This is a genomic window from Loktanella sp. PT4BL, from assembly GCF_003201935.1.
In the GTDB taxonomy this organism is placed as follows: Bacteria; Pseudomonadota; Alphaproteobacteria; order Rhodobacterales; family Rhodobacteraceae; genus Yoonia.
In genome coordinates this window covers 1-56,792 of sequence record NZ_QJJL01000009.1, presented here as the reverse complement: position 1 = coordinate 56,792, position 56,792 = coordinate 1, and the positions used below count along the sequence as shown (strand labels likewise).

Sequence of the window (56,792 nt, the reverse complement as noted above, 5' to 3'; positions counted from 1 at the left end):
GCAAATTACGAACGGAGGCGATCTTCCTCTGGGCATAACCGATATGGCTTGCATTCATTTCTTGCTTGCATTCGAACGCCGCATACCGATGCTACGTAGTGTATGAATGTCAGCTTTGGCCGGAGTGGCGCGACAACTTTTCTGACAGTATCGCGCCACGAGACTGTGATGCCTAGTTCTCAGCGACGGCCTTAAGCTCAGCATTGAACGTTTGATACATGGGCAGCAACTGGTTCACGAAGTTTGCAGCATAGGGGTTGTCGACAACTTCGTCTGACTGGACGAACAGGGTCTGATCATCACAGGCTTCGACCAGATAGAGATGGTTGTCATGGCCGCCGCCAATGTCTTCGGAGAACGGGTCGGACCAACCAAAAGAGCGGCCTTCATCATAAAGGAGCGTATGAGGTATCTTCATCACATTGGGCTCACCGTTTTCATCGGAGCCAAAGATGAAGGTGATCGTCACGCTGCCTCCGTCTTGGCTATCGCCGGTCATGCCCTGCAATGTGCCAGTGCTCCAGCTTGCCATGCTTTCAAAGTCAGTCAGGGTTGCCCATACATCCTCTGGGGGGCATTGATCAGCACCAAAGTGTCGACTGTTGCATGAGTTGGGCTGAGTTGCGCGACGCTGCCTCGCATCAAGTGCGCGTTGCAGGCAGTGTCTGCCGCCAAAGGTGTGCTGAACGCGATTGCAAGCAATGGGGCGGCAACTGCGGTTGAGTTGAATAGGAAAACACGGTTCATAGCGACTCCAATTGAGTTTGCGTTTTGATGTCTTGAGGGGTTTGAGGAAGGCGCGACTATTTGCTCGGATCACCCGACGCCCATGCCACCCCATCCCCACGGTCCATGGTCGCCATATGTGCCATGTCGGCATCTTCGATGGTGAAAGTGAACAGATCCAAGTTTTGAGCCATCCGATCCGGGTTCAGGCTTTTGGGCAGAACGGCATAGCCGTTCTGTACGCCCCATCGCAGCAAAAGCTGTGCTTCAGAGACACCATACTTCTGCGCCATATCCTTGAAGGCGGCACCATCTGCTTTCATGTCATCAGTCTTTGCGCTGTCCTGACCCGGCTCTGTGCGCCACGTGGAGAGAGGAACAAGACTGCTGTAGGCAATTGGTGCGATGTTGTGACGGGCCATATGGTCAAGCAGGCCGGGTTTCTGGGACCAAGGATGCAATTCGATCTGGTTAGCATCTGGCATCGGCAGGCCAGCGGCGCTGATCTCATCAAGATGGCTCTCGTTGAAGTTGCTCACGCCAATGGAACGGGTCTTGCCACTGGCTTGCAATTCCAACAGGGCGCGCCACTGCTCCAGACGCATGTCGTCGCCGTAAGGCGCGTGGATCAGGTAGAGGTCCACATAGTCTAAACCCAACCGAGACAGGCTAGCGTCACATTCCTCGATGGTTTGCGCACCAGTTTTGGGTGCATCACCCCAAGCGGGGTTCCCGGGCCAGAGCTTGGCCGTGACAAACAGATCAGCACGCGACAGACCTTCGGCCTGCAGCCCTTTGCTGACCCCTGCCCCAACCGTTTCCTCGTTGCGATAACCAGAGGCGGTGTCGATGTGTCTGTAGCCTGCGGCGATTGCCGCACTGATTGCGGTCTCAGCATCGTCGTTTGAGATCAGATAGGTGCCAAAACCGACTGCGGGGATTGAAGTGTCAGAGTTGAGGGTGAAGGTGGTTTGTTGTCCAGACATGCAGTGCTCCATTGTTGAGTGTAGTTGATTGGACGCTATGGGTTTGGCGGCGATCCGTCCTGCCGAATTCTCCGTCAGTTTTGCCAATTCCTCCGAATGATTGAGAAAGTGCGTGATCTCACGCAGCACTCCTGATAGGGATCGGCAGAGGAGGCGCCAATGATGTTTGAGAGATTACAGCACCTGTCAGCAGACCTTTTGGCCCGCGAAGAAGCATATTCTGGCAGAATTCTTCCTGCAGCACACATGTTTCAACGCGAACATGTCACCTCGTTTGAAGCTGTCGTTTATAATCCTGTAATCTGTCTAATCCTACAGGGCCGAAAAGAAATGAACGTAGGTAATCGCATGGTTTTTCTGGCTGAGGGGGATGCACTCTTGGTCAGTCACGACTTGCCCGTGACGTTCAAAATAACTGAAGCCAGTCCCGATGCTCCCTACCGCGCACTTATTCTCTCATTGGATTTGGGTATTCTGCGCAGCCTTTATGAACAGGTAGGAGAATCAGTGTCTGACGTGCATGAAGCGAAGTCTCTGTCGGCGAGTGTCGCTGATCCCGCATGGGTCAATCCAATACTGCGCTATCTGGAATTGATGGATTCACCTCTTGATGCGCAGGTTCTTGGTCCGATGATTTTGAAAGAAATCCACTACCGTCTTTTGTTGTCGCCGATTGGTGGCATGTTGCGGAACCTGTTGTCGGTCGACAGCCATGCCAGCCGTATCGCCAAATCCATTCATCGGATCAGGACCAACTTTAGAGAACCGTTGGTGGTAGGTGAACTGGCCGAAGTGGCAGGGATGAGCCAGTCGTCGTTTCACGAGCACTTCAAGTCTGTGACCGGAACTTCACCGTTGCAGTATCAAAAGGATCTTCGGATGATCGAGGCGCGCGCTCTCTTAGAGCGCGGTGTTCCTTCTGTGTCCGTTGCGGGATTTGAAGTAGGCTATGAGAGCCCGACTCATTTCAGTCGCGACTACTCTCGCAAATTCGGTTGCTCCCCCAAACACCACCTAGCACGCGCATCTTAGTTTACTTCTGCGGTGAGCAAAGCAGACATTCAAACAGAATAGGTCAACGGCAGCATAGTCCCGCATAGCAGACTACGGCACCAAGCGCTCGGAATGGCTGCTTTGAGTTGGCACATGGTACGCGCTGGGAGGTTCCGCGTGGGTGGCAATCTATGTAGGTGATTTTGCAATCCGCCCACCCCACCTTTCCATCCTAACGACCTAATCTGGTCCACAAAGCCCATAAAAACTGAGCAAACCTTCGCATCTATACAAAGAAACCCTTCATGGAGATGTATAGATGTTTACACCCTTTTTGCTGCTTATGGCGGCGGGGGTCGGCTTCCGGCTGACCTTATCGTGGATATTGAGGAAGAGGTTTGGCCTCGACCTTGCGATCCCCCAAGCCCTTGCCGGGGCACTGCTTGTCTTGGCTTGCCTGCCAAGCTGGCTCCAACACATTCCTTTGCCCATTCCGCTTGGTGTGGCCCTTGGGGTGGTCCTTCCTGACCTTCTGCTGACGCGGAGGGGACTATGACGGACTGGCACCTCAAAGAAGACGACGTGGTTGTCCTGCGTCCCCTTGATGACATTCCCGAGCACCTTTTCCAGGTGTGGGAAGTCTTTGACGACTGCATCACCGGCTACTCGCTGACGGGACCTCTCGAAGGTGTCTACGGCGAGCCCGGCCTTGAGCTGATCCTGCGGGTCCACTCGCGCAGCACCGGAGACACTCAGGGAAGGGGTTAAACCCAGCCCCCTGTTGATTCCGTTCACAAAAGCTCAATCCAACACATAAACCGGGGCTTTCGCCCCGCTAGGAGACGCTATGTCTACACACATCAAGTATGCCTACAGGCGGCATAACACATGGATCTACCGCCGCACCTACCCCGTCCAGTTGCAGGACATACTAGGGTCGTCGCTCAAGCGGTCCTTGCATACCGCAGATGCCAAGGTTGCTACCAAGCGGGTGGCAGAGATCAACACCACCTTCGATGTGATCGTGCAGGAAGCAGAGGCCAAGCTGGCTGCGGGGGTAACAAGTGGCGAGCCACCACAACTTGCCATTGCCGTCCCTCGGTACCAGCGCGCTCGCCTCTTGGGGGAAGAACAGGTGCAGGAGGTTGCTGCTGTCTACTTGGCAGAGGCCTCCAATCGCCTGCGTCCCGGCAGCTACAAGTCAGTCCGCTTTGCCTTGGAGTTGCTGACCTCGCATGTGGGGGAGCGCAAGCTGGGGGACCTCAACGACACACTGGGCAAGGAGGTCCTGGGGTATGTCGGGCGGCTGTCACCGAACATACGCAAGTATAGCCAAGCACAGGGGGCGTCTTTGGCAGAGCTGGCAGCCTTGTCAGAAGAGCAGGAAGGCGTATCCCTGACAGCCCAAACCCAACGGCGTATCTGGCGACAGCTGCAACAGTTCTTGGAGTGGTGTGTTCGGGCGGGGCACTTGGAGACAAATCCTTGGGATGGCTTGCAGGTAAAGGAAAGGCCTGAGGTGCAGTCACACAGGTTCCTGACTGACGCGCAGGTCTCTATCCTCCTCAACACGCAAGACAGGGTGCTTCACAGCGCCCTTCTTTTTTGTCTGTTGACGGGGATGCGCTCAGGGGAGGCGTGCGGGCTCTTGGCTGAGGACGTCAGCACCAAGGGAAACCTCGGGCGGTTTGTGCAAATCAGGCCCAATCACCTGCGACAGCTCAAGTCCAAAGCGGCAGAGAGGGAGGTGCCCTTGCATCCGGTGCTGGAGCAACTGTTGGACCAAAGACTGCTCTCCCAAGGGCGGCTCTTTCCATCCCTCACTGTGGATCGAGTGGTCAAGCGCTATGCCTACCTCAGGTCCGTGCATCGAGAGCTGCATGGCACCGTGTTCCACTCCACTCGCAAGTGGTTCATCACCCAGTGTGAGCGCACCGGTGTCCCTGAGCACTTCACTGCCTCCCTTGTCGGGCATCAGTCAGCACGGTCCGAGAACAAGCTCACCTACGGGCTCTACTCTGCTGGCATCAGTGACGTCCACAAGCGGGAGATCATCGACCAGATCAGGCTGCCTCAGGAGGTGCTGCTATGAGCGCCTCGCGTATCCCTGACATCGAGGCCTTTGAGGAACGGGCTGCCATTGCTGAGTACGATGGGGGCTGACAAGGCTGCAGGCGGAGGCGCTCGCGGCACAAGAACAGGGCTTTGCCTCCGCTGGTGCGTACTGGCGATGGCTCGCTGACTATGTGAGCAAAAGGCGGCTTGGCTGAGCTCCAACAAAAGATACCCCCGTCCGGCTGCCCTTAGCGGGTGGTCGGGCGGGAGATTGACGGCAGCTATTTTTTTTGGGGGTCAGAACGCCTTAACTCCTGCATGTGGTCAGTCAAGAAATTGCTCAGTTCGGTCTCGCACTCATGGCTCAATTTATCTCATAGCTTGGAAAATAAATCCCTCCTCAAACCTTAAAAGTTGTATTTGATCGGAGAAAATTTAAGATGTTCCAAGAACTATTGATTGGTATTCATATTCACTCTGTAAAGATGAAGAACTTTGCTTTCGCTTTTATCAAAACTTGAATACGCCGACCTCAAACAGATTGCGGCAATCGACGAAGCGGGAGAATTGACCTATCGTTCACTACTTTCTAAGGCGGCGGACATCGCTGGCAAGACGGGTGTATCCCGAAAACTCGCACTACTGGAATGCAATAACTCACGAGAATGGCTTATCGCCTACGTTGCGCTGCAGATGAGCGGTCACGCCACACTGCTGGTACCACAAGGTGCACGCGAGACCATGAACCGACTTGCAATGCAATATGGAGCTGAACTCGAGTTCACGGCTGCAAACGGATACCGTCCGGTACATCTTAGTCAAAGCGGAGCGCCGCTACACCCCAATCTGAGCACCCTGCTGTTAACCTCAGGGTCGACGGGTAGCCCAAAATGCGTGCGATTGTCATACGAGAACATCTCGAGCAACGCCCAGTCGATTGTGGAGTATCTGCAAATAACGCGCGATGAACGTGGCGTTGTGAACCTGCCCGTCAATTATTCCTACGGAATGTCGATCGTGAACAGTCATCTGTCGGCGGGAGCCACACTGCTGCTGACCGAGCGCTCAGTGATCGAGCCGGAGTTTTGGAAGTTTTGCCGTGATCACCTTGCCACGAGCTTTGCGGGCGTACCGCATACCTACGACCTGCTGTCGCGGATCGATTTCCCAGAGGTGGCACCGCATACTCTACGCTACTTCACACAGGCCGGTGGGCGGCTCGCAACTGAACGGGCGCTGGAACTTTCTGGCATTGCGGCCGAGCGGGACTGGCGCTTCTATGTAATGTACGGCCAGACCGAGGCTGCGCCGCGCATGGCATATCTGCCGCCCGATGCGCTGACACGTCATCCCGGGTCTATCGGGATCCCTATTCCTGGCGGCTCTATGACAGTGCAAGACGAAGAAAGCCGCGTCCTGCCGCCCGATACGGAGGGCGAGCTGGTTTACGAAGGCCCGAACGTGATGATGGGATACGCCTCGTCTCACGAAGAACTTTGCGACGCGCCGGGGGAGGGGCGACTACCCACAGGCGATCTGGCGAAAATCACACCGGACGGATACATCTATTTAACAGGCCGCAAGAGCCGCTTCATAAAGATCTTTGGTGTTCGGATCGGACTCGACGACGTGGAGCGCCTATGTGCCGAGGCGGGCGACCCTGTCATCGCCACCGGGACCGACACGCGACTTCTAGTAGTCACCCGTGAAGCGGACCGGGTGACGGCGCTGGAGCGTTTTCTGAGGGACCGTTTAAAGCTACCTGTAATGGCGATCGAGGTGCGCTTCCTGCCAGAATATCCTGTCCTTCCCACAGGCAAGGTGGATTATGCGGGGCTTGAGGGCTCAATCACCGAACATACAAGTGATTGGACGCGAGGTAGGAAGACCGTTGAAGAGGTATTCACAGCCACGCTTGGACAACGGGCCCGCGACACGCGGCTCTCATTTAACGATCTCAACGGAGACTCGCTGACCTTCGTGCGGGTGTCGCTGGAACTAGAGGAAATCTTTGGTGCGTTGCCCGAGGGATGGCACGAGATGCCCGCTGTTGATTTACAGGATCGCCTAGCAAGCAGTTCCGACGCGTCTGGGGCCGCCAGCCGTGCGTCTGCGAATAGTTTGCTTCAAAATGCTAATACGCTTCGCGCCATCGCCTGCCTTCTAGTTGTAACATTCCATGTTTTTGGCGGGGAAGACTCGGGGCTGAAAATTGCCGGAGATACACTCTGGCGCCGGCCCTTCGAAGTGTTTGATTTGCTCCGGATGCCGCTCTTCACTGCGCTGGCCGGCCTAGTTTACGCCGGCGTACCAGTTTCGCAGAACGATTTGACTGGCTTTGCACGCAAACGGTTCCTGATACTCATGGTGCCCGCAATCGCGGTATCATTGATATACTTTGGAATCCGCACCATCATGGGCCAAGCAGATCCGCCGCTGTACCCGAGTATCCTTGTCGGTTACTTGCACCTTTGGTTCCTTTACGCGCTGTTCGAGATGGCCATCGTCGTGGCCGCAATCGATTTGTTTTTGAAGCCGACCAAACAGGTCTGGATCGGCATCCTGCTAGGCCTCTATCTGATGGCGCAGTTGATGCCCTGGATACCATTCATGCCAGCGATCGAACTTGCACCTTTTTACATTCTTGGCATGCTGCTCTATCGGCACCCGTCAGCCTTGCGCGACAAACGCCTAATAGGGGCAGCTCTCATCCTGTCCGCCACCGGGCTGATCGTGACGTTGTTCCACTTTGCATCGTTAGTCGTGCCCGCGAAGTGGGCTCTGCCGGTGTTCTCTGCTGCGAGTGTGATCGCCGTAATGCGGTTCATGCCACGGCTCCGCGGGATCGAATGGATCGGGCTCTATTCCTACGCTATCTATCTTTGGCATCCAGCAGCCAACGCGGCCGTACGCGAGGGCCTTCAGAAGGTGGGGCTGCAGGATCTTACCACACTGTTCATCCTTGGCACGATCGCAGGCGTTTACGTGCCGATCTACATGTATCGGCAGATTTCCAACTGGCCAGTGCTACCGCGACTGGCCCTGATCGGTCGTCTAGGTGGGGACTAACAAGACCGTTAGTCGCAGGTATTCTTACGGCCACATCGCCCCGCGTTACTGTGACTGGCGGCTTCGTCGCGCATAATAGACCTCGGGCATTGGCGCAGCGAAAATCTGGCCTTGGGTGCAAGCCACAAATCCACACCCTGACCTGATGCATAAATCGGGACCATTTTCGGGACCACTCTCAATCAGACGGCAGAGTTTAAGTATCTATAATTGAATGATTCTCTCAGATGTGAGATTGCCTCTCCTACGCACCAAAATCCCGAAAAGCGTTATGGCATTCGCCGGTCGAGCATGTTGCCGCTTGTGTGTGCGATCTTTTCAACGGACCATTCGTCATCCTGCACAAAGGAAGACACCACCAGATGATCGGTCATGCGTTCCCAATCATCGGAAACTGGCCTTTTGCGGCTCTTCGGGCGCACCACGTCTATCAACACATACAGATGTAAGGCCCAAAACACCGCGAACTTGGCCAGAGGCGTTGCGTCGCTTGCGCGTCTTGGCATCCCAGAGCCAGACCTGATTGAGACTTGTCTTTTCTGCCCGAAAGCCGGACGTTGGCGGCCCCGGCAATAGCGCAAGTGCACTGCTTCCATGGTTGATATTCTTGATGGTCTCATCGCGGCATTCTGGCTGGTCGTCACCTTTGACGCCGAGCTTTGGGAAATCAGCCTGCGCTCGCTCCGCGTGACGCTGACCGCGCTGGTGATTGCCTCTGCCATTGCGATCCCGCTGGGCACTTTCCTTGCGGTGCAGCGATTCCGCTATCGCCGGTTCGTCATCTCGATGATCAATGCCCTGATGGGATTGCCGCCTGTCGTTGTCGGCCTTGTTGTCTATATACTTCTGTCGCGGTCCGGCCCCTTTGGTGTGTTGAATCTGCTCTTTACGCCCACAGCGATGATCATCGCGCAGGTCATTATCATCACACCGGTCATTGCCTCGATCGCGCACCAATCCATGCGCGAGCTCTGGGCCGAGTATCATGACCTGCTGATATCGCTGAACACATCGAAAAGGCAGCGGATCATGACACTGATCTGGGATGGGCGGCGCAATCTGCTGACGGCGGCACTTGCCGGGTTCGGACGCGCCATTGGCGAGGTGGGCGCGATCATGATCGTCGGTGGCAACATCGACAATGTCACCCGTGTGCTTACCACGGCAATTGCACTGGAAACGGGCAAGGGTGACTTTGCATTGGCGCTTGGTCTCGGCTTTGTCCTGATCGGCCTTGCAATCTTTGTGAATCTTGCCATCCACACCCTGTCGCAAACCGAGCGGGAGGGCCGCTGGTGACACAGATGTTTCCACTGACCCTGAACAAGGTACTGGTGCGCCGCCGTGGCAAGGTTGTGATCGGCCCGACAGACCTTGTGCTTGATGCGGGGGGGCCAACGATCATAATCGGGCCAAATGGGGCCGGAAAAACGACCCTGCTACGCGTGATGCATGGGATTGAGCGCGTCACGAGCGGCACGGTGACATGGCACCACGATGATCCCGCGCAACATGCCTTTGTCTTTCAATCGCCCATCGTCCTGCGGCGGTCCGCGGCGGATAATCTGGCCTATCCTCTCAGGCTCTTGGGGCGTCCAAAAGCCGAAATCGCGCAGGCTGTGGACCATTGGCTTGACCGGATCGGGCTGACCGAGCGCGCAGGTAACCCCGCGACACGCCTGTCCGGCGGCGAGCGGCAAAAACTCGCCATCGCACGCGCCCTGATCCGCAAACCGCAAGTGCTGTTTCTGGATGAGCCTTGCGCGAACCTTGACGGCCATACCACGCGCGACATCGAGGCGCTTTTGCAGGAAACCTCTGCCGCCGGTACCCGCCTTGTGATGTCCACCCACGATATGGGGCAGGCCCGCCGGCTCGCGCACGAATTGATATTCGTGTTGCACGGCAAAGTGCATGATGTCAGCAATGCAGAGGCGGCATTTGCGCGCCCGCAAACCGAAGAATTGGCTGCGTTTTTGAGAGGAGATATTGTGACATGATGAAGGGAATTCTGGCCGGTATCATGGCCATCTGGGCGACAACGTCTGTTGCCGAAGACATGCGGATGGCGGTGACGACATCCTTTGATAGTTCAGGCCTTGCCGAGGTGCTTTTGCCTGCGATCAAAGAAGACCTTGATATTGACCTGCAACTGCTTGTTGTGGGCACAGGTCAGGCGTTGCGGCTGGGCGAGGCGGGTGATGTCGATGCGGTTCTGGTGCATTCGCGCCCTGCGGAAGAGGCGTTTGTTGCCGCAGGCCACGGCACGCATCGCCGTGAAATCATGTATAACGATTTCGTCCTGATCGGCCCTGCGTCGGACCCTGCCGATATCGCCAATGCCGCAAGCGCGGCCGATGCGCTCCAACGGATCGCGGCTGCCGAGGCGCCTTTCGTCAGCCGTGGTGACGACAGCGGTACCCATAAGGCCGAGCTTGGCGTTTGGGCGACAGCAGGTCTTGACGCAGCAGGTTTTGATGGCTGGTATCGCCCTGTCGGTGCGGGCATGGGCCAGGCGCTGAACACAGCCGCAGGAATGGATGCCTACATTCTTTCAGACCGTGCTAGCTGGCTGAACTTTGCCAACAAGGCCGATCTGGCGCTGCTCTATTCCGGCGATCCGGTGCTGTTCAACCAATACGCCTATCTGCCCGTCGATCCGTCCAAGAACGCAAACGTTCGCAACGATCTGGCGATGGCGCTTGAAACCTGGCTGGTCAGCCCGCGTGCGGCCGCGTTGATCAACGATTACACGATCAACGGCGAAACGCTTTTTGTGTTCAACGCCAAGGCTGAGTGATCAGTGCGTGTGCGGCTCATCCAGTGAGCCGTGCACGGCAAATTGCGTCAGGTCAGCGTCTTGGGGCGCAATCACACGGTAGCTTTCCCGCACACCGGCGTCGGTTAATTCACGCGCCACAGTCAGCAGAGTGTTGGCGTCGTGATCGGCGCAAAGATCGGCCATTTGCGCGATCTCTTCCAAGGCCACTGCGTGCGCCGCTTCCAGCGAGGGCGCGCCGTAGATATCAACAAAATGCTGGGCCAGAAGGCCTGCGATGGCGTCCTTTTCCTGCGGCTCAATCTGGGTGACCGCGACAAAACTGACCCGCCCGAAGGTTTCACACCCCATCCAGCCGTTGGAAAAGGCCTGTTTCGCCTTGCCCATCAGATCGGCCTCGCTCCAGTTGGAAAATTCAAAGCCGCCTGAAATGCACCATTCACCCGTGCGCGCGGGATTATGGAACACGCGGCTGTCGCTTTCGTCAAAATGGATCGCGCGGGCAAGTTTCATGCGGGCCTCGTCAGGGTTTCAGTCAGTGGAACCAGTTCGACCTTGTCCCCGATTTTGAGCAAAAGGCCAAGGTCTTCGTCCAGTCCGGTATATGTGCCCGTTCTGCCTTTGACCGTGACTTCGCCCTCCAATGCATGCGCAAGGCCGATCCATTCGCGGTGCAGCGTTGCCGTGCCGCTGTCGGTCCATGTGTTGATTCCAACCAGAGTATGGCGCACCCACGACTCCAGCAACGTGATCGCATCCACCTCGGCGCAGCCTTCGGCGTAAAGTGCCGTTTCATCGGGGGTAAGGCCGGTGTCTTCGCTGGGCGGCCAAAGCGCCAGTTCCAGCGCGATGACCAACCAATCGGGTTCATCCTCTGGCTGGCCGGGGGCCGCCATTTTCAATGAGCCGCAGCGCCCCCCGTTGACATAGATTGCGCCATCCCAACCAAGGTGAACCGCCACCTCGGGCGGGGCCAAGGCGCCAAGGGCATTTTGAAAGCCGACGCCGCAAATGGGCAGCATTACGGCCGCTTTGCGCAGTGGCACATCAGGGGCAAAGACAATCGCCGCGCGCAAAAGATCGGGCGCAAGATCATAGATCACGAGACCCGCGTCGCACCCCGCATCAGCTGTGGCACAAGCAAGTGCAAAAGGATCGTTCCCCGCCGCATCCTGCCCTGTAAAGAGCGGTGGAAACGACGGACCGCTCATGCGTGACCTTCTGCGATCAACGCGCGCGCCACTTGGCGGAAGGCAGCCGCTTGGCTGCTGTCGGGCTTGGACACGACAATCGGTGCGCCGCCATCGGCGGCAAGGCGGATATCCATATGCAGCGGGATTTCCGCAAGCAGGGGAACGCCCAGCTTCTCGGCCTCTTTCGCCACACCGCCATGGCCGAACATATGTTCCTCATGCCCACAGGCGGAACAGATATGCGTCGACATGTTTTCGATCATCCCGATGATCGGCGTGCCCAACTGGTTGAACATATCAATGCCTTTGCGCGCATCGAGCAAGGCAATATCCTGTGGTGTGGACACAACAATTGCACCGTTCAAATGCGACTTCTGAGCCAGCGTCATCTGCACGTCACCAGTGCCGGGCGGCAGATCAACGATCAGCACATCCAGCGCGCCCCATTGCACCTGAGTCAGCATCTGCTGCAACGCACCCATCAGCATCGGGCCACGCCAGACAACGGCCTGATCCTCGTTCGCCATCAGCCCCAGCGACATCATGGTCACACCGTAATTGCGCATCGGCAGAATGGTCTTGCCATCAGGCGACGCAGGCCGCCCAGATACACCCAGCATCCGCGGCTGGCTGGGTCCATAGACATCGGCATCCAACAAACCAACGCGCCGCCCCTCAGCCGCAAGCGCGCAAGCGAGGTTGGCCGAAACCGTCGATTTCCCGACCCCGCCCTTACCGGAGGCCACTGCGATAATCCGGTCCACACCGGGGATTTTCTCGGGCCCTGCAGGTGCGCCGCCACGCTGTGGTTTCAGATCAGGTGGTGCCGCAGGTGTGCTATGCGCCGTCATCACGACCGACACCGACGCCACGCCATCCAGCGCCTTGATCTGTGCTTCGGCGTTGTCTTTGACTGCCGTATAGGCCGTAACATGGCTACCGCTGACCTCCATCACAAAGCGCACTGCGCCGTCTTGCACGGTCAGGGCTTTGACGATGCCCGCCTCTGCAATGGATGTGCCGCTAATGGGGTCTTCAATCGTCTTGAGGATCTCAAGAACGGCTTCACGTGTCAGCGCCACGTCACGACTGCCCTTCGATTTTGCCGGTCACGACATGTTCAAGATCAAGCCCGTCGACCGTCAGCACAACCTTGGCTTCAAAGCTACGCCCAGAGGTGTCACCGGCGTTGCGCATCGCCTCTTCGATCGCCTGTTGCGAGGTCACGCCGACCTGTTTGAGGAACTTGCGCATGGACATGTTAAAGTCTTCGCTCATTGGGTTTTCTCCTTATCAGTTATGGATCGCCGGATCAGTGATCCCTGCGCTTGGACAAATAGTCATCGGTCGTGCGCGGGCGGGGCCGTTCGCCAGATGCGAAAGGGTTATTCTCGGAATGATACTGCGCATTGATGCGGCAGTTGTCACACATCTGAATCATGCGGATCGCGTTCGGATTCTGGTACATCGCGTGATTGTTCGCCAGCTTTTCAGTGATCCGTTCCACGGTGGATTTCACGCCGAAGAGGCTGCCGCAGTCGATGCACGCGAAGGGTTCTTCCTCGTTCAGCACCGTTTGCGACAGGGCGGCATCGGTCAGGTCCAGTTGCGGCTGCAAGGTGATCGCCTTTTCAGGGCAGACATTGGCGCAGAGGCCGCATTGCAGGCAGGCATCCTCCTGGAACCGGAGCTGCGGCAGATCACTGTTGTCGCCCAGCGCGCCAGAGGGGCAAAGCGAGGCACAGGCCAAGCACAATGTGCAAGCATCTGTATCAACGATCACTGCGCCATAAGGTGCGTTGGCGGGCAACGGCAATGTCGTAACATCGGGGTTGAGCGCCTTTGCCGATAGTCGCGCCACCTGCCTGCGCGATCCCAGCGGCAGGATCGGCGCCGCAATGGCGGGCGTTTTCGGCTGATCAAACAGGTGATCCGACAGCGCATCAGGATCAGCGATATCTAGGAGTGCTACTTTGTCCGGCGAAATCGCATTCGCCAAATCCGCTTGCTGCACCAGCGCGTCGCGTTCGGTCTTGGGTGCAAGCAGGATGTCCACACGGGCAAATCCGCTGGCCAGCGCACCGACCATCTCGGCATGACCGAAACCGGCCAGCGCATCCACCTGCAAAGGGATCACATGGGCAGGAAGTCCGCGCCCGTACCGTGCGGCAAGGCTGATCATTTCCGCACCGTGGTCATCGTGAACCAGAAGCGTGGCATCCTTGCCGCCTGCCGCGCGGTAGCTGCTGGCCAAGGTGTTGATCCGGCGGAAGGTGAAATCGGCCGATGGCGCGTCATAGCTGATCGCACCGGACGGGCAGACCGCTGAACAGGCACCGCACCCGGCGCAGATCATCGGATCAACGCTGACATGTTCACCTGCCGATGTGATTGCGCCGGTGGGACATAGGTTCAGACAATTGGAACAGGCCGGTTTCTCAGCGCGGGAATGGGCGCAAAGACTGGTTTCCAAGCGCACGTAGAAGGGTTTTTCAAACGTGCCGACCAATTGGCTGGCGGCAAACACCGCATCTGCGACAGCAACAGGGCTTTTGGGATCAGCGCGCACATAGCCGTCGCGTTTGTCGGGTGCGGGGAACAGGGGTGTGCCGCCTGTGAGATCAAGAATGATATCACACTCCGACACCGCGCCGTCACGTGGCGCTGTCATCGCCGGCGTTCCACGGCCGCCTGTCATGCTTTGCTGGAACGCACTGATGCGCACCTGAAAGCGGCCAAGCGTGCCGCTGGCCTGATGCAACGTGCCGACGACAATGTCGTAGTTCGGGTTCGGCATGATTTCGGCACCTGGCGCAAGAAGCACAGTGACCGAAAGCGCCTCTGACAGCTTTTCAGCAGCAGCAAGAGCAACCTCGCCCGCACCGACGATCAGACAGGTGCCTTCCGATACAACATCAAAGGCCTTTTGCGCCGGAGGTGTCAAAGCCGCCTCGGCGATCAGTGCTGCCATTTTCGGCGTCGTGTCCGCAGTATCATCGGTCCAGCCGGCACGGTCACGAATGTCGACAAAGGCAGGTGCCTCTGCGTCGATCTCTTCAGACAGGGCAAGAAAACGATGGGCCTCTTGCTGGCAGGCGATCATCACGTCGCCTTGCGCGATTGCCTTGGCTGCAACCTCGATTTGGTCAGTGCAGAGGCTTGAGTAACACCCGCCACAACTTTGGCCCGTGGCGGCCTGCAGGGCAGCGGCATCGACTGTTTGAGACCCAAGACAGTCACAAACCAACAGTGTTTTCGCCATCATTATCCCCGATTTTCATGAACGCAGATCGGAAAGTAGCTAGTCAGGAAATCGCAAGACAGTAAACCCAAATATCGGTTTGATTTACATGCAACCGGCTTTGCAGATGCAGCAATTCAAATAATCCTCGAGACAAAGTGGGGGCCTTTCACACGCAGAACCCTTGCAGATTGGGCGCCTAGCAAATGCTGCACTGCAGTATGTTAAGGGTGCGACATCTTTACATAAAAACAAGCTTTGCGTTTGCAAGTTTCTGCGGCAATCTGTCCGTGTACCAAGGCACACTAAACGAGGATTTCTTTTGAAATTCGAATACCCAGGTTCGCAGTCATTACCGCTTGGCGTCGTCGTAAGACGCGCGCCAGGTGTAACGCGTTGGGCCAAGCACGCGTGGAAAGCCTCTGCGGTCCTGCCGGGTGCCGGGCCTGCGGATTGGAAAGTGCTGCGCAGCGATGGTGATGTGACCGAGTTCCATGCCGCAACGCTTCCGCTGACGCTCTATGTTTCTGATGTTGAGGCTTATGCCCATGAACTGCAGGCGCGCGAACCTTCTGTCTATGTGGTGTTGCGTCCGGTGTCGGGAAGCAAGGACATACCCTGGACGGTCGTGCTGGTGACAGCCTCTCCCTATGAGGCGCAGGACTACTGCGATTCCGCCGAAGAGCAGGTCGAGAAAATTCCAATGCCGGATGGTCTCGGGGCGTGGATTACCGAATTTGTCGACAAGCACTATGAAGAAGAGGTTTTCGTGAAACGCCGCCGCGACAAGGCCCGCGTCGATCAAAATCAGGACGGCATTGGTGATCCGCGTATCCGCCAGACGGCCGATGTCTATCGCGCCCCGCGCCGCAATGAGGTGCTGAATTGAGCGATATGTTGTCATCATGGTCCCGCCGCCGTGCCGCTGTCGCGGCCGAAGCCGAACAGGAGAAAAGCGCCGCGCAAGAGGCTGCTTTGGCGCAAGAGCAAGAGGCGCTGGCTGGGAAATCGGATGAAGAGATCTTGGAGTCGCTCGGCCTTCCTGATCCTGACAGCCTTGCGATTGGCGATGATTTCAAGGCTTTCATGTCCAAGGCCGTACCTGAACACATTCGCAAACGCGCGCTGCGCAAGCTATGGCGCAGCAATCCGGTTCTGGCCTGTGTTGACGGGCTGAACGATTATGATGACGATTATCTGGCGCAAAGCATCGGGCAAGATGCGCTAAAGACCACCTATCAGGTGGGTAAAGGGATGCTGGCGCATCTGTTGGAAATCGAGCGCCAGAAAGAGGCAGGTCCGGCCGTCGCAAAGGTGGAAGTCGAGGAGGACACCACCGAGAATGTCGTCGAGACAAGCGCGCCGACTGTTGATCTGCCCAAGGATGGTGCAGCGGTTGAGGAGGACCCTGCACCATTCACCCCCCGCCGTATGCAGTTTCAATTCGAGGATGATGTCGCATGAACGCCGCTGTCGAAATAGTCGATATCGCCGAGGAAGACCGTCTTCGCGCGGATCTCTATAACTATCTTGGCGTTATGCTGGCGGGACCACCCGATCAATTGCTGCTGGATCAGACTGCGGGGCTTTCGGGCGATGACACCGCTTTGGGACAAGCAATCAACAGTCTGGCGCGTGTGGCAAAGATCTCCAAGCCAAAGGCGGTGCGCTCGGAATTCAACGCGCTCTTCATCGGCCTTGGTCGGGGCGAGTTGCTGCCTTTTGCCAGCTATTACCTTACCGGATTCCTGAACGAAAAGCCGCTGGCCAACTTGCGCAGGACAATGGCCGATTTCGGCATGACGCGTGCCGAAAACGTGTTTGAACCCGAAGATAACATCGCGTCCTTGATGGAAATGATGGCTGGCATGATCGTTGGCCGGTTTGGTCGTGTGGCGACACTGGCCGAACAACAAACGTTCTTTAACGCGCATATCGGCACATGGGCATCGCATTATTTCAGCGACCTGCAAGGGGCCAAATCATCCATCCTTTATGCCTCTGTCGGTGCTGTCGGACAGGCATTCATGGACATCGAGAAAGAAGCGTTTCGCATGACGGCAGGCTGACGAGCTTGCGACATAACCGGTGGGGATGCCCGCCAAAGAAAGAAAGGGAGACATCCTTATGACCGAGAAAAAAGAGGGCACAAACCGCCGCGGATTTCTGAAACTGGCCGGCACTGCCGCGCCGGCCGCTGTTGCTGCCGTGGCCGCGGGGGGTGCGACGCAAGCCGCAGCACAGCCCGTCGATCTGTCATCGCAGACGATGCAGGATACCGATCACACGCGTGCGTATCTTGAAAGCACGCGGTTCTAAACATTCTTGGGCTCTTCGCGTGGTCGCGACACACCATGACGCACAGGCCCCAAAAGGATTATCCGAGTAGATCGGATCAGGGAGGAAGAAAATGCTGAGGAAAAAGACCAACGGGTATACACGCCGGTCCGGTCGTTCGCCGATTATGGTGAACACAGGTGCCAAAGGAATTGACCGTCGCGGATTCTTGCGCGGATCGGGCCTTGCCATCGGTGGCCTGGCTGCGATTGCCGCAACAGGCGGCAGCGTGACCCAAGCAACAGCACAACAGGCCGCGACACGCGCCGTTGAAAGCATCAAATCGGTTTGTACGCACTGCTCGGTCGGTTGTACCGTGATCGCAGAAGTCGATAACGGCGTCTGGACAGGGCAAGAGCCCGGCTGGGACAGCCCGTTCAACCTCGGGGCACACTGCGCCAAAGGTGCTGCGGTCCGCGAGCACGCCCATGGCGAGCGCCGCCTGAAATACCCGATGAAGAAAGAAAACGGCGAGTGGGTCCGCATCAGCTGGGAAACCGCGATCAACGAGATCGGCGACGGCATGATGAAAATCCGCGAAGAAAGCGGGCCGGACTCTGTGTATTGGCTGGGCTCTGCCAAGAGCAACAACGAGCAGGCCTATCTGTTCCGCAAATTCGCTGCCTACTGGGGTACGAACAACGTCGACCACCAGGCGCGTATCTGTCACTCGACCACTGTTGCCGGCGTGGCGAACACATGGGGCTACGGCGCCATGACCAACAGCTACAACGACATCCATAACTCCAAAGCGATGTTCCTGATTGGCGGCAACCCGGCCGAGGCGCACCCTGTGTCCCTGCTGCACATGCTGAAAGCCAAAGAGCAGAACAACGCGCCGTTGATCGTTTGCGATCCGCGTTTCACACGGACAGCCGCCCACGCCGATGAATATGTCCGCTTCCGTCCGGGCAGTGACGTCGCGCTGGTCTGGGGTATCCTGTGGCACATCTTTGAAAACGGCTGGGAAGATCAGGAATTCATCCGCACCCGCGTCTGGGGCATGGACGAGATCAAGAAAGAAGTAGCCAAGTGGACACCTGAAGAGGTCGAGCGCGTCACAGGCGCACCTGGCAGCCAGCTTGAGCGCGTTGCACGGACGCTCGCCAACAACCGCCCCGGCACCGTGATCTGGTGCATGGGAGGCACACAGCACACCAACGGCAACAACAACACCCGCGCCTACTGCATCCTGCAGCTGGCACTGGGCAATATGGGCGTCGCCGGTGGCGGCACCAACATCTTCCGTGGCCACGATAACGTGCAGGGTGCAACCGACCTTGGCGTTCTGGCCGATACGCTGCCGGGCTACTACGGCCTTGCACCGGGATCATGGGCGCACTGGGCGCGCGTGTGGGAAGAGGACCTTGATTGGCTCAAGGGCCGGTTCTCGGATGCGTCTTACGGAGACACATCCATGATGAACCTCACAGGCATTCCCGTCAGCCGCTGGATTGATGGCGTGTTGGAAGATGCCGAGAACATCGACCAGCCCGACAACACCCGTGCGATGGTACTTTGGGGCCATGCGCCGAACTCGCAGACCCGTCAGAAAGAGATGAAAACGGCGATGGAGAAACTCGACATGCTTGTCGTGGTTGACCCTTATCCGACAGTGACGGCTGTTTTGCAGGACCGGACAGACGGTGTTTACCTGCTGCCGGCATGTACGCAGTTCGAAACGCGTGGTTCTGTGACGGCGTCGAACCGGTCGCTGCAGTGGCGTGATAAAGTGGTTGAGCCGCTGTTTGAATCGCTGCCTGATCACACGATCATGGCGATGTTCGCCGAAAAGTTCGGCTTCCACGACAGGATCTTCCGCAACATTGCGATTGATGAGGGCGGCGAGCCCAACATCGAGGACATCACCCGCGAGTTTAACCGCGGCATGTGGACCATCGGCTACACCGGCCAGAGCCCTGAGCGTCTCAAGATGCACATGGCCAACCAGCACACCTTTGACCGCACCACACTGCGGGCTGTCGGTGGTCCCGCTGACGGTGACTTCTACGGCATGCCCTGGCCATGCTGGGGCACACCCGAGATGAACCACCCGGGCACCGCAAATCTCTATGACATGTCGATGCCGGTCGCCGAAGGCGGTCTGACCTTCCGCGCCCGCTTCGGGGTGGAACGCGATGGTGAAAACCTGCTGGCCGAGGGCGTCTTTACCCCCGGATCGCAGATCGAGGATGGTTATCCAGAATTCACCATGCAAATGCTGATAGACCTTGGCTGGGACGGTGATCTGACCGCCGAGGAACGCGCATCAATCGAACAGGTCGCAGGTGGCGCGGATAATGTCGGCGGCATCAACTGGAAAACCGACCTATCCGGCGGTATCCAGCGCGTCGCAATTGCGCGTGGTTGTGCGCCCTTCGGCAACGCCAAGGCACGGGCTGTGGTCTGGACCTTCCCTGACCCTGTGCCGATCCACCGCGAACCGCTCTACTCGAACCGCCGCGATCTGGTCGCAGATTATCCAACTTACGCGGACAAGAAGTTCTGGCGCGTTCCTACCATGTATGCCTCAATTCAGGAAAACGATTTCTCGCAAGAGTATCCGATCATCCTGACCTCGGGCCGCCTGGTTGAATACGAAGGTGGCGGTGACGAGACCCGTTCAAACCCGTGGCTGGCCGAATTGCAGCAGGACATGTTCATCGAGATCAACACACGCGACGCCAACAACCTTGGTGTCCGTGACGGTGCACAGGTCTGGGTTGAAGGCCCCGAAGGCGGCAAGGTCAAAGTGATGGCCATGGTCACCGAACGGGTTGGCGAAGGCGTGGCGTTCATGCCGTTCCACTTTGGTGGACACATGGAGGGCGTCGATCTGCGGGATAAATATCCTGAAGGGGCCGACCCATACGTCTTGGGCGAATCCACCAACACCGCACAAACCTATGGCTATGACAGCGTAACCCAGATGCAAGAGACCAAAGCGACTCTTTGCAAAATCTGGACGGCATAAGGGAGAAGTAGAATGGCTAGAGCAAAATTTCTCGTTGATGCTGAACGCTGCATCGAATGTAACGCCTGCGTCACTGCATGTAAGAACGAACATGAGGTGCCTTGGGGTATCAACCGCCGCAAGGTTGTCACGATCAATGACGGCAAGCCCGGCGAGCGGTCGATCTCGGTCGCATGTATGCATTGCTCGGATGCACCGTGCATGGCGGTTTGTCCGGTAGACTGTTTCTACCAGACAGCCGACGGTGTTGTGTTGCACTCCAAAGACCTGTGCATCGGGTGTGGCTATTGCTTCTACGCGTGTCCGTTCGGCGCGCCGCAATTCCCGCAGGCTGGTAACTTTGGGTCGCGCGGCAAAATGGACAAATGTACCTTCTGCGCTGGTGGTCCCGAGGAAAACAACTCGACAGCTGAATTCGCCAAATACGGGCGGAACCGGATTGCCGAGGGCAAGCTGCCGATCTGTGCCGAAATGTGCGCAACCAAAGCGCTGCTGGCCGGTGATGGCGACACAGTATCCGACATCTACCGCGAGCGTGTCGTGGCCCGCGGTTTCGGGTCCGGTGCCTGGGGTTGGGGCACAGCCTACGACCAGAAAGGCGGCTAATCGCCCCTTTTGCGAGATGCAAATAAAGGGGCGGCCTTTTCACGGGCCGCCCTTCTTTGATTAGCCAGAGAGGATTTCTCAATGCTGCGTCTGATGACAGTTTTTGCATTGCTATTCGCCATGACAGCCCCCGCATCGGCACAAGAAGCCACCGATGATCCGCGCGCAGCCACTGGCGGGGCGCAAACATTGGAGGATATCCTGCGCCGCCAGGAAGGCCTGGTCATGGATGACAGTTTCCGGAGTGATGTGACAGGCAACCCCGAGAATGCCGCACCGATCACAGATCAGCTTGGCACCTTGGGTGGTGCGTCGGATCCCGATTTATGGCGCGCATACCGCTATGAAGTTGCCGATCTGACCACCCAGGCACGTGGGCCTGCGGTCACAACAATGATTCAGGATCGCGGGATGTGGTGGCAGGCGTTCCGCGAAGGACCACTGGTTTCAATGACCGCTGCCTTGCTGGGCGGCACGCTTGTGCTACTGGCCCTCTTCTATCTGATCCGTGGGCGCATCCGCCTGCACGGCGAAAAAACAGGGCGGACGATCACACGCTTCAAGGCCTTCGAGCGTTTCGGCCACTGGCTATTGGCATCGTCATTTATCCTGCTTGGGCTCACAGGACTGGTGTCGCTCTTGGGCCGCAAGGTTCTGATCCCCACCTTTGGGCATGAGGCCTTTTCTGGTTTGGCAATGGCCAGCAAATGGATCCACAACAACGTTTCCTGGGCGTTCATGCTGGCGCTTGTGATCGTGTTTGTGGTTTGGGTTGTGCATAACATTCCCGACCGCACCGATTTGAAATGGCTTGCAAAAGCGGGCGGTCTGTTTGGCGGCGATCACCCGCCTGCGAAAAAGTTCAACGCAGGTCAAAAGCTGATCTTCTGGGCGGTGATTATCCTTGGCGGCTCGATCTCGGCCTCGGGCATTTCGTTGCTGTTCCCGTTCGAATTCAACATGTTCGCGCACACATTCTCGGTTATCAACGGCTGGGGCGTGCCGGGGTGGTTCGGCTTGTCTGATTTGCCCTATCCGCTGTTGCCACATGAAGAGATGCAGTTCGCCCAACTCTGGCACGCCATCGTCAGCCTTGTGCTGACAGCGATTATCCTTGCGCATATCTATCTTGGCTCCGTCGGCATGGAGGGCGCCTTTGATGCGATGGGCAAAGGCGAGGTCGAAGAACAATGGGCGCGCGAGCACCACAGCATTTGGGCCGATGAGGTGCTGAACGCCAAACCATCCAAGAGCGAGGCATAGCACGATGAAAGCTTTCCTTATCTCGCTGGTCGCCTTGGTCGTCATCACGGTGGGTGCGAATCAGATCCTGACGCGCGTCGGACCCTCCAGTGCCGAAGCCACCATTTCAAACGACAACGTGCGCCTTTCAGATTAAGAAACTGTCAAATATGACGAAACACAGGGCCCTACGGGGCCCTGTTTTACATGCGCAAAAGGGGATTTGCGCATCGCTCCGGAAAACGATACCAGCCGGACAAAGCAATCAGGCCGGGGGTAGGCCTGATCCGCGAAACCAAAATCTAAACCCAGTTTCCTGTCTCTGGCACAGCGTTGAGGATGCATTCCTTCGGCGCGTCTCTGGCGGGGTGTGGTCGTCATCGAGAAAGGAAAGGCCCCAGCGTGCTCATCTCCATCAAGACACATCTCAGCTACACCACCGCCACCTCTTGCAGCCTGCTGCTTCAGATAGAGGCCGCGCAGGATATCGCGCAGGTCTGCGAAAGCAGTCACTTTACCACAAACAAAGATGTCTACTGGAACATCATTCCGGGCGAAGAGAACATCGGTTTACGTCGCTGGGGGCGGATCGAACAGGAATTCGATTGTGTCTACGAAGCAAAGGTACGCGTGCAGCGCCCCGTATCGGATCTTGCGCATCTTGCGGCCCATGATGTCACACAATTGCCCAGCGATGTGACCAAGTTTCTGATGCCCTCGCGCTATTGCTTCCCCGAAGCTTTCCTCGGCTTTGTCCCTAAACAATTCGGGTCACTCGCGGGTGGCGCGTTGATCGCGCAGATGAGCGACTGGATCAGAGAGAACTTCACATACGACATCTGCGCCAGCAATGCGCTGACCACTGCGACCGATAGCTTTCAGGCGCAGCGCGGCGTCTGTCGCGATTACGCGCATGTGTTGATTGGTATGGCACGCTCTGCCGGTATCCCCGCGCGGATCGCCAGCGTCTATGGGCCCGCAGTGAACCCGCAGGATTTCCACGCCGTCGCCGAGGTGTTTCTGGATGGTGCATGGCACATCGTTGACCCCACAGGCATGGCCCACCCAAGCGAGATTGTCCGCATCGGCGTCGGGCGTGACGCGGCTGATGTATCCTTCATGACGTCCTATGGTTGGATGGAGATGAAAAAGCAGTCAGTTGATGTGTCTTTCATCGCATGAAGCCGCAGGAAGCGCGCCATCTGCTTGCAACTCCCTTGCCGCGCGTTAGGTTAATTTTATGAGTACAGATCGACAGCACTTTGATGAGATGCTTTTGGGCGGAGAGGGCGTTCGCGCCCCTTACGCTGAATATCAAGAGTGGTTCTCGCATGAAGACGTATCGCGCCTCTCCAAAAAGTCGAAAGAAGCAGAAGCCTTCTTTCGCAGGACGGGTATTACCTTCAACGTTTACGGTCAGGCGGCGGCGCAAGAACGGCTGATCCCCTTTGATCTGATCCCGCGGATCATCGCGAACCGCGAATGGACGAAGTTGTCGAAAGGCATCGAACAGCGCGTGCGCGGTGTGAACGCCTTTTTGCATGATATTTACCACCGTCAGGAAATTCTGCGCGCCGGCGTGGTGCCGGTTGACCTGATCGCGAAAAACGCCGCGTTCCTGCCGCAGATGATGGGCGTGACACCGCCGGGGAATGTTTACACACATATTGTCGGCACCGATATCGTGCGCACCGGCGAAGATGACTTCTTTGTGCTGGAAGACAACGCGCGCACCCCGTCCGGCGTGTCTTACATGCTCGAAAATCGCGAAACGATGCTGCAAATGTTCCCTGAGCTTTTCAGCCAGATCAAGGTGCAGCCGGTCAGCGATTACCCCAAGAACCTGCGCCGGTCCCTTGCAGCCTGCGCACCTGCGGGATGCAATGGCAAACCGACGGTCGCGATCCTGACGCCGGGTATCCATAACTCGGCCTATTTTGAGCATTCGTTCCTTGCCGATCAGATGGGCGTGGAACTGGTCGAGGGCCATGATCTGCGGGTGGTGGACGGCCATATCGCGATGCGCACAACCGAAGGCTACAAAACCATCGACGTGCTCTATCGTCGTGTTGACGATGATTACCTTGATCCGCTGAACTTCCGCCCGGATTCTATGCTGGGTGTGCCGGGCATCATGGATGTCTACCGTGCCGGCAATATCACTATCGCGAACGCCCCCGGCACAGGTATTGCCGATGACAAGGCGATCTATTCCTACATGCCTGACATCATCGAGTTTTATACCGGTGAAAAGGCAATCCTGAAGAACGTCCAGACCTTCCGCTGTTCTGAACCTGATGCGTTGAAATATGTGCTCGATAACCTTGCTGATCTGGTGGTGAAAGAGGTGCACGGATCGGGTGGTTACGGCATGCTTGTCGGCCCCGCCGCATCAAAGAAGGAATTGGCGGCATTCGCAGCGAAACTACGGAAATCTCCCGGCAATTATATCGCGCAGCCGACACTGTCGTTGTCGACCGTTCCGATCTTTACCAAGAAGGGCCTTGCCCCCCGCCACGTCGATCTGCGGCCCTTTGCGCTTGTGTCGCCTGACGGCATGAACATCACACCCGGTGGTTTGACACGCGTCGCGTTGAAAGCCGGGTCACTGGTGGTCAATTCCAGCCAGGGCGGCGGCACAAAAGACACTTGGGTTTTGGAGGACTAGGCGATGCTTGGAAAAACCGCAGGTGGGCTGTACTGGATGTTCCGCTTTCTGGAACGCAGTGAAAATACCGCACGACTGGTTGAGGCGGGGTTCCGGATTGCCCTGACGCGATCGTCAGACCCTGAATCAGAGTGGAAGTCCGTTCTGACAACCGCCGGTGTGCGGATGAACTATGACCAGAAATATGATGGTTATACCGCACTGGATGCGATTGATTTCCTGCTGCGTGATACTGACAACCCGTCAAGTGTCATGTCGTCGATCAACAACGCGCGCACCAACGCGCGGATGGTGCGCACGGCACTGACAACCGAAGTCTGGGAGGCCGTGAACGAAAGCTGGATGGCCATGAAGGCGGCGTTGAAGTCACCCGTCACACAGGCAAAACTGCCGGAAGTGCTGGGTGAAATCCGCCGCTACACAGCGCTCGTGCGGGGCGCGTTGCATGGCACCATGCTGCGCAATGATATTTTCGACTTTTCCCAGCTTGGCATCGCGATCGAGCGGGCGGATAACACCGCGCGGATCATCGACGTGAAATATTATACGCTGCTCCCGTCAGCCAGTTTCGTCGGCTCTGCCCTTGATAACGTGCAGTGGGAAACGATCCTGCGGTCGGTGTCGGCCTACCGGTCATTCCGGTGGCTGAACAACGACGATATCTCGCCGATGAGCATTGCGGACTTTTTGATTTTTGACAGCCGCTTTCCGCGGTCACTCTCGTTCTGCAGCCGTATTCTGGACGAGAATCTCGGGTATCTGGCCAAGGACTATCGCACCCGGCTGCCATGCCATGACATGATCGACGCCCAGCGCGACAGACTGCGCGCCAGCACGATTGAAACGGTCTTTGATGAGGGGCTGCACGAATTCATCACGTCGTTCATCCGTGAAAACAACGCGATCGGGCTTCAGATCGAACAAGACTACAGCTTTGTAGGATAGGTATTTTCAGACCATGAGACTCAGTATCAGACATGCAACGAAATACACCTATGATGCGCCTGTGTCCTATGGGCTGCAACAGGTGCGGTTGACCCCTGCAAACTCCAGACATCAGACGGTGCATGACTGGACGGTCGAAGTGACAGGCGGAACCAAAGAGCTGACGTTCGAGGACCATTATCAAAACCAGACCATTCTGGTGCGGGCCGATAAAGGTGCCACCGAAGTGTCGGTCGAAGTGTCCGGCGAGGTCGAGACGCACACGAATGATGGCATTTTTGGCAAGACCTACGGCACCGCTCCGCTATGGCATTTCAAGCAAAGCACACGGCGTACAGAGGCAGGCAAGGGCATTCGCAAGCTGGCGAAGACCTTGGAAAAAGCACCCAATGTGCTTGATGGGCTGCATGCTTTGTCACAGGCGATTATCGAGGCGGTCCCTTACGGCCAAGCCATCACCTTTTCAGGCACTACCGCCGAAGAGGCGCTGATAGCTGGTGGTGGTGTCTGTCAGGATCACGCGCAGATTTTCATTTCGGCGGCACGACTTGCAGGTGTGCCAGCACGCTATGTCAGCGGTTATCTGATGATGAATGACCGCATTGATCAGGACGCGAGCCATGCATGGGCCGAGGCCCATATCGATGAGCTTGGCTGGGTCGGGTTTGACGTATCCAACGGCTATTCACCCGACGAACGCTATGTGAGGATCGCAACAGGGCTGGATTCGCGCGATGCATCCCCGGTTAGCGGCGTGCGTTTAGGGTCTGCGTCAGAAGCAATGATTGTATCGCTTCAAATTCAGCAGTAGATGCTAATTTGAACGCTGGATTTCTCCTATCGGTAATGGACCACTAAATTGACATACTGTGTTGGGCTTCGCCTGAATAAGGGACTGGTCTTTATGTCCGACACCCGCACAAATGCAGGTGTAGATAACTTCTCTGTCACCCGCAAAATGTTTACATGGAATACACCCGGTGAACGGGTCATCACCCTGATGACCGCGGGTAACCTTGCCACGACCCAGGCCCTGGTCAGCCTTCTGGACGAACGATCAAAGGCGACGGCCGAGCGCAACCCAACTGTGCTTGAACTGCCGACGATGTTTCAGGTGGCACGCATGGTCGGTGCAACACTGAAAGAAGTGATCGAGGAAAGCGGGCCTGACGGGCAAGAAGCCTCAACCAAGTTTCGCGCGTCGGTCATTCTGGGCGGCCAGATCAAAGGCGGCAAGCCTACACTGTTCCTGATCTATCCCGAGGGGAATTTCATCGAGATCACCGAAGACAGCCCGTTCTTCCAGATTGGGGAAGCCAAATACGGCAAGCCGATTTTGGTGCGCGCCTATGATCCGGACATGAGTTTCGCGGATACAATCAAGCTCTTGCTGGTCTCTTTTGACAGCACGATCAAGGCGAACCTTTCGGTGGGCTTGCCGCTGGATCTGCAAATCTATGAGGCGGACAGTTTCAAGGTCACGGAACGCCCGCGGATTGAGGCTGATGACCCGTATTTCCAACATATTTCAAATAGTTGGGGCGAGGCTTTGCGCACCGCATTGGCACAGCTTCCCAGCTATCAGGCTGACTAGCGGCACCGCAGGATGAAGGCGGTTCTGGCCCTCATCGCGGTGATCCTGTCGCTTTTCGTGCTGGAAACCGCCCGTCAGGGTGTCAGCATCTCGCATTTCGCAGTCGGCGAAACACCCGTGACAAGATATGCACAGCCCGATGCGGATGGCCCGGCGGTAGTGGTGGCGCATGGTTTCGCCGGATCGCAGCAGATGATGCAGGGCTATGCCTTGCCGCTCGCTCAGGCAGGGTATCAGGTCTACGCCTTTGAATTCCTCGGGCATGGGCGACACAGACAACCGATGTCAGGTGATGTGAACGCGCTGGATGGCACGACCCGTCTGTTAGTTGCGCAAACAAGCGCAGTCATCGACAGCATTGATGCGGGCGATGTGCCCGTTGCGCTCTTGGGGCATTCCATGGCGACCGATATCCTCGCCCGTGTTGCGCAAGAGCGTGATGATATTGGCCCTCTGGTTCTGATTTCGGCGTTTTCGCAAGTGATTGATGCCAATACCCCGCCCGATCTGCTCTTGATCACCGGAAGCTGGGAACCAGGCCTGCGCGACTTTGCGCAAGAGGCCGTGCAAATGGTTGATCCGGCAGCCACCACCAGTGAGACCGTGACGGAAGGTGATCTGCGCCGCCGCGCTGTTATTGCACCATTCAGCGAACATGTCTCGGTCCTGCATAGCCGCGCGGGGCGGGCCGAAGCGGTCGCGTGGCTTGACGGGTTTTATGGGCGGCAATCACTGCCCACGATCTTGCCAACCGGGACTGCGATTTTGGGGCTTTTGATCGGAATTGTCCTGTTGTTCGGACCGATGACCAAGCGACTGCCGCAACGACAGACGGCGATGCCAGCGATTGATCGGAAGCAGTTGGCGGTTCTGTTACTGGCCCCCATGGTGCTGACGCCCCTCATCGCCGTACCGCTTTCACCCGGTTTTCTGCCGGTCCTTGTGGCCGATTACCTTGGCCTGCACCTGTTGATCTTTGGTGCAATCCAGCTGGCCCTGCTTTGGCATTGGCGGCACCGGATCGGGCCTGTCACGTGGGGTGCGGTGGCGCTTCTCCTGCTGTGGTGCGCGCTTTTCGGTTTCTTGCTGGATCGCTATGCCGCGAATTTCCTGCCAACGCCGCAGCGGGTCTGGATCATGGCCGTCCTCGCCCTTGGCGCCGTACCCTATATGCTGGCCGACATGGTGCTAAGTGTGCAAGCAGGGTTCTGGCGCAGGCTGCTGGTGCGTCTTGCCTTCCTCATTTCACTCGGCATCGCTGTCGCGTTGGATTTCGAGGGTCTGTTCTTTCTCATCATGATCGCGCCGGTGCTTGTGCTCTTCTACGCTGTCTTCGGCACGATGGGCCGCCAAATCGCACGCCGAGCAGGAACGGCGACATCCGGAATAGCCCTTGGATTGGTGCTTGCATGGGCTTTAGGGGTCAGTTTTCCCTTATTTGTCGGGATATAAAGAACTTTGTGTACAACAGTACACCAAAATGCATTCCCTTTCGAAGTCTGTTCCACTAGTGATGTGAATCAAACGCGTGCGGTTCTTTTCATGTAGGCCGCTTGCCTATGCAACACGACCAAACCACGAGGATATGCGCATGTCAGACCAGACCCTTCCCGATATCATTTACACGAAAACCGATGAAGCGCCGCAACTGGCGTCCGCGTCTTTGCTGCCGATCCTGCGCAGGTTTCTGGGCGAAGCGGATATCACCATCGGCACCAAGGATATCTCGCTTGCAGGCCGCATTCTGGCATCATTCCCGGAACGTCTGACAGATGCGCAGAAGGTGTCTGACGATCTGGCCCTGCTGGGCGAGGTTGTGAAAGATGCAAGCGCCAATGTGATCAAACTGCCCAACGTTTCGGCCTCTGTGCCCCAACTGGTCGCGGCGGTGAAGGAATTGCAGGGCCAAGGCTATGACATTCCCGATTACCCCGAAAACCCGCAGACCCCCGATGAGGTCGAGGCGCGCAAGCGGTATGATGCGGTCAAAGGCTCTGCTGTGAACCCCGTTCTGCGCGAAGGCAACTCCGACCGCCGTGCGCCATCATCGGTCAAGGCATACGCCCGCGCCAACCCACACCGCATGGGTGCGTGGTCAAAGGACAGCAAGACCTGCGTGTCCACCATGGGCGCGAATGATTTCTATTCGAACGAGACCTCGGTCACCTTGACCGACGCGCTGGCCGCAGGTCCGCTCAAGATCGAACACACTGCCGCCGATGGCACTGTCACGACCTTGAAGGACGGTATCAAAATGCCTGCAGGCACGATTGTCGACGCGACCTTCATGTCGGCCAAAGCGCTCAAGGCGTTCTACCACGCGCAGATCGAAAAGACGCTGGCCGATGGCACGCTGTTCTCGTTGCACCTGAAAGCCACGATGATGAAGGTCTCTGACCCGATCCTGTTTGGCCATGCGGTTGTCGCCTATCTGCAGCCGGTCTTTGACCGCCATGCCGATGCTTTTGCCGCTGCGGGCGTGGGCCCGAATGCAGGCTTTGGCACGATGTTCAATGCGATTGCGGAAATGCCCAACGGCGCCGAGATCAAGGCCGAGATCGACGCGGTACTGGCCGAACGCCCGCCCCTCTACATGGTGAACTCTGACCGCGGCATCACAAACCTGCATGTGCCCTCTGACGTGATCATCGACGCCTCGATGCCTGCGGTGATCCGCGCAGGCGGCAAGGGCTGGGGCCCTGATGGCGCAGAGGCCGACACAAACTGCGTAATCCCTGACAGCTCTTATGCGCCGGTTTATGAAGCATCCGTGAACTTCTGCAAAGAGAACGGCGCGCTTGATCCGGTAACGGCAGGCACTGTGCAAAACGTCGGTCTGATGGCGCAGAAGGCCGAAGAATACGGCTCTCACCCCACGACATTCGAAATTCCGCAGGACGGGACCGTGCGCGTGATTGCGGGCAATGGTGACGTGCTGCACACACATGCGGTTGAGGCGGGCGATATCTGGCGCATGGCCTCGGCACGTCGCGCACCGATTGAAAACTGGATCCAGCTTGCGATTGACCGGATGCAGGCCACAGGGTTTGAAACCATCTTCTGGCTTGACCGGAACCGCGCGCACGATGCGGAACTGCTGAAATACGTGGAACCCGCCTTGGCCAAGGCGGGTCTGACGGATGCCGTGAAAATCATGGCCCCGCGCGAGGCGACGACACGGTCGTTCGAGCTGATCTATCAGGGCAAGGATACGATTGCCGTGACAGGCAACGTGCTGCGCGATTACCTGACCGACCTGTTCCCGATCCTTGAGGTCGGCACATCGGCCAAGATGCTGTCGGTTGTGAAACTGATGCAGGGCGGCGGTTTGTTCGAAACGGGCGCCGGTGGGTCCGCACCAAAGCACATCGAACAACTGGTCAACGAAAACCACCTGCGCTGGGACAGCCTTGGTGAATTCTGCGCCTTGGGTGAAAGCCTGCGCTTCCTTGGCAACGCGCAAAGCAAAGCTGCAGCCAACGTTCTGGGCAATGCCGTGGATGCAGCAACCGAGAAGCTTTTGTCCGAGGGTCATTCACCGCAGCGTAAAGTGGGCCAACCCGACAACCGCCACAGCCATTACTGGTTTGCGCGTTATTGGGCCGAGGCATTGGCAGCACAAACGGATGACGCGACACTGGCGGCAAAGTTTGCGCCGCTTGCGGCAGAACTGGCGCAAAACGAGGCGGCGATCCTGAGCGAGTTGTCACAAGGTCAAGGCACACCGGTTGATCTGGGTGGCTATTATCACACGTCCGACGAATTGGCCGCCGCCGCAATGCGCCCATCAGCGACACTGAATGCGCTGATCAACTAAGCCAGAACGAATTTGGGGGCGGTTTGTTCCGCCCCCAGCCGTGTTGATCACAAACTGATCCCGACCCTTGTGTTGTCGGTCTTACCGCTTTGCATGATACCGCGAAAAGCGACTTGCTGGCCCATCTCCTCCCAGACTCGGATGTTGGAAAGGGCATATCGCTCGAACGCGCGGCCCGCGCAGGTCAACTCGGCCCCAGCCGAGGAGCGCGTGGGCATCGGAAACCGCTCAAAGTTGGATATGCTCAAGCGATAAACCGCCTCCACGTTCCGTCATGCGATTTGCTGATGGCTAGACGCATATCTGCGCGGGTAGAGCTTAATGTCGGAAGGCGCGATTGAAGGGCTTCTGCCCCTATGGATAGGAAGGGTGATGCGCAGTCCCGCAAGCGCACGCTATCCAGCTGGCGATTTCTTCTTTCGTCGCGCCAATAAATCCTGAAGCAGTGTCCGCATCGAAAAAGTGCTTTGCCGGGTCGAAAACACGCGGCGCGCGGGCCATGCTTTCCTTAATCCAAACAGCAGCGATCTGTTGCGCCTCATCAAGCTCTGCAATGTAGTAAGCCATAAAGCCCCCCAGCCATATCTCTTGTAACACGACTGTGACGCTATTGAGATGACGTCGATTCGGCAAGTTTCGACTGCTCGCCTCAAATCACCAAGCCAAGGTCGCGCAAAGCGCCAAAGCCTTTGGGTATGTCGGCTTTATTGTGCAATTCCAAAACCAGATGCGGGTCACTGCTGGAAGCAGCCAAGGCACGGAACACCGCAGTCCATTCAATCTCGCCCTCACCCGGGGCCCAGTGGCGGTCCGCATGGCCATCAACGTCTTGCAGATGGACATGTGCAAGCTGCGCGCCGGCATCGGCGATAAAATCAGCAACAGGTGGTGCACCTGCCATGCGTCGCGCGAGCTGCGCATGGCCTGTATCAATAGAAAGCGCGATGGCCGGGGATCCGAAACTGTCCACCAATGCGCGGCGGGTTTCGGGCCGCACATCCTGGATATTCTCGATCACCAATGTGATGCCCTTGTCCTCGCCCGCGCGCACGACGGGGCCCAGAATTTCATGCACACGGGCAAGCTTCTTTTCGGCGTAGTTGGGGAAGCTGAAGATGTTGTTCTGATACCAAGCCGTATAGGGAGAGTGCAGAACCATCTGGCGCGCGCCGATCCGGTCGGCGGCCTCCAATGCTTTCAAGAACCGCGCGGTGATGAGCGGACGCAGTTCGGCATCTTTATTGTCGATGTCCAATCCCTCGAAGGGGCCATGAATACCCACCCGACCCATGTGACCGTCAAGGGCTGTCTTGGCTGCGGCGACGCGATCTTCAAACCCCGTCGTCAAAGCGGAATAGGTCATGAAATCCTGCAGTTCAATATCGCGTGCTGCATCGAACAGCCAGTCGCGGTGGTCATCAATCTCAGGGATGGTCAGGCAGGCGCCGATCTTGAGCGGGGTCATTTCTGTGTGTCCTCGGATCAGGAATAAACATGTAGGTTGCCATCGCACAGCAAAGGCACAGCGCCATGACAGCAAAGGACCACCATCCCCCATAGGTCTGCGTGGCCCATCCAAAAGCAAAGGGCGCGGAGGCGTTGATCCCCATCTGCACAAATGAAATCCAGCCAAGCCGCGCGCCATACCCTTTGGCACCAAACAAAGCCAAAGGCAGTGTGCCGCGGGCAATCGTCTTGATCCCGTCACCCATCCCGTAAAGTGCCGCGGCCAGCAAAAGCCCCGGCAGGGTAAAGCCAAGCGTCAATAAGACGACAAACCCGGAAAACATCAGGCCGAGGCTGAGGGCATAGGTCACAAGAGGGTACATATTCTGACTGACCAGCATCTCGAAAAACCGGCCTACCGTCTTGAAGGGTCCAATCACCGCACCGGCAAGGGCGGCCATGGCGGCCGTATGCCCCAGATCCTGCACATTGGTCACCCAAAGCGTCATCACGGCACCCATCAGATAGCCCGAGAAGATGAACGATACGACCATCCAAAGCATGGCCTGCCTGCGCAGCCGTCCAGTCAACTCGGGCCAATCCGGTGCGTTGTCCGGCTTTGGGGCATCTGCCGCGCGTTCGCGGCCACGCAGAACGAAAAAATGGATCGGGGTGCAGATCAGCAGGGCACTGAACCCGAGGATCACCCAGGTTGTTTCCCATCCATAGCGATTGAAAAGCGCAAGTGTCAGCGGCCAGTAAATCGTGGACGCCACACCGCCGAACAGGGTGATTACCGAAATCGAGCGCTGCGGTAAGATGCGCAGATCCAACCGCGCGACGCTTGAAAAAGCTGCGTTATAGAGCACGAACATACCTGCCGCTTCAGCCAGCAATATGAGTGCAAAAAGCCCGATCCGTCCCTCGACCAGGCTCATAGACATCACTGCCAGACAGGCAACAATCGTCCCAAGCGTCATCACCCAACGGCCGCCAAAACGGTCCACCAATTTGCCTGCCACAGGCGAGACCAGCCCACCAAAAAACAGACCCAGCGACAGGATGCCAAAGACCTCCGAGAGGGTAAGCCCAAGGTCCTTGGCCATTTCAGGCAGCAGCACGGCATAGGCGTACATCAACGTGCCGTAGCCCATGATCTGTGTGATCCCCAACCCGATTGCAGGCAGGTAATCGCGATCAATGCGCAGCAGGGTCATGCAACCCTGTTGCCTTGGCTCCACACGCCCCGCAGCAGCGGCGTTTGGCCGATTTTGCGCACCCGCAGGACATCACCGCGCAAACCTGTCTTCAAGGCACCACGATCATGCAACCGCACAGCCTTGGCAGGGTTGGTCGTCACGGTCGCAATAGCGCGTGGCAGATCATTCCAGATATCGGCAAGGCGGAAGGCGGACAAAAGCAGCGCCGAAGGCACATAGTCTGACGACACGATGTCAAGAAGGTCAGCTTTCGCCAGTTCTTCGGCGGCGACATTGCCAGAGTGCGACCCGCCACGGATAAGGTTGGGTGCGCCCATCATCACGGCAATCCCGTGCGTGCGACATGCCGCGGCGGCCTCGACCGTTGTGGGAAACTCTGCAAAACCCACGCCATTGCCCGCAGAGGTGCCAACGTGGGTGGCCGTGGTGTCATCGTGGCTGGCAAGCACCGCACCAAGGCGCACTGCTTCGGTAACAGCACCGGTTTCATGCTTGGCGCCATAGCGGGCTTGCAGGTCCAACAGGTTCGCGACATGGGCGTCAAATTCTGCGTCATTCAGACCGCGTTTCTTGCCAACATAGGTTTTCAACGCCGTCAGGTCACGAAACTGGCGCTGGCCCGGCGTATGGTCCATCAGGCTTACGATCCCGACGCGGTCCTCGGGTGCAAAGGCCGCTAGTTCCTCAAGAAGCGTTTCCGAACAAATCTCGGCGCGCAGATGAAGAAAATGGCTGATCTTGAAGAACCCCGCCGCACGCGCCGCCAGGAGCTCGTCCGCCAGTTTGCGTGCATAATCACTATAGCGCGCCTTGCCGCTATGGATCGAACCCACGCGCAGCGCATCGAACACCGTTGTGATCCCCGTAGACGCCAGTTCCGCATCATGGGCGATCAGCGCGGGCAGATGCGGCCAGTCCACCTCGGGACGCGGTTCGATGTGGCGCTCGACATTGTCAGTATGCAGTTCAACAAGCCCCGGGATTACCAGATCTCCAGTGCAATCGAGTGCACCTGCCGGAACATGATCTCCCTCGGCAATATCGCAGATGACCCCCTGTTCGATTGTCACCGATCCGGTGATTACCTGATCCGCCATAACAAGCTGCGCATTTGCAAGACACAGGTTGCTTGACACATCCGTGTCACAAGCCTTTGTCAAAGAGGCCGTGGGAAAAGGGGAATTCATGTCATACTCTCGATTTGCAATTTACTATGTGCCGCCGGCAGGCTCTTTGGCCGATTTCGGGGCGTCGTGGCTCGGGTGGGATGTTGTGAACGGTCAACTGACACGTCAGCCCGATCTGCCCGATCTGCGTGACATTACAATGACACCGCGCAAATACGGGTTTCATGGGACGTTGAAGCCGCCCTTCAAGCTGACGGACGGACGAAACGTCGCCGAGCTTGACAAGGCGGTCGCGGAACTGGCGGCGTCCCTTGCGCCTGCCATCTGCGATGGTCTGGCGCTGACCTCGCTGGGCCATTTTCTGGCCCTGACACCCCACGGTGACACAGAAGCCTTGCAGCGGGTGGCAGCGGCCTGCGTCAGCGCGCTTGACGGTTTTCGCGCACCCGCCAGCAACGCAGAGTTGGCGCGCCGTCGTAAATCCGGCCTCACAGCGCGGCAGGAAGCCCTGCTCGTGCAATGGGGCTATCCCTATGTGATGGAAGAATTCCGCTTTCACCTGACACTTTCGGGGCAATTGCCCGAGCCAGAGCTTACCACATGGTCCGACACTGTGCGGAAATTTTTGCCCGCCCTGCCCGCGCTGTTCATTCTTGACCAGATCGCCTTGTGTGGTGAGCGGGAAGATGGACACTTCGAGATGCTCCATCGCTATACACTCGCCGGCTGAAGCAGCGCCACCCCGCGGGCAACGGTCTGGGATAGCGGGCCATCATTGGCGAGGTCGATCACATGAAGCGCCTCTGGCAAAGGCTTGTCCGCCTGCGCGAGACGTTTAGCGATTTCTTCTTCGGTCTCACGCCCCCGTGCGGCCAGACGCTGCGCAAGCGTTTCCGGTGTTGCACTGATGTTGAGAACGAGGAAGTTCGGGAATGTCTCGGCCGCTTCAGCCAGAGCCTTGCGCGAGAAATTGGCAAGGCAATCGGTGCCTTTGCCTAGTTGATACCTGACAGTGATCGGGATGCCGTAGTGCAGCCCATGCGCGCGCCAATGCACTGCGAAAGCGCCGTTCTCGACCAGATCCTCAAATTCCGGCACTGACACCGCATCGTAATCTTCGCCACCAAGCGCGGGCGCGCGGGTGATGACGCGCCGCACCAGATGCAACCGCGGCATAGCCTCACAAAGGCCCGCCATCACGCTGTCCTTGCCAACACCCGAGGGACCGACAACAGCTATGAGGCGACCTTGGGTCATGCGGCAACCTTTGGTGTAAAGCGGCTGACGTCGATCTCACGGTCACAGACGCGGTCGCGGGCGGCCTCATCGTGGAAAATCCCGATGATGGCGGCACCGCGCGCCTTGGCCTCTTCGATCAGGGACAGCACGACTTCGCGGTTCTTGGCATCCAAGCTGGCGGTCGGTTCATCCAGCAGCATCGCAGGATAGGCATGAGCAAAGCCGCGCGCGATATTCACGCGCTGTTGCTCGCCACCTGAAAAGGTGGTGGGCGACAGCGACCAAAGGCGCTCAGGAATGTTCAACTGGCCCAGCAATGCCTTGGCGCGGGCTTGTGACACTTCCGCGGAAACGCCTAGCGTCCGTAGCGGTTCGGCGACCACATCAAGTGTGGGCACACGCGGCACGACACGCAGGAACTGGCTGACGTAGCCCAGAACTTCACGGCGCACCGCGATAACCTGGCGTGGTTCGGCTTGTACGAGATCCACATCGCCAATACGGATTTGGCCCGCCTGTGTCAGGTAGTTGCCATAGATCATCCGCATCAGCGTGGATTTGCCTGCACCGGACGCGCCCGTCAGCGCCACACATTCGCCAGCGGCAACGGAGAAAGACACATCATTAATCACCTCGATGACCGCGCTGCCCTGATTGTGCAGGGTGAAGGTTTTTGAGACGTTGGTAAGTTCAATCATGGGTCATACCTGCAAAACGGAGCTGACAAGGAGTTGGCTGTAGGCATGCTGCGGATCGTCCAGCACCTGATCGGTCAGGCCGGCTTCAACCACGCGGCCATCCTTCATCACCATCAGACGATCCGCGAGCAGACGCACCACCGCCAGATCGTGTGTGACGATGATCGCGGACAGTCCCATGTCGCGCACCAGCCCCCGCAGCAGATCAAGCAACCGGGCCTGCACTGACACATCAAGCCCGCCCGTGGGTTCATCCATGAACACCAGTCGCGGCCCGGTCACAAGGTTACGGGCGATTTGCAGGCGTTGCTGCATCCCGCCCGAGAAGGTCGTCGGGCGATCATCAACGCGCGAGGCATCAATCTCGACACGTCCCAGCCAGTCGGTCGCCTTGTCACGGATGTCGCCATAGTGCCGCTCACCCACAGCCATCAGCCGTTCCCCGACATTGCCACCGGCGCTGACACCCATGCGCAGCCCGTCGCGCGCGTGTTGGTGGACAAAGGCCCAATCGGTGCGACCGAGCATCCGGCGTTCAGGCTCGGACATCGTGATCGTATCACGCGGACCATCGGTACGGGTATCAAAGACGACCTGTCCCGCATCGGGGCGCAGATGACCTGCCATGCAATTGAGCAGGGTCGACTTGCCCGACCCGCTTTCACCCACAATTCCCATGACCTCGCCCGGGTAAAGGTCGAACGAGACATCCGCGCAACCGATATGGGCACCGTATCGTTTTGTAACGCCCTGAACAGACAGCAAAGGTGTCATGCCGCGTCCTTTCCTTTATGGCCCGCCGCCTGACGCGCCTCGCAATAGTCGGTATCCGAGCACACGAACATCCGCCCGCCTGCATCATCAATGATGAGTTCATCCAGATAGCTGTCCTGCGCGCCGCACATCCCGCAAGGATGATCGGCCTTCGTCGCCTCGAACGGGTGATCCTCAAAATCAAGGCTGACGACTTGGGTATAGGGCGGCAGGGCATAAATGCGCTGTTCGCGCCCCGCACCGAAAAGCTGGATCGCGGCCATATCGCCAAGCTTGGGATTATCGAATTTCGGAATGGGTGACGGGTCCATCACATAGCGCCCTTCGACCTTTACCGGATAGGCATAAGAGGTCGCGATGTGGCCATGACGGCTGATGTCTTCGTAAAGCTTCACATGCATCAGCCCGTATTCCTCAAGGCTATGCATCTTGCGCGTTTCACTTTCGCGCGGCTCCAGAAAGCGCAACGGTTCGGGGATGGGCACCTGATAGACAAGGATCTGGCCTTCGCCCAGCGCCTCTTCGGGAATACGGTGACGGGTCTGGATCACAGTGGCGTCGCGTGTCGCGGTGGTCGTCGCAACACCTGCGGTGCGCTGAAAGAAGCTTCGGATCGACACCGCGTTTGTGGTGTCATCGGCCCCTTGGTCAATGACCTTGAAGGTGTCTTCGGGGGTCAGGACTGCCGCTGAAACCTGCACGCCGCCAGTGCCCCAACCATAGGGCATCGGCATTTCACGGCTGGCAAAAGGCACCTGATAGCCGGGAATGGCAAGCCCCTTGAGGATTGCACGCCGGATCATCCGTTTGGTCTGCTCATCGAGATAGGCAAAATTATAAGCGTTCATTCCGCAGCCTCCTGCACTTGATCGACGCCAGCTTCGCGGCGCAGTTTGCGCACCAGTTCCAGTTCGGACTGGAAATCAACGTAATGAGGCAGTTTGATATGCTCCAGAAAGCCCGTCGCCTGAATGTTGTCGGCGTGATAAAGCACGAATTCCGCATCCTGCGCGGGGGCGCCAACGTTGTCCTCGCCCAATTCTTCCCACCGCAAGGCGCGGTCGACCAAGGCCATTGAAATCGCCTTGCGCTCGGTCTGACCAAAGACCAATCCATAGCCGCGCGTGAATTGCGGCGGTTCGGTTTTCGAACCGGTGAACTGGTTGACTGTCTCGCATTCGGTCAAGGTCACTTCGCCGATCTCGATGGCAAAGCCCAGTTCCGGGATGTCCATTTCAACGGGCACCGCCCCGATACGCAACTCGCCCACAAAGGCGTGATTGCGCCCGTAGCCGCGTTGCGTTGAATAGGCGAGGCCAAGCGTAAAACCCTCGTCCGCGCGGGTAAGCGCCTGAAGGCGCAAGGGCCGGTCTGCCGGCATTTCCAGAGGTTCGCGGGTCAGGTCACGCGGTGGCGTGTCATCATGACGGGCCTCTTCAATCAGCCCTTCGCGGTTCAAGAACCCCGTTACATGCGGCACATCGCCAGTTTCCGCAGCGCGCGCAGGCGCATCTGGCACTTCGCCATCCGCAGCCAGTTTAAAGTCCAGCAAGCGGTGCGTGTAATCAAAGGTTGGCCCCAGCACCTGCCCGCCCGGCAGGTCCTTGAACGTCGCCGAGATGCGCCGGTCGCAGGCCATTGCGCCGGTATCAACCGGTTCAGACGCCCCAAAGCGGGGCAGCGTGGTCCGGTAAGCGCGGATCAGAAAGATCGCCTCGATCAGATCACCGCGGGCCTGTTTGATCGCCAAGGCCGCCAGATCAGGATCATAAAGCGAGCCTTCGGCCATAACGCGATTGACGGCAAGGCTGAGTTGTTCGCGGATCTGCGCGATGCCGAGTTCGGCAATATCCTTATTGCCGCGGCGTTCCTCGGCAAGCCATGCATGGGCATTCTCGATTGCCCGTTCACCGCCTTTGACTGCGACATACATCAGGACACCTTTGTCGTTCTTGGCAGAGCCGCAACGCAGTCTCCACTGGTGAAGATGAAATCCAGCCCGAGCGGAAACAGCGCGTGGTTGGATTGGAAGGCAGCAACCTCTGGCAGGGAAAGCGCCGCCTGATCCTTGATACCCGGGCCGGTCAGGGCCGCGCCCGTTGCGGAAAGGTCGGGGCGTTCGACAATCAAAGTGGCTGATCTGTCGGGGTATTGTGATGTGCCGACGGGATATGACGACAGCGGCACAAGCGCATCCCATGTGCCGACAGCGAACATGCATTCCGCCGGACCAACCAAAGGGGCACCCGTGTGAAAGGCCAGCCAGACGCGCAACGCTTCGCAATCGGCAGCGCCCGCCAGATAGACCGGCGTTTCAGTGTCGCAGAGGGTGAGCAGAACGGTGCCTGCCGCTGGCGAGAGCGGTGCAGGGGGCACGGCACCTGAAATTTCCTGCACAGTCCCTGGACGTGCCATTGCCTCCATCACGGCGCGGAAGGCGTGGGATGATCCGATGGACGGGTCTGCAAATCCGCCGGAAAGAGTATCTGCCTGCATCAGTCTTCTCCTCGGACCATTGTGAAGAAATCGACCTTTGTCGCCGCAGCCTTGGCCGCGCGCGCAGCCCTGGCGGTGGTCATTTCGGCCTCCAGCGGCTCAAGCACTGATGTTCGCATTGTTTGCGACATTGCCGTTTGCATCAGCGCATCAATCAAAGCGGCCGTTTCTGCATCTTCTTTGCGCCGCCCTTGAATATAGGCATGCCCCACCTCTCCGGTGTCCAAGGTCAATGCGCAGCGGGTCACTGTCATTTCGCCAAGATTAAAAGGCGCACCCGTGGCACCCGCGCGGGCGCGCACCATGGTGCTGCCGATCTCTGGCGCACGCAGCCACGTGAAGGCAGGGCGCGTGATGGCCCCATCCAGCAAGGTGGCGGCACGGCCTTCCGGCGCTTTGGCCAGCAGGCTCATCCACGCTTTGCGGGGATTATTTTCTTGTAAAGTGTCTTTCATCTCGACAACTTTTCCATTTACTATACAACTATACATATCTTACCACATTTGTGGTCTCGCGACAGAAGAGTTTTGTGAAATTTGCGTGACAGTTCAGGCAAAACACCCATCTGGAAAGCCATTGCTGATGCCCTGCGCAGCGATTTGGCCGAAGGACGCTATAGCCCGGGTGACAAGCTCCCGACCGAAGCCGCGCTGGCAGACCGTTTCGGCGTCAATCGCCACACGGTCAGGCACGGGATCGCGGCCTTGGTTGATGACGGGTTGGTCCGGACCCGTCGTGGTGCAGGCGCGTTTGTCGCAGCGACGCCAACAGACTACCCCATCGGCAACCGCGTCCGGTTTCATGAAAACCTGATCGCTGCAGGACGCAGGCCGGAAAAGCGCATTCTTGCGCTGGACGAGCGTGCTGCAACACAAGGTGAAGCCAAGGCTTTGCAAGTCCCCACCGGTGCACCCGTCTGCGCCTATCACGGCCTTTCACTGGCTGATGGCCAGCCAATTGCCATCTTTGAAAGCCTGTTTCCATTGGATCGCATCGCGGGCATCACCGCCGCATTGCGTGACACAAGTAGCGTGACAGAAGCGCTCCGTGTGGCAGGAATTGCGGACTACACCCGCACCTCAACCCGTTTGACAGCGGTGCGCGCCACCGCAACCCAAGCGCTGCATTTGCAAGTCACGGAGGGCGATCCGCTGTTAAGGTCGTCCGGTGTGAATACAGGCCAGTTCGGCCAACCTGTAGAATATGGGCGCACATGGTTTGTCGGGGATCGCGTTACGCTGACGCTCGAAACCTAGGGTCAGGACCGACGAGGCTGTCACAAAACCTTCACTTTCCAGAACTCTTAATTCAGATATACATGAATTATGGATATATTGATTCCCAACCGCCTCGCTACTCTTGGTCACCCGCAACGGCTCGCCCTATTCCGGCTGCTGATGCGGCGATACCCTGATCGTGTTCCGGCAACTGAACTGGCGCAGGCACTTGGGCTGAAGCAAAATACACTCTCCACTTATGTAAACGCCCTTATGCAGGCAGGTCTGATCAACCAGGAACGTGTTGGCACATCCTTGCGTTATTCCATCAACATGGACGCTGCTCGCGAAACGATTGATTACCTGCTGCACGAATGCTGCAGGGGGCGCCCAGAAATCTGCGTCCCGAACGCCTATCAGGCAGAAGACAGAGGCTCTCAAATGACTGATCGTAAGTACAATGTCCTGTTCATCTGCACCGGCAACTCTGCGCGATCCATTTTCGCAGAAACGATCCTGCGCGATCTCGCCGGTGACCGCTTCGTGGCCTATTCGGCAGGTACCAAGCCCCGCTCGGAACTGAACCCCTTTGCCCTCGAGGTATTGGAACAGAAAGGACATGACACCGGCATCTTGCGCGCAAAGAACATCACCGAATTCCAAGGCGACAACGCCCCCCGTTTCGATTTCGTTTTCACCGTCTGCAATCAAGCCGCAAACGAAGACTGCCCTTCGTGGCAGGGCCAACCGATCAGCGCACATTGGGGGCTTCCTGATCCGGTCAAAGTTGAGGGGTCGGACGCAGAGAAAAGCCTTGCTTTCCACCAGACCTATGGCGCGCTCCGAAACCGGATGATCGCCTTTACCGCCCTACCGCTTTCGTCGCTTGATCGCATGTCGTTACAAAAGGCTGTCGATGAGATTGGCCAATCTATTGAAGAAGGACCTTCCACATGACTGTCTACGCCCTGAACGGCCTTGGCCGTATCGGCAAGCTCGCCCTGAAACCGTTGCTGGAACAGGGGGCAGAAATCGCGTGGATCAATGACGCGGTCGGCGACCCGGAAATGCACGCGCATCTGTTTGAATTCGACACGGTTCATGGACGCTGGAAGGCTGATTTCGCCCATGATGCGGAGAGTGTCACAATCGACGGTGTGCGCCTGCCATTCATTGGCACGCGCGAGATCGCGGATTTGCCGCTTGATGGCGTGGATGTTGTCATTGACTGCACCGGTGTGTTCAAGACCGAAGCAAAGATTGCCCCCTACTTTGATGCCGGGGTGAAAAAGGTGGTTGTGTCGGCACCGGTCAAGGATGGCGATGCTGCGAATATCGTGTTTGGCGTCAACCACGATATCTATGAACCGAACCGCCATCGCATCGTGACCGCCGCCAGTTGTACAACCAACTGCCTTGCGCCAGTCGTCAAGGTTATCCACGAGAACCTGACGATCAAACACGGGTCCATCACGACAATCCATGATGTCACAAACACACAGACAATTGTGGATCGCCCGGCCAAAGATCTGCGGCGCGCCCGTTCTGCGCTGAATTCCCTGATCCCGACCACCACCGGCAGTGCAACCGCCATCACGCTGATTTACCCTGAACTGAAAGGGCGCCTGAACGGTCATGCCGTCCGCGTCCCTTTGCTGAACGCGTCACTGACAGACTGCGTGTTCGAAGTAGAGCAGGCAACAACCGCCGAAGAGGTCAACGCGCTGTTCAAAGCTGCTTCAGAAGGGCCACTGAAAGGCATTCTGGGCTATGAAGACCGCCCACTGGTGTCGAGCGATTATACCAATGACGAACGATCAAGCATCGTCGATGCGCTTTCAACCATGGTCATCAACGGCACGCAGGTGAAAATCTACGCGTGGTATGACAACGAAATGGGTTATGCCCACAGGTTGGCTGACGTGGCCCTCATGGTTGGTCGCAGCCTGTGACCCAGTCTTCTGCGCGGCCCGAGGGCCTGTCCGCTTACATTGCTGTCACGGCGGCCTATTGGGCGTTCATGCTGACCGATGGCGCGCTGCGTATGCTGGTGCTTTTGCACTTTCACACGCTCGGCTTCTCGCCCGTTCAACTGGCCTATCTTTTCGTACTCTACGAAATTGCCGGCGTTGTCACCAACCTCTGCGCAGGCTGGATTGCCGCGCGGTTCGGGCTGACATCAACGCTTTATGCAGGCCTTGGCCTGCAAGTGGTGGCCCTGCTTGCTTTGGCCCAGCTGGATCCGTCATGGGCGGTTGGTGCATCCGTCGTTTTCGTCATGCTGGTACAGGGCGCGAGCGGGGTCGCCAAAGACCTTGCCAAGATGTCGTCGAAGTCCGCGGTCAAGCTTCTGGCACCGTCGGAAGATGGCGGGCTTTTCCGCTGGGTTGCCCTGCTGACGGGCTCCAAGAACATGGTCAAGGGCCTTGGCTTTCTATTGGGTGCGGCCCTGCTGGCGACTTTGGGTTTCGTTTGGGCGGTTCTTGGCATGGCTTTGATCCTTGCCGTCATCCTGTTGGCCGTTTTGATCGCCATGCCCGCAGGTTTGCCAAAGGGCCGCAAGGGCACAAAGTTTTCCGAAGTGTTTTCCAAGTCGCGCAATGTAAATCTGCTCAGCGCGGCGCGCGTATTCCTGTTCGGCGCACGCGACGTCTGGTTTGTGGTCGGCATACCGATCTATTTTTATGCGGTCCTGTCCGACGGCACGACCGAGGGAAACCGCGCCGCATTCTTTCTGATCGGCACCTTCATGGCAGGGTGGATCATCCTTTATGGTCTGGTGCAGGCCAACGCCCCGCGCATTCTGCGCGCAAAGACCCGACCCGAGGCAGAGCTCATCGCGGCGGCGCGCGGCTGGGCCTGGGCCCTTGCCATTGTTCCTGCTGCCCTGACGGCGGCCGCGATGTTCGCGCAGGGGCCCCAGATGTGGCTGACGCTGACATTGATTGTCGGGCTGCTCGCTTTCGGTGGCATCTTTGCGGTGAACTCGTCCCTGCATTCCTACCTGATCCTGACGTTCACCAAGGCAGAGCGGGTCACGATGGACGTCGGATTTTACTATATGGCCAATGCCGCTGGACGGCTGGCGGGCACACTGCTTTCGGGGGTCACCTATCAGGTCGGCGGACTGGTTCTGATGCTTGGAACAGCGGCCACGATGGTTGCGCTGTCAGCCATCACTGTGGGTTTCTTGCGGCCTCAAGACACCTAAGCCAATCGCTTTGCTAACCGCCGTATTTTTCCAGAAATGCCTCTGCCGTCATCACGCGAAAGTCCGGCAAAGCATCGCGTAGCGTGTCGTGCGACCAGTCCCACCAAGCCAGCGCGATCAGACGCTCTGCAATGTCGCGCGGCTGGCGCAGGCGTAGAGTCTTGGCAGGCGTCCCCGCAACGATGGTGTAGGGTGCGACATCTTTCGTCACAACGGCACCCGCCGCGACAACGGCACCATGGCCCAGCGTCACCTCGGGTTTGATCATCGCGCTTGCACCGATCCATGTATCATGCCCGATGTATGCGGTACGGGATTTACGATGTGCGAAAAATGCGTCGTCGTTCGTGGCGTCATCCCAATAGTCGGCAGAGCGATACAGAAAATGATGGCACGCGGCCGTGTGCAGCGGGTGATCAGTCGCACCGATCCGGACAAAGGCCGCGATATTGGCGAATTTGCCAATCTCCGCGTTCGCAATGTCGGCGTAGCGGTCACAATAGCTGTAATCGCCGAAAACCGCATGCGCGATGCGGCTGCCTTTGCCGATCTCGACGAAAGCGCCGAACGTGCTTTCTGTGATCTCGCATTCGGGATGGATGAAAGGGGCAGTAGCGGAAAGACGCGGCATCAGTCTTTGCGCCCTATCAGTTTACCGCGTAGCCAGCCCGAGAACCAATCCATGAACATCACCATAGCGATGATCAGGATGATGTAATAGGCAACTTCTTCCCAATCCTTCTGGGTCTGGATGGCCTGCGTCAGCATCAACCCGATACCGCCGCCCGTAATTGCGCCGATAATGGTGGCAGAGCGCGTGTTGGACTCAAGGAAATACAGGATTTGCGCCAAGAGCACCGGTACTACCTGCGGGATCACACCAAAGCGATACCGTTGCAGCGGCTTTGCCCCTGTGGAAGAGACACCCTCGATCTGTTTCTGGTCCACGTTTTCCAGCGCTTCGGAGAAGATCTTGCCGAAGGTGCCGGTGTCGGTGATCAGGATCGCCAAAGCGCCCGTCAAAGGGCCGGGGCCAAAGGCGCGCGCCAGAACCACCGTCCAGATGAGCGCATCAACCCCGCGCACAAAGTCGAACAGACGGCGGGTTGCCGCGCGCAGCAGCATGACAGGAGAAAAGCGCTTGGCCGCAAGAAAGGCCAGTGGCAGCGCGATGATCGCACCACCCATGGTGCCAAGGAAGGCCATCAGGACGGTTTCACCGATCGCCCACGCCACATCCTTGTGACGCCACATCGCATTGTTCCACCAGTCCGAGACAGCGCCCGCGATATTCCCGCGGTTCGGGTCCAGTTGCTCTCCGAACAGGATCGTGCCCAAGCCCTGCCCGTGATAGGGGCTGTCCAATGTGAACCAGAACAGTTCCCATCCGGGGAAATAGTTGAACACTTCCGTCCGTGCCCCCGTCAGGGTGATGCGTCCTTCGGGCGTCGTGATCCCGACACGGCGATCGGTGGCGGAAATCCAGTCCGGCAGGTCATCAGGCAGGTTGGTTGTGACAAGGCGGCCCTCGGCCTGCGCCGTAATCAACGGGAAGCCCGGAATGTCGATCTCGGTCCGGTTGTCCGGCAGGTAACGGACGAAATGGTCACCACCCAAGTCAATAGTGGTCACCTCGTCACCACTGACCCACGCGGGGCGCATACCATCGGGATAGGTGCCCTTGCGTTCACCCTCTACCGCGTAGGTAATCTCGCCCGAGCGGTTATCGCGGGTGACGTGGACCTTGTGGGACCAGCTGTCAGAGGCAAGCGTGACCGCATTATCCAGATTTGCGCGTTCCGCGAGACCCGGAAGGTCAAAGGCAAAGAAGATATAGGTCAGGTAGACCGCGATGACCGCAGGGATTCCAAAGCCGATGATGCGCTTGCGCTGAAATAGCTTCTCAGCCGCCAGTTTTGTGTCGTGCAGTTCAACGGCGGTCATTGGCCTTGCCCCTCGGTCAAACGGTTGCGGTAGCGGCTTGAAACCTGATCGAAGAACACGATGGTTCCGAACAGCAGAATGAAGATCGCGGCGGCCTCGTCAAAGCGGCCGGGGCCCCATGCCATGGAATTGCGCAACTCGTAGCCCAGACCGCCAGCACCGACGAAACCAAGGATAGCCGAAGCGCGGATGTTGATCTCGAACCGCAGCAATGTGTAGCTGACATAGTTTGGTGCGACCTGCGGCAGCACACCCAAAAGCATCCTCTGTGACCATGTGGCACCGGTTGAGGACAGCCCTTCGACTGCTTTCAGGTCGGTATTTTCGGATACTTCGGAAAACAGCTTTGCCAAAGCGCCAGCGGTATGGATGGCAATCGCGATCATCGCGGGGACAGGGCCACCACCGAGTACGAAGATCAAGACCAGCGCGATGACGATTTCGGGCACCGCGCGCATGATATCCGAGATGCGGCGGAACAGCGGGATCAGACGGGGCCATTTGGCCAGGCCGCGGGTGCCAAGCAGCGACAGGAACAAACCACCAATCGCACCGATCAGGGTCGAGACGGCGGCGATATTGATAGTTTCCACCAGTGCGGGAAAATATTTGACGATCAGGGCCGGCAGATCGGCGCGCTTTTCCCATGCCTCTGAAAGAACATCAGCGGGATAGTCACCAATCTGGTGCAAGCCTTCCCAAAAGCCGCCTGCGTTGCGTTCATCAGCAACGTTAAAGCCCGAAACCATCAGGATGACAAAAATCAGGAGCGTCAAACCACCATAGAGCCTGCGGCGGTGCACCTGCGCCATATAGGCGGTCTGTATGCTGTCCACGGACGGCGCCGCACTGCTGAGCGATATACCTGTCATTCCAATCCCCGCACAAAGAAATACCGGCAGCCCCTGGGGGCTGCCGGACACATCATGAAAATAGCTTAGTTGCCGATCACAGCCTGACGGGCAGCCACGATGCTTTCGTACATCTCATGGGTCACCGGCTGGAAGCCAAGTGTGTCACCAGCTGCAACACCGTAGGCGCAGTCAGCGTCACGCTCGTGCAGGCCATCGACCAGTGCTGTCATTGTCGCCTTTACATCGTCTGGAAGTGCTGTGCGCAGAACGACAGGGCCTTCGGGGATGACGTTCGATTTCCAGATCTCGACCAGGTCGTTCATATCAACAAGACCCGCATCAACTGCCTTGCGCAGCGCGCCGGAGTTGTAGCCGTCTTCCCAGTTGCCCTGACCGTCAGCCCAGGTCACACCACCGTCGATATCACCATTGCTGACAGCAACGATCGTCTGCTCGTGGCCGCCGGTGAAACGTACTTCGCCGAAGTACTCGCCGGATTCCATTGTGATACCGTCTTTGTACTGTGGGATCTCGATGGACGGGATCAGGTAACCGGAGGTCGAGTTCGGGTCACCAAAACCAAAGACTTTGCCTTCCATGTCGTCAAGCGATGTCACACCGCTATCGACACGGGCAAAACCGATGGAGTGATAGCCAACAGAGCCGTCAACGTTCACTTTGATCAGCACAGGCTCAACCACATTCGGGTCTTGCAGGTATGTCGCGGCATAGGCAGATGCGCCCAACCATGCCATGTCGATGGTACCACCCAGCAGGCCCTGGATCACGCCGTTGTAGTCAGCCGGTGCAAACAGCTTTGTTTCCACGCCGAGCGCTTCGGTCGTGTAGTCAGCCAGGCACTGATAGCTGTTCATGCGGTCCTGTGCGTTTTCACCGCCAAGAATACCGATGCGGAATTCGGTGATTTCCTGAGCGAATGCGCCATTGCTGAGCGCTGTGGTGGCGACAAGCGCCATTGCGAGGGTCTTTTTCATCGTTTTCTCCATTGGGTTTGATGAAGGTGGCCCGCGCCGATCACGCGGGGTGAACTGGCTCAGGCGTAGGCCTCTGCTTCGCGGACTTCTGGCCTGTCCAGTGTTTCGATTTCGGTAGAAGTTGCAGCCTCGGAAAAATCCGCACCCGCCCCGTAGATGTCGCGCGCGACGCCCGTAGTCAGTTGCGCAGGCGTGCCGTCAAAGACGATCCGGCCATCGCGCATGCCGATCACGCGGTCACAGTAACGACGCGCGGTATCAAGCGTATGGAGGTTGGCGATCACCATACGACCGTCTTCCTCATGAATGGTACGCAGTGATTGCATCACCACCTGCGCGTTCATGGGATCAAGGGAGGCAATTGGTTCATCCGCCAGAATAATTTTGGGGTCTTGCATCAGGGCGCGGGCAATCGCGACGCGCTGCTGTTGCCCGCCCGACAATGCCTCGGCACGTTTCGGCGCCTGTTCGGCAATGCCCAGACGATCAAGTATTTCAATCGCTCTGTGGATATCGGCCTGCGGATAGAGGTTGAACATCGTCGCAAAGGTCGAGCGTTTGTTCAGTGTCCCGTGCAGAACGTTCGAGACCACATCCATGCGCGGTACGAGGTTGAACTGCTGAAAGATCATCGCGCAACGCGATTGCCAGTCCCGCTTGGCAGCGCCGCGAAGGCCTGTAATATCCTCGCCCTCAAAGGTGATCGTGCCGGACGTCGCATCGCTCAGGCGATTGACCATCCGCAGCAGCGTGGATTTGCCTGCACCGGACCGGCCAATGATCCCGATCATTGCGGGTTTGTTGACGGAGATATTGGCCGCATCCACAGCCGTTTTGTCTCCGAAGCGCTTGGTTAGCGTATCGATTTGCAGCATATCGCCCCCATGTTTGAGAGGCGGATACGGGACAAAAGCGACAGCTCTGTGAAGGTTATGATTCAGTTACCTGACAATTGCGCAACAGTTCTGTGACACTGCGCCGATAGCTTTGTTCCGTCGGACAAGCGCCGCAGGGTATGGGATTCAGAATATTTTTATCCACAGGCTGTCATAAAGCTGTTACATTCAAACCCAGAGCAATCGGTTTTCGGATTATGAACCTTCGCACCATACTTCTCTGCGTCTACGTAACGCTTCCGGCCTTCGCGCAAGCGCAGATGGCGGATGTCAGCTGTGATGACACCGCGCGGATGACCGAGACGCTGCAACAGGTTATCGGAGCCGAGCGCAAAGGCATGGGTTTGCGTGACCCGGACACAATGCTGGAGGTCTGGGTAACCGCAGGGAATGGCAATTGGTTGGTTGTGCAGAGTTATGCCAATGGCACATCCTGCATCGTCGCGATGGGTGAGCATTGGGAAGGTTCATTCGCGAACCCTGCCTGAGCCAAATACGGGGCAGCCTTTTTCTTCAAAGCGGAACAGCCGCGTTGCGCATGGGTTGGAATAGCCGACCACTGATCTCAAGCTGACATGACTGGTAAAAGCACACACTGATGCTTTTTCGCAGGCCAGTGGGGCGTCAAAGCGTTGGTATTTGTCGCAAAGCGAACCTCTGGTCTTTAGGTTTGCAGTTAAAGCTTTGAAAAAGACACAACCCGCCAGTGCCCGAAAGCGTAAGGACAATTTGCATGAAACGAATAGCCCTTGATGCCGCAGACATCCGCATTCTGAGTGCACTGCAACAGCACGGCCAGTTGAGCAAAGCGAGGCTGGCGGAGATTTGCAGCCTGTCCGCCACCCCCTGCTGGGCGCGGCTGACCCGGTTGAAAGCTGCCGGCTATATTCGTGGCTATCACGCCGATATCGCGTTGGGTCAGCTGGCTGATTTCGCCCAAGTGATTGTGACAGTCTCGCTCAGCCGGCATCGCAAAGCCGACTTTGACCGCTTCGAGGCCTACATCAACGGCCGTGACGAGATCATTGATTGCATCGCCACGGGCGGCGGGGTTGACTACATCATGAAGGTCATAAGCTCCAGCCTGACGGCGTTTCAGGCGTTTGTCGAAGAGCTCCACGCCGAAGATCTTGGCATCGACCGCTACATGACCCATTTCGCGACCCGACAAGTGAAATCTGCTTTGCCCAACATCGCAAAGCTGGCAGGTGCGCGCGCCAAATAGGGCATGCGGCCCAAACGGTCCTTCGGACGTGAACAAAATGGCCTGATTGGTCTGCAAAGGCGGAATCTTCAGTCCGCTTTCTTTGCCTTTCTCAGACTACATCTCGGACAGAATTTACCAGTTTGTGGTCGGGAGGATCACAAACAAACGGGAGGACGTTTCAATGCAAGCAGATGATTTTGGTTTCGGCACACAGATCCGCAAGTCGCCCTATTTTGACGCAACAGTGCGTTGGGGCGCGCAGGGGTTTTCAGTCTACAACCACATGTATATCCCGCGTGATTTCGGCGACCCCGAGCAGAACTTCTGGAACCTTGTGAACGAAGCGATCCTTTGTGATGTGGCTGTCGAGCGTCAGGTTGAGATCACCGGCCCTGATGCTGCCAGATTCACGCAAATGCTGACCTGCCGTGATCTGTCAAAGATGGCCGTGGGTCAGTGCAAATACATCCTGATCACAAATGCAGACGGCGGCATCCTGAACGACCCGATCCTGCTCCGTCTTGCGGAAAACCATTTCTGGATCTCACTGGCTGACAGCGACATCCTGCTTTGGGCGCAGGGGGTTGCGATTAATTCGGGCCTTGATGTGAAGATCTGCGAGCCTGACGTGTCGCCCTTGCAATTGCAGGGGCCTATGTCCGGCGAGATCATGAAGGTGCTCTTTGGCGACGACATCATGGACCTGCGCTACTACTGGCTGCGCGAAGTCAAACTGGATGGCATTCCGCTGATCGTCTCGCGCACCGGCTGGTCCAGTGAACTGGGCTATGAAATCTATCTGCGTGACGGATCCAAAGGTGATCTGCTGTGGGAAACCATCATGGCAGCGGGTCTCGAATTCGGCCTCAAGCCCGGGCACACCTCGTCCATCCGTCGCATCGAGGGCGGCATGCTGTCCTATCACGCCGATGCAGACATGAGCACGAACCCTTTCGAGCTTGGCTTTGACCGGCTGGTCAATCTCGACATGGAAGCTGACTTTATCGGCAAGGCCGCCCTGCGCCGCATCAAGGAAGAGGGTGTCCGCCGCAAACAGATCGGCCTGATCGTCGACGGAGAGCCGCTTGCCGGCCCCAACACGACGTTCTGGGAAATCAATCTGGGTGGCGAGACCATCGGCAAGGTCACCTCTGCCGTTTACTCCCCACGCCTCAAGCAGAACATCGCGCTGGCCATGGTTGCAGCAGAACACGCCAATATCGGTGCCGAAGTCGAGGTTGTCACAAAGTCCGGCCCGACCCGCGCAACAATCTGCGAGCGCCCGTTCTTTGACCCCAAAAAACAGATCGCAGCCGCGTAACGCCACACTGGAAAGGCCACCAAGATGTCAGACCTTGCGATCGCGCTGCATTGGCACCGCGCCTCACCGGTATTGCAAACCGGTACTTACTCGAACGAGCATACGGTCCAATACAATAACCGCTATGACCTCCTGGTAGACTCCGCCCCCGATTGGGGCGGAAACCCGGACAACACGAACCCCGAGCAGGCCCTCGCCTCGGCGCTTTCCAGTTGTCATATGATGACCTTTCTGGCGCTTGCCGCCAAAGCCGGCTGGCCCGTGGCAAGCTATCACGACTACGCAGAGGCCCATTTGGGCAAGAACCCCAAAGGCCAGATGTCTGTCACGCGGATCGACCTGCATCCTGTCGTGCGTTTCGATACGGGTTTCTCGGTCAGCACCGACGAGCTCGCACAGATGCAGGACCGTGCGCACCGCTATTGCTTTATCGCCAACACCTTGGCCGACAGTGTCGAAATCAACATTCTCTAGCGCCGAAAGAGGGCACCCATCGTGACCACACCTGCCATTCTCCTGCGCGATCTGGACGCGCAAGGCATCCTGCGCCTGACCTTGAACGATGCGGCACGGCGCAATGCCTTGTCCGAAGCGATGCTGGCCACATTGCGCGCGGCATTTGAAGAGGCCGGATCAGACCCGACGGTGCGCGTGATCGTCCTTGCTGCGCATGGACCTGCGTTTTGTGCAGGCCATGATCTGAAGGAAATGACAGCCGGTCGTGCGGGCAACGATGGCGGCAAAGCCTATTTCGCGCATGTTATGTCCCTATGCGCAGGCGTCATGCAGGGCATCGTAAACTGCCCGAAACCTGTCATTGCCGAGGTCACGGGCGTGGCCACCGCCGCAGGCTGCCAACTGGTTGCAAGCTGCGATCTGGCGATTGCAGCGGATACGGCGCAGTTCAGCACGCCCGGCGTGCATATCGGGCTCTTTTGCTCGACCCCCATGGTGGCACTGTCGCGCAATGTCGCGGACAAACACGCGATGGAGATGTTGCTAACTGGCGATATGACATCAGCCGCACGGGCCGCCGAGATCGGGCTGGTGAACCGTACTGTGGCGCCTGAAGTGGTGACGGAAACAACGATGGCGATGGCGCGCAAGATCGCGTCGAAATCCAGCATGACGCTCGCCACAGGTAAACGGGCCTATTACGCACAGCGCGAAATGACCCTGCCAGATGCCTACGAATACGCGTCTGCTGTCATGGTTGAGAACATGTTGGCACAGGACGCGCGCGAAGGCATCGGCGCGTTCATCGAAAAGCGTGCGCCAGAATGGCAGGACGCCTGAGCGATGCACACAAACCCCTACAACACAGATCTGGATCGTAACCCCGCAAACCATCAGCCGCTCACACCGCTGACATTTCTGGAGCGCGCGGCATCGGTGTTTCCCGACCACACGGCCATCGTCCATGGCACGTTGCGCCGCAACTATGCGGAGTTCTACGCAAGGTCACGCCAGATGGCCTCCGCTTTGGCGCGGCATGGTATCGGGCGGGGCGATACGGTCTCGGCCCTGCTACCTAACACGCCTGCGATGCTTGAGTGCCACTACGGCGTGCCCATGAGCGGCGCTGTTCTGCATTCCATCAACACCCGCCTTGATGCGTCCGTGATTGCGTTCCAGTTGGACCATGCGCTGTCCAGGGTTGTCATCGTGGACCGTGAGTTCATGCCGTTGATCCAGGACGCGCTGGCATTGGCGACAGTGTCCCCCGTGATCATCCAATACGACGATGCTATGTTTACCGGACCTGTAACACAGACAGATGCCACTGACTACGAAGCCTTTCTGGCGTCAGGCGATCCTGCGTTTGACTGGCTCATGCCACTGGATGAATGGGACGCGATTTCCATCAACTATACCTCGGGCACCACGGGTGATCCCAAGGGTGTGGTTTCGCATCACCGCGGGGCCTATCTTTTGGCGCAGGGCAATGCGCTGACCACGTCAATGGCAAAACACGCGGTCTATCTGTGGACCCTGCCGATGTTTCACTGCAACGGGTGGTGTTTTCCGTGGACCCTATCGGCCATTATCGGCACCCATGTTTGCCTGCGACAAGTCCGTGCGGAGCCGATCTGGGCCGCCCTCGCCGACGAAGGCGTGACACACCTGTGCGGCGCACCGATTGTCATGTCACTGATGATCTCTGCCCCCGCGCACGAGAAACGCAAACTTGACCACACAGTGCAGTTCTTCACCGCCGCAGCGCCGCCGCCGGAAAAGCTGTTGGCCGATATGAAAACTGCTGGCTTTGATGTGACCCATCTTTACGGGCTGACCGAAACCTATGGTCCGGCCGTGGTGAACGACTGGCATGAGGACTGGTCCGATCTGCCAGCAGAAGAACAGGCTGCGCTGAAGTCGCGCCAAGGCGTGCGCTATCTGCCGCTTGAGGGACTTGAGGTAATGGACCCTGACACCATGGTTCCGGTCCCGTATGACGGCAAGACCATGGGCGAGGTGATGTTTCGCGGTAACGTTGTGATGAAAGGCTATTTCCGCAATCCGAAAGCCACACAAGAGGCCTTCGCGGGGGGATGGTTCCATTCAGGTGATCTGGGGGTGCGGCACCCGGACGGCTATATCCAGCTCAAAGACCGCTCCAAAGATATCATCATCTCGGGCGGCGAGAATATATCTTCAATAGAAGTGGAAGAGGCGCTCTACCGTCACCCAGCGGTCGCGATCGCCGCCGTCGTGGCCATGCCCCATGACAAATGGGGCGAAACCCCCTGTGCTTTTGTCGAACTGTCCGCTGGTGAAACCGTAGACGCCGCAGCGCTTACCCTGTGGTGCAAGGGCCAACTCGCGCCCTACAAAGTGCCAGGGCACTTCGTTTTCATGCCAATTCCGCGAACGTCTACCGGCAAGATCCAGAAATTTCTCTTGCGCGACCAAGCAAGGAACATGAGGAAAGCGGCGACCGCAGGATAAGTGGTGCAAGATAAAAGCGCTGCGGCGTTTGCCTCCAGATCAGTCGGGGTTTGCGGAGCCGGGCATCTCAGATCAGTGGCACAGTGCGTTCGGTGATCAGTTGCCGCGCTGTAACCCTCTCACGGTGAATCATATAAAGCCCTGCACCGATGATGATAGCGATGCCGGTCAGGGTCAGCGCGTTGGGGAAATCGCCAAAGACGAGATAGCCCAGCATGGTCGCAACCGGAAGTTCGAGATACTGCAACGGCGCCAATGTCGCCGATGGTGCCAGGGACAGCGCATAGGTCATCATCATATGGCTCACTGTGGCGAAAAACCCGACACCCAGCAGCCAGACCCACGCGATGCCTTGGGGCCAAGCCGGATCAAGAAAAGCTGACCCCGTCCCTTGGGCCAGCATCATCACCGGCAGACAAAGCAGGCTCGCGATAAGGCCTGTGTAGAATTGCAGGGTGACGGGATGCATGCGCCGCGACAGCCCGCGTGTGACAAGTATATAGAACGCAAACCCGACTGCGGTTCCCAGCGGAAACAGCGCGACTGCACCGAAGGCCGCAAAACTGGGCTGGATCACGAACATGACACCGACAAAGCCCACGACAGCAGCACCCACCCGGCGCAGACCGACATCTTCACCCAAGTAGAATTTGCCGACCAGAAGGACGATAAACGGGGCCACGAAGACAATTGCGAGCGCATCTGCAAGCGGCATGACGCTGATTGCCGCGATGAAACAGAATGTCGAGCCGAGTAAAAGCATCGCGCGAAACAAGAGTGCCAGCCAATGCCCTTGCGCCACTCGCAACGACAGGCCCATCATCCAGACGAACGGCGCCATAAGGATGCACTGCACTATAAAACGCGCGGCGGTAATCTGCCCGACGGGCAAACTGCCGGATGCAAGCTTGGCCGCCACATCCAGCAAAGGGGCAGTAATGCAGAACCCCAACATCAGGGCAACACCGGCAAGAATGCGGTCTGTGGATGGGGTGAAGGGGATACTGGTGCTCATGATCCCGCATTAGGGAGAGAACACGCGCGCGTCTATTCCTTTTGCGACGCTTTCCCCGACAGGCTCGAAGCGACGCTGTTGGATTAAATGCCTGAGCTTCAGAGAAATGGGGTTAGAGTTGACGTTGAACCTAGGCTATAGCCTCGCATGGAACCCACTTCAGCGTTATTATTGCTGCTTTCGACCCAGACACTCTAGGAACTGAATTACGGTACTATCAAAAAGAGTAGAGCTATTGATACGATTTTTTTCTCAAGAGTGTCCAATACGGCAGCCAAAGATTGCGGATTGTCTAAACGGATGTCGTAGGGAATTAGAATCTATTGATCAGACCAAGTTTCAGAACACGTTGTCACAGGTAAGTGGACTGATAGCTCGATCTATACATGCCGTGATAAGTGACGAGAAAGACATTTTTCTAGGGTCCGTTATCCTGACTCAATTAAATGAATTAAACAGTACCAAAATCACTTATGACCAGACCTGGCAAATAAACGAGTTCCGGGTCATTCAGGGAGCCCAAGCAAAAACGTCGTACGGCCTGTATGCGGCGTGTGCCGCGATAGTGCGCGAGCTTGATATTCTGAGTCTGTTGGATAGCGATGGTCAAAAAAAGTGGAGCAATACCGAGTTACCGACCAAAAACGAAATGTCGGACGGACTGTATCTAACTGAAGGAATAGACAGTCCGACCTTTCTATCTCCAAAGAAATACCGTCGGTTATTGGCTTTGGCGGAAATCAGTGAGATCGAGATGGAGCTATACATTTGCAACTCTGATTTCTAGGGTACTCATGGCTTGCGGACTTAAATCGAACTGATGAAACCTGGATAGTCTTCTGAGAATGCTGCTCAAATTTGTTGTAAGCGGCGGCCCCGCCCCATTGATTTGGCCTGTTCCTGACGCGTGAGGTGCCTGCGAGAAGGTCTGCGTTAGCAGATGGAGGTTGCGTATGGC

The 56,792-nt window shown here is 57.6% G+C and carries 58 protein-coding genes (1 of these 58 running past the window's edge); 33 read left to right on the top strand and 25 right to left on the bottom strand.

Annotation, left to right across the window (positions count from 1 at the left end; all coding sequences use genetic code 11):
• The 3 genes from C7964_RS17555 to C7964_RS17545 all read right to left on the bottom strand — a co-directional run.
• Positions 1-58, bottom strand: the beginning of a protein-coding gene (locus tag C7964_RS17555) for a hypothetical protein (protein WP_110280909.1). The gene continues 338 nt to the left of window position 1, outside the view; only the first 58 of its 396 coding nucleotides appear in the window; its start codon is at positions 56-58; its stop codon lies beyond the left edge, outside the window.
• A gap of 114 nt (positions 59-172) precedes the next feature.
• Positions 173-841 (bottom strand): SRPBCC family protein, encoded by a 669-nt coding sequence (locus C7964_RS20375; protein WP_353652428.1) that lies wholly within the window; start codon positions 839-841, stop codon positions 173-175.
• Positions 804-1,712, bottom strand: a complete 909-nt coding sequence (locus C7964_RS17545; protein ID WP_286164037.1) for an aldo/keto reductase — start codon at positions 1,710-1,712, stop codon at positions 804-806. The genes C7964_RS20375 and C7964_RS17545 overlap by 38 nt, the downstream gene beginning before the upstream one ends.
• Positions 1,713-1,871: 159 nt before the next feature.
• Here C7964_RS17545 and C7964_RS17540 point away from each other — a divergent pair, with 159 nt between their 5' ends.
• From C7964_RS17540 to C7964_RS17495, 7 genes are all read left to right on the top strand, one after another.
• Positions 1,872-2,744 carry an AraC family transcriptional regulator gene (locus tag C7964_RS17540; RefSeq protein ID WP_110280908.1) on the top strand — a complete coding sequence of 291 codons (873 nt, stop codon included), beginning with the start codon at positions 1,872-1,874 and terminating at the stop codon, positions 2,742-2,744.
• Positions 2,745-3,257: 513 nt separating this feature from the next.
• Positions 3,258-3,473: a hypothetical protein gene (locus C7964_RS17530; RefSeq protein ID WP_110280906.1), complete on the top strand. Its 216-nt coding sequence runs from the start codon at positions 3,258-3,260 to the stop codon at positions 3,471-3,473.
• A gap of 79 nt (positions 3,474-3,552) precedes the next feature.
• On the top strand, positions 3,553-4,797 hold the full coding sequence (locus C7964_RS17525; RefSeq protein ID WP_110280905.1) for a site-specific integrase: 1,245 nt from the start codon (positions 3,553-3,555) through the stop codon (positions 4,795-4,797).
• Positions 4,798-5,255: 458 nt separating this feature from the next.
• Positions 5,256-7,829 carry an AMP-binding protein gene (locus tag C7964_RS17515; protein ID WP_110280904.1) on the top strand — a complete coding sequence of 858 codons (2,574 nt, stop codon included), beginning with the start codon at positions 5,256-5,258 and terminating at the stop codon, positions 7,827-7,829.
• A gap of 594 nt (positions 7,830-8,423) precedes the next feature.
• A complete protein-coding gene (locus C7964_RS17505; protein WP_110280902.1) occupies positions 8,424-9,128 on the top strand; it encodes an ABC transporter permease in 705 nt (234 codons plus the stop codon).
• A 5-nt stretch (positions 9,129-9,133) separates the two neighbouring features.
• Entirely contained in the window at positions 9,134-9,829 is a 696-nt protein-coding gene (locus C7964_RS17500) for an ABC transporter ATP-binding protein (RefSeq protein ID WP_110280928.1), read from the top strand.
• Complete coding sequence (locus C7964_RS17495; protein ID WP_110280927.1) at positions 9,829-10,629, top strand: ABC transporter substrate-binding protein; 801 nt, start codon at positions 9,829-9,831, stop codon at positions 10,627-10,629. Before C7964_RS17500 ends, C7964_RS17495 begins: the two co-directional genes overlap by 1 nt.
• On the opposite strand, the gene C7964_RS17490 is transcribed toward C7964_RS17495, so the two are convergent.
• The 5 genes from C7964_RS17490 to C7964_RS17470 are packed head-to-tail and all read right to left on the bottom strand — an operon-like array spanning position 10,630 to position 15,063.
• Positions 10,630-11,121 (bottom strand): DUF6505 family protein, encoded by a 492-nt coding sequence (locus tag C7964_RS17490; protein ID WP_110280901.1) that lies wholly within the window; start codon positions 11,119-11,121, stop codon positions 10,630-10,632.
• A complete protein-coding gene (locus tag C7964_RS17485) occupies positions 11,118-11,819 on the bottom strand; it encodes a biotin/lipoate--protein ligase family protein (RefSeq protein WP_110280900.1) in 702 nt (233 codons plus the stop codon). Before C7964_RS17485 ends, C7964_RS17490 begins: the two co-directional genes overlap by 4 nt.
• Complete coding sequence (locus C7964_RS17480) at positions 11,816-12,883, bottom strand: Mrp/NBP35 family ATP-binding protein (protein ID WP_110280899.1); 1,068 nt, start codon at positions 12,881-12,883, stop codon at positions 11,816-11,818. The genes C7964_RS17485 and C7964_RS17480 overlap by 4 nt, the downstream gene beginning before the upstream one ends.
• Position 12,884: 1 nt before the next feature.
• Complete coding sequence (locus C7964_RS17475; RefSeq protein ID WP_110280898.1) at positions 12,885-13,079, bottom strand: DUF6494 family protein; 195 nt, start codon at positions 13,077-13,079, stop codon at positions 12,885-12,887.
• A gap of 34 nt (positions 13,080-13,113) precedes the next feature.
• Positions 13,114-15,063, bottom strand: a complete 1,950-nt coding sequence (locus C7964_RS17470) for a 4Fe-4S binding protein (protein WP_110280926.1) — start codon at positions 15,061-15,063, stop codon at positions 13,114-13,116.
• Positions 15,064-15,364: 301 nt separating this feature from the next.
• Here C7964_RS17470 and C7964_RS17465 point away from each other — a divergent pair, with 301 nt between their 5' ends.
• The 15 genes from C7964_RS17465 to C7964_RS17400 all read left to right on the top strand — a co-directional run bounded on the left by C7964_RS17465 (position 15,365) and on the right by C7964_RS17400 (position 31,225).
• Complete coding sequence (locus tag C7964_RS17465) at positions 15,365-15,931, top strand: DUF3305 domain-containing protein (protein ID WP_110280897.1); 567 nt, start codon at positions 15,365-15,367, stop codon at positions 15,929-15,931.
• A gap of 5 nt (positions 15,932-15,936) precedes the next feature.
• On the top strand, positions 15,937-16,506 hold the full coding sequence (locus C7964_RS17460; RefSeq protein ID WP_110280925.1) for a DUF3306 domain-containing protein: 570 nt from the start codon (positions 15,937-15,939) through the stop codon (positions 16,504-16,506).
• The gene (locus C7964_RS17455) at positions 16,503-17,111 is read left to right on the top strand and encodes a TorD/DmsD family molecular chaperone (RefSeq protein WP_110280896.1); all 609 of its coding nucleotides are present in this window, start codon (positions 16,503-16,505) and stop codon (positions 17,109-17,111) included. Before C7964_RS17460 ends, C7964_RS17455 begins: the two co-directional genes overlap by 4 nt.
• Positions 17,112-17,169: 58 nt before the next feature.
• Complete coding sequence (locus tag C7964_RS17450; RefSeq protein WP_076660491.1) at positions 17,170-17,361, top strand: twin-arginine translocation pathway signal protein; 192 nt, start codon at positions 17,170-17,172, stop codon at positions 17,359-17,361.
• Between the two features lie 91 nt (positions 17,362-17,452).
• Positions 17,453-20,353 (top strand): formate dehydrogenase subunit alpha, encoded by a 2,901-nt coding sequence (locus C7964_RS17445; RefSeq protein WP_110280895.1) that lies wholly within the window; start codon positions 17,453-17,455, stop codon positions 20,351-20,353.
• Positions 20,354-20,365: 12 nt separating this feature from the next.
• Positions 20,366-20,959, top strand: a complete 594-nt coding sequence (gene fdh3B, locus C7964_RS17440; RefSeq protein WP_055295457.1) for a formate dehydrogenase FDH3 subunit beta — start codon at positions 20,366-20,368, stop codon at positions 20,957-20,959.
• Positions 20,960-21,040: 81 nt separating this feature from the next.
• Positions 21,041-22,222, top strand: coding sequence for a formate dehydrogenase subunit gamma (locus tag C7964_RS17435; protein WP_110280894.1), 1,182 nt, complete (start codon positions 21,041-21,043; stop codon positions 22,220-22,222).
• Positions 22,223-22,226: 4 nt separating this feature from the next.
• A complete protein-coding gene (locus tag C7964_RS20265) occupies positions 22,227-22,358 on the top strand; it encodes a hypothetical protein (RefSeq protein WP_286164036.1) in 132 nt (43 codons plus the stop codon).
• A gap of 245 nt (positions 22,359-22,603) precedes the next feature.
• Positions 22,604-23,383: a transglutaminase-like domain-containing protein gene (locus C7964_RS17430; RefSeq protein ID WP_110280893.1), complete on the top strand. Its 780-nt coding sequence runs from the start codon at positions 22,604-22,606 to the stop codon at positions 23,381-23,383.
• Between the two features lie 58 nt (positions 23,384-23,441).
• Positions 23,442-24,869 carry a circularly permuted type 2 ATP-grasp protein gene (locus C7964_RS17425; protein ID WP_110280892.1) on the top strand — a complete coding sequence of 476 codons (1,428 nt, stop codon included), beginning with the start codon at positions 23,442-23,444 and terminating at the stop codon, positions 24,867-24,869.
• 3 nt (positions 24,870-24,872) lie between these two features.
• Positions 24,873-25,814 carry an alpha-E domain-containing protein gene (locus C7964_RS17420; RefSeq protein ID WP_110280891.1) on the top strand — a complete coding sequence of 314 codons (942 nt, stop codon included), beginning with the start codon at positions 24,873-24,875 and terminating at the stop codon, positions 25,812-25,814.
• A gap of 13 nt (positions 25,815-25,827) precedes the next feature.
• Positions 25,828-26,625: a transglutaminase family protein gene (locus tag C7964_RS17415; RefSeq protein ID WP_110280890.1), complete on the top strand. Its 798-nt coding sequence runs from the start codon at positions 25,828-25,830 to the stop codon at positions 26,623-26,625.
• 48 nt (positions 26,626-26,673) lie between these two features.
• Complete coding sequence (locus tag C7964_RS17410) at positions 26,674-27,408, top strand: proteasome-type protease (RefSeq protein ID WP_110280889.1); 735 nt, start codon at positions 26,674-26,676, stop codon at positions 27,406-27,408.
• A 12-nt stretch (positions 27,409-27,420) separates the two neighbouring features.
• On the top strand, positions 27,421-28,860 hold the full coding sequence (locus tag C7964_RS17405; RefSeq protein WP_110280888.1) for an alpha/beta hydrolase: 1,440 nt from the start codon (positions 27,421-27,423) through the stop codon (positions 28,858-28,860).
• Between the two features lie 139 nt (positions 28,861-28,999).
• A complete protein-coding gene (locus C7964_RS17400) occupies positions 29,000-31,225 on the top strand; it encodes an NADP-dependent isocitrate dehydrogenase (protein WP_110280887.1) in 2,226 nt (741 codons plus the stop codon).
• A 354-nt stretch (positions 31,226-31,579) separates the two neighbouring features.
• Here the strand turns inward: C7964_RS17400 and C7964_RS17390 are convergent, their stop codons facing one another.
• From C7964_RS17390 to C7964_RS17375, 4 genes are all read right to left on the bottom strand, one after another.
• Positions 31,580-31,792: a hypothetical protein gene (locus C7964_RS17390; protein WP_110280886.1), complete on the bottom strand. Its 213-nt coding sequence runs from the start codon at positions 31,790-31,792 to the stop codon at positions 31,580-31,582.
• A gap of 82 nt (positions 31,793-31,874) precedes the next feature.
• Positions 31,875-32,690 carry a sugar phosphate isomerase/epimerase family protein gene (locus tag C7964_RS17385; protein ID WP_110280885.1) on the bottom strand — a complete coding sequence of 272 codons (816 nt, stop codon included), beginning with the start codon at positions 32,688-32,690 and terminating at the stop codon, positions 31,875-31,877.
• Positions 32,650-33,888, bottom strand: a complete 1,239-nt coding sequence (locus C7964_RS17380; RefSeq protein ID WP_110280884.1) for an MFS transporter — start codon at positions 33,886-33,888, stop codon at positions 32,650-32,652. The genes C7964_RS17385 and C7964_RS17380 overlap by 41 nt, the downstream gene beginning before the upstream one ends.
• Positions 33,885-35,078, bottom strand: a complete 1,194-nt coding sequence (locus tag C7964_RS17375; protein WP_110280883.1) for an alpha-D-ribose 1-methylphosphonate 5-triphosphate diphosphatase — start codon at positions 35,076-35,078, stop codon at positions 33,885-33,887. The genes C7964_RS17380 and C7964_RS17375 overlap by 4 nt, the downstream gene beginning before the upstream one ends.
• Between C7964_RS17375 and C7964_RS17370 the strand changes: the two genes are divergently transcribed.
• Positions 35,077-35,748, top strand: a complete 672-nt coding sequence (locus C7964_RS17370) for a DUF1045 domain-containing protein (RefSeq protein ID WP_110280882.1) — start codon at positions 35,077-35,079, stop codon at positions 35,746-35,748. The two genes, C7964_RS17375 and C7964_RS17370, sit on opposite strands and share 2 nt — an antisense overlap.
• Here C7964_RS17370 and phnN read toward each other — a convergent pair.
• The 7 genes from phnN to phnG are packed head-to-tail and all read right to left on the bottom strand — an operon-like array spanning position 35,730 to position 40,680.
• The gene (phnN, locus tag C7964_RS17365; protein WP_110280881.1) at positions 35,730-36,275 is read right to left on the bottom strand and encodes a phosphonate metabolism protein/1,5-bisphosphokinase (PRPP-forming) PhnN; all 546 of its coding nucleotides are present in this window, start codon (positions 36,273-36,275) and stop codon (positions 35,730-35,732) included. The two genes, C7964_RS17370 and phnN, sit on opposite strands and share 19 nt — an antisense overlap.
• Complete coding sequence (gene phnL, locus C7964_RS17360) at positions 36,272-36,955, bottom strand: phosphonate C-P lyase system protein PhnL (protein WP_110280880.1); 684 nt, start codon at positions 36,953-36,955, stop codon at positions 36,272-36,274. The genes phnN and phnL overlap by 4 nt, the downstream gene beginning before the upstream one ends.
• A 3-nt stretch (positions 36,956-36,958) precedes the next feature.
• Positions 36,959-37,729 (bottom strand): phosphonate C-P lyase system protein PhnK, encoded by a 771-nt coding sequence (phnK, locus tag C7964_RS17355; protein ID WP_110280879.1) that lies wholly within the window; start codon positions 37,727-37,729, stop codon positions 36,959-36,961.
• Entirely contained in the window at positions 37,726-38,577 is an 852-nt protein-coding gene (locus C7964_RS17350; RefSeq protein WP_110280878.1) for an alpha-D-ribose 1-methylphosphonate 5-phosphate C-P-lyase PhnJ, read from the bottom strand. Before C7964_RS17350 ends, phnK begins: the two co-directional genes overlap by 4 nt.
• Entirely contained in the window at positions 38,574-39,662 is a 1,089-nt protein-coding gene (locus C7964_RS17345) for a carbon-phosphorus lyase complex subunit (RefSeq protein ID WP_110280877.1), read from the bottom strand. The genes C7964_RS17350 and C7964_RS17345 overlap by 4 nt, the downstream gene beginning before the upstream one ends.
• The gene (phnH, locus tag C7964_RS17340; protein ID WP_110280876.1) at positions 39,662-40,225 is read right to left on the bottom strand and encodes a phosphonate C-P lyase system protein PhnH; all 564 of its coding nucleotides are present in this window, start codon (positions 40,223-40,225) and stop codon (positions 39,662-39,664) included. The genes C7964_RS17345 and phnH overlap by 1 nt, the downstream gene beginning before the upstream one ends.
• Positions 40,225-40,680 (bottom strand): phosphonate C-P lyase system protein PhnG, encoded by a 456-nt coding sequence (phnG, locus tag C7964_RS17335; protein WP_110280875.1) that lies wholly within the window; start codon positions 40,678-40,680, stop codon positions 40,225-40,227. The genes phnH and phnG overlap by 1 nt, the downstream gene beginning before the upstream one ends.
• Before the next feature lie 81 nt (positions 40,681-40,761).
• Between phnG and phnF the strand changes: the two genes are divergently transcribed.
• From phnF to arsJ, 4 genes are all read left to right on the top strand, one after another.
• Complete coding sequence (gene phnF, locus C7964_RS17330; RefSeq protein ID WP_110280874.1) at positions 40,762-41,481, top strand: phosphonate metabolism transcriptional regulator PhnF; 720 nt, start codon at positions 40,762-40,764, stop codon at positions 41,479-41,481.
• A 69-nt stretch (positions 41,482-41,550) separates the two neighbouring features.
• Positions 41,551-42,399, top strand: a complete 849-nt coding sequence (locus tag C7964_RS17325; protein ID WP_110280873.1) for an arsenate reductase/protein-tyrosine-phosphatase family protein — start codon at positions 41,551-41,553, stop codon at positions 42,397-42,399.
• Complete coding sequence (locus tag C7964_RS17320) at positions 42,396-43,394, top strand: ArsJ-associated glyceraldehyde-3-phosphate dehydrogenase (RefSeq protein ID WP_110280872.1); 999 nt, start codon at positions 42,396-42,398, stop codon at positions 43,392-43,394. Before C7964_RS17325 ends, C7964_RS17320 begins: the two co-directional genes overlap by 4 nt.
• Complete coding sequence (gene arsJ, locus C7964_RS17315; protein WP_110280871.1) at positions 43,391-44,653, top strand: organoarsenical effux MFS transporter ArsJ; 1,263 nt, start codon at positions 43,391-43,393, stop codon at positions 44,651-44,653. The genes C7964_RS17320 and arsJ overlap by 4 nt, the downstream gene beginning before the upstream one ends.
• A 13-nt stretch (positions 44,654-44,666) precedes the next feature.
• On the opposite strand, the gene C7964_RS17310 is transcribed toward arsJ, so the two are convergent.
• From C7964_RS17310 to phnC, 5 genes are all read right to left on the bottom strand, one after another.
• Complete coding sequence (locus C7964_RS17310) at positions 44,667-45,284, bottom strand: LbetaH domain-containing protein (protein WP_110280870.1); 618 nt, start codon at positions 45,282-45,284, stop codon at positions 44,667-44,669.
• Positions 45,284-46,597, bottom strand: coding sequence for a phosphonate ABC transporter, permease protein PhnE (gene phnE, locus C7964_RS17305; protein ID WP_055295404.1), 1,314 nt, complete (start codon positions 46,595-46,597; stop codon positions 45,284-45,286). Before phnE (C7964_RS17305) ends, C7964_RS17310 begins: the two co-directional genes overlap by 1 nt.
• Positions 46,594-47,469 carry a phosphonate ABC transporter, permease protein PhnE gene (gene phnE / locus C7964_RS17300; protein WP_110280869.1) on the bottom strand — a complete coding sequence of 292 codons (876 nt, stop codon included), beginning with the start codon at positions 47,467-47,469 and terminating at the stop codon, positions 46,594-46,596. The genes phnE (C7964_RS17305) and phnE (C7964_RS17300) overlap by 4 nt, the downstream gene beginning before the upstream one ends.
• A 65-nt stretch (positions 47,470-47,534) precedes the next feature.
• Complete coding sequence (gene phnD / locus C7964_RS17295) at positions 47,535-48,446, bottom strand: phosphonate ABC transporter substrate-binding protein (protein ID WP_110280868.1); 912 nt, start codon at positions 48,444-48,446, stop codon at positions 47,535-47,537.
• Between the two features lie 59 nt (positions 48,447-48,505).
• Positions 48,506-49,321: a phosphonate ABC transporter ATP-binding protein gene (phnC, locus tag C7964_RS17290; protein ID WP_110280867.1), complete on the bottom strand. Its 816-nt coding sequence runs from the start codon at positions 49,319-49,321 to the stop codon at positions 48,506-48,508.
• 218 nt (positions 49,322-49,539) lie between these two features.
• Between phnC and C7964_RS17285 the strand changes: the two genes are divergently transcribed.
• From C7964_RS17285 to C7964_RS17260, 6 genes are all read left to right on the top strand, one after another.
• Positions 49,540-49,830: a hypothetical protein gene (locus C7964_RS17285; protein ID WP_110280866.1), complete on the top strand. Its 291-nt coding sequence runs from the start codon at positions 49,540-49,542 to the stop codon at positions 49,828-49,830.
• Between the two features lie 245 nt (positions 49,831-50,075).
• A complete protein-coding gene (locus C7964_RS17280; protein ID WP_110280865.1) occupies positions 50,076-50,567 on the top strand; it encodes an Lrp/AsnC family transcriptional regulator in 492 nt (163 codons plus the stop codon).
• A 163-nt stretch (positions 50,568-50,730) separates the two neighbouring features.
• Positions 50,731-51,870, top strand: a complete 1,140-nt coding sequence (locus tag C7964_RS17275; protein WP_110280864.1) for a glycine cleavage T C-terminal barrel domain-containing protein — start codon at positions 50,731-50,733, stop codon at positions 51,868-51,870.
• A 24-nt stretch (positions 51,871-51,894) separates the two neighbouring features.
• Positions 51,895-52,344 (top strand): OsmC family protein, encoded by a 450-nt coding sequence (locus tag C7964_RS17270; RefSeq protein ID WP_110280863.1) that lies wholly within the window; start codon positions 51,895-51,897, stop codon positions 52,342-52,344.
• Between the two features lie 21 nt (positions 52,345-52,365).
• Complete coding sequence (locus C7964_RS17265; RefSeq protein WP_110280862.1) at positions 52,366-53,166, top strand: enoyl-CoA hydratase; 801 nt, start codon at positions 52,366-52,368, stop codon at positions 53,164-53,166.
• A 3-nt stretch (positions 53,167-53,169) separates the two neighbouring features.
• A complete protein-coding gene (locus C7964_RS17260) occupies positions 53,170-54,819 on the top strand; it encodes an acyl-CoA synthetase (RefSeq protein WP_110280861.1) in 1,650 nt (549 codons plus the stop codon).
• A 67-nt stretch (positions 54,820-54,886) separates the two neighbouring features.
• On the opposite strand, the gene C7964_RS17255 is transcribed toward C7964_RS17260, so the two are convergent.
• The gene (locus C7964_RS17255) at positions 54,887-55,834 is read right to left on the bottom strand and encodes a DMT family transporter (RefSeq protein WP_286164035.1); all 948 of its coding nucleotides are present in this window, start codon (positions 55,832-55,834) and stop codon (positions 54,887-54,889) included.
• Positions 55,835-56,792 lie beyond the last annotated feature (958 nt).

Excerpts from the sequence above, each read along its gene's own strand:
- C7964_RS20375 (WP_353652428.1), bottom strand. The coding sequence starts at position 841 with ATGGGGTGGCATGGGCGTCGGGTGATCCGAGCAAATAGTCGCGCCTTC.
- C7964_RS17545 (WP_286164037.1), bottom strand. The coding sequence starts at position 1,712 with ATGTCTGGACAACAAACCACCTTCACCCTCAACTCTGACACTTCAATC.
- C7964_RS17540 (WP_110280908.1), top strand. The coding sequence starts at position 1,872 with ATGATGTTTGAGAGATTACAGCACCTGTCAGCAGACCTTTTGGCCCGC.
- C7964_RS17530 (WP_110280906.1), top strand. The coding sequence starts at position 3,258 with ATGACGGACTGGCACCTCAAAGAAGACGACGTGGTTGTCCTGCGTCCC.
- C7964_RS17525 (WP_110280905.1), top strand. The coding sequence starts at position 3,553 with ATGTCTACACACATCAAGTATGCCTACAGGCGGCATAACACATGGATC.
- C7964_RS17505 (WP_110280902.1), top strand. The coding sequence starts at position 8,424 with ATGGTTGATATTCTTGATGGTCTCATCGCGGCATTCTGGCTGGTCGTC.
- C7964_RS17500 (WP_110280928.1), top strand. The coding sequence starts at position 9,134 with ATGTTTCCACTGACCCTGAACAAGGTACTGGTGCGCCGCCGTGGCAAG.
- C7964_RS17495 (WP_110280927.1), top strand. The coding sequence starts at position 9,829 with ATGAAGGGAATTCTGGCCGGTATCATGGCCATCTGGGCGACAACGTCT.
- C7964_RS17490 (WP_110280901.1), bottom strand. The coding sequence starts at position 11,121 with ATGAAACTTGCCCGCGCGATCCATTTTGACGAAAGCGACAGCCGCGTG.
- C7964_RS17485 (WP_110280900.1), bottom strand. The coding sequence starts at position 11,819 with ATGAGCGGTCCGTCGTTTCCACCGCTCTTTACAGGGCAGGATGCGGCG.
- C7964_RS17475 (WP_110280898.1), bottom strand. The coding sequence starts at position 13,079 with ATGAGCGAAGACTTTAACATGTCCATGCGCAAGTTCCTCAAACAGGTC.
- C7964_RS17470 (WP_110280926.1), bottom strand. The coding sequence starts at position 15,063 with ATGGCGAAAACACTGTTGGTTTGTGACTGTCTTGGGTCTCAAACAGTC.
- C7964_RS17460 (WP_110280925.1), top strand. The coding sequence starts at position 15,937 with ATGTTGTCATCATGGTCCCGCCGCCGTGCCGCTGTCGCGGCCGAAGCC.
- C7964_RS17455 (WP_110280896.1), top strand. The coding sequence starts at position 16,503 with ATGAACGCCGCTGTCGAAATAGTCGATATCGCCGAGGAAGACCGTCTT.
- C7964_RS17450 (WP_076660491.1), top strand. The coding sequence starts at position 17,170 with ATGACCGAGAAAAAAGAGGGCACAAACCGCCGCGGATTTCTGAAACTG.
- C7964_RS17445 (WP_110280895.1), top strand. The coding sequence starts at position 17,453 with ATGCTGAGGAAAAAGACCAACGGGTATACACGCCGGTCCGGTCGTTCG.
- fdh3B (WP_055295457.1), top strand. The coding sequence starts at position 20,366 with ATGGCTAGAGCAAAATTTCTCGTTGATGCTGAACGCTGCATCGAATGT.
- C7964_RS17435 (WP_110280894.1), top strand. The coding sequence starts at position 21,041 with ATGCTGCGTCTGATGACAGTTTTTGCATTGCTATTCGCCATGACAGCC.
- C7964_RS20265 (WP_286164036.1), top strand. The coding sequence starts at position 22,227 with ATGAAAGCTTTCCTTATCTCGCTGGTCGCCTTGGTCGTCATCACGGTG.
- C7964_RS17425 (WP_110280892.1), top strand. The coding sequence starts at position 23,442 with ATGAGTACAGATCGACAGCACTTTGATGAGATGCTTTTGGGCGGAGAG.
- C7964_RS17420 (WP_110280891.1), top strand. The coding sequence starts at position 24,873 with ATGCTTGGAAAAACCGCAGGTGGGCTGTACTGGATGTTCCGCTTTCTG.
- C7964_RS17415 (WP_110280890.1), top strand. The coding sequence starts at position 25,828 with ATGAGACTCAGTATCAGACATGCAACGAAATACACCTATGATGCGCCT.
- C7964_RS17405 (WP_110280888.1), top strand. The coding sequence starts at position 27,421 with ATGAAGGCGGTTCTGGCCCTCATCGCGGTGATCCTGTCGCTTTTCGTG.
- C7964_RS17400 (WP_110280887.1), top strand. The coding sequence starts at position 29,000 with ATGTCAGACCAGACCCTTCCCGATATCATTTACACGAAAACCGATGAA.
- C7964_RS17390 (WP_110280886.1), bottom strand. The coding sequence starts at position 31,792 with ATGGCTTACTACATTGCAGAGCTTGATGAGGCGCAACAGATCGCTGCT.
- C7964_RS17385 (WP_110280885.1), bottom strand. The coding sequence starts at position 32,690 with ATGACCCCGCTCAAGATCGGCGCCTGCCTGACCATCCCTGAGATTGAT.
- C7964_RS17380 (WP_110280884.1), bottom strand. The coding sequence starts at position 33,888 with ATGACCCTGCTGCGCATTGATCGCGATTACCTGCCTGCAATCGGGTTG.
- C7964_RS17370 (WP_110280882.1), top strand. The coding sequence starts at position 35,077 with ATGTCATACTCTCGATTTGCAATTTACTATGTGCCGCCGGCAGGCTCT.
- C7964_RS17375 (WP_110280883.1), bottom strand. The coding sequence starts at position 35,078 with ATGAATTCCCCTTTTCCCACGGCCTCTTTGACAAAGGCTTGTGACACG.
- phnN (WP_110280881.1), bottom strand. The coding sequence starts at position 36,275 with ATGACCCAAGGTCGCCTCATAGCTGTTGTCGGTCCCTCGGGTGTTGGC.
- phnL (WP_110280880.1), bottom strand. The coding sequence starts at position 36,955 with ATGATTGAACTTACCAACGTCTCAAAAACCTTCACCCTGCACAATCAG.
- phnK (WP_110280879.1), bottom strand. The coding sequence starts at position 37,729 with ATGACACCTTTGCTGTCTGTTCAGGGCGTTACAAAACGATACGGTGCC.
- C7964_RS17350 (WP_110280878.1), bottom strand. The coding sequence starts at position 38,577 with ATGAACGCTTATAATTTTGCCTATCTCGATGAGCAGACCAAACGGATG.
- C7964_RS17345 (WP_110280877.1), bottom strand. The coding sequence starts at position 39,662 with ATGTATGTCGCAGTCAAAGGCGGTGAACGGGCAATCGAGAATGCCCAT.
- phnH (WP_110280876.1), bottom strand. The coding sequence starts at position 40,225 with ATGCAGGCAGATACTCTTTCCGGCGGATTTGCAGACCCGTCCATCGGA.
- phnG (WP_110280875.1), bottom strand. The coding sequence starts at position 40,680 with ATGAAAGACACTTTACAAGAAAATAATCCCCGCAAAGCGTGGATGAGC.
- C7964_RS17325 (WP_110280873.1), top strand. The coding sequence starts at position 41,551 with ATGGATATATTGATTCCCAACCGCCTCGCTACTCTTGGTCACCCGCAA.
- C7964_RS17320 (WP_110280872.1), top strand. The coding sequence starts at position 42,396 with ATGACTGTCTACGCCCTGAACGGCCTTGGCCGTATCGGCAAGCTCGCC.
- C7964_RS17310 (WP_110280870.1), bottom strand. The coding sequence starts at position 45,284 with ATGCCGCGTCTTTCCGCTACTGCCCCTTTCATCCATCCCGAATGCGAG.
- phnE (WP_055295404.1), bottom strand. The coding sequence starts at position 46,597 with ATGACCGCCGTTGAACTGCACGACACAAAACTGGCGGCTGAGAAGCTA.
- phnE (WP_110280869.1), bottom strand. The coding sequence starts at position 47,469 with ATGACAGGTATATCGCTCAGCAGTGCGGCGCCGTCCGTGGACAGCATA.
- phnD (WP_110280868.1), bottom strand. The coding sequence starts at position 48,446 with ATGAAAAAGACCCTCGCAATGGCGCTTGTCGCCACCACAGCGCTCAGC.
- phnC (WP_110280867.1), bottom strand. The coding sequence starts at position 49,321 with ATGCTGCAAATCGATACGCTAACCAAGCGCTTCGGAGACAAAACGGCT.
- C7964_RS17285 (WP_110280866.1), top strand. The coding sequence starts at position 49,540 with ATGAACCTTCGCACCATACTTCTCTGCGTCTACGTAACGCTTCCGGCC.
- C7964_RS17280 (WP_110280865.1), top strand. The coding sequence starts at position 50,076 with ATGAAACGAATAGCCCTTGATGCCGCAGACATCCGCATTCTGAGTGCA.
- C7964_RS17275 (WP_110280864.1), top strand. The coding sequence starts at position 50,731 with ATGCAAGCAGATGATTTTGGTTTCGGCACACAGATCCGCAAGTCGCCC.
- C7964_RS17270 (WP_110280863.1), top strand. The coding sequence starts at position 51,895 with ATGTCAGACCTTGCGATCGCGCTGCATTGGCACCGCGCCTCACCGGTA.
- C7964_RS17260 (WP_110280861.1), top strand. The coding sequence starts at position 53,170 with ATGCACACAAACCCCTACAACACAGATCTGGATCGTAACCCCGCAAAC.
- C7964_RS17255 (WP_286164035.1), bottom strand. The coding sequence starts at position 55,834 with ATGAGCACCAGTATCCCCTTCACCCCATCCACAGACCGCATTCTTGCC.